The organism is Flagellimonas baculiformis (genome assembly GCF_033441575.1).
GTDB lineage: Bacteria > Bacteroidota > Bacteroidia > Flavobacteriales > Flavobacteriaceae > Flagellimonas > Flagellimonas baculiformis.
The window spans coordinates 1-57671 of record NZ_JAUZVW010000007.1; the positions used below are offsets into that span (position 1 = coordinate 1).

Consider the following 57671-nt stretch of genomic DNA (forward strand, 5'->3'; position numbering starts at 1 on the left):
CCAAACCAGAACAGGATAGGAACGGCAAGTACCAACGAAATCCACCTACCCGGGACCCAATCCATAAAAAACATCCCCAGAAGGAAAATGGGAAGCCTTCAGGCACGGTCTCCGGTTCAAAACCCGGTATGGCTTTATTTTGAATTTGGTTCCTGCCATCACCGAAGGATAACATCGAGGGTAAGTTCAAGTCATTGTTACCGAATCTGATTAGTTGATTGAAAGGATGACCCTTGCCATCCCCTGAATGGCAACTTGCACAGCTGGTGCCAACAAACAAGGGGCCAAGACCTTTTTCAACCGTGAAAACATCATCGTTAAAAGCTATATCCCCTGCTAAAAACAGTTGTTGCTCGCTTAAGGACAATCCGTCCAATGGCCCGTCCAACAGCTCAAATTCCATAGGTTCTTCCGGACCCAAATTTTCACAGCCAAATAGAGCGATTAAAGACAGGCCAATAAAGAAATGAATGATTTTAGACATTACTATAATGATATTTATTCCAAAAAAAATATATTTTTAGATAAGTCTAAATATAGATGTAAAATTCTTCAATAAAGAAGTGGTTAAACCTTAAAGGGTTTGTTGATTTAATTATGTAAATCCCGTACTGTGGGAAATGTCGGTTGGCCAGAATGAAAATTTATATTTCGATATTTACTATGGGCTTATGCCCACTTCATCCGCTGCAACCGCACCGCATTAAAAATCGCCAATAACGCCACGCCCACATCCGCAAAGACTGCTTCCCACATGGTAGCCAATCCACCTGCGCCCAGAATGAGCACGATAATTTCGCATAGTAAGCTATACCTAATATTTACTAGAGTATCACATAGGTAGAAAAGCTACTTAACTATCAGCAGTGGGGCCTTGGAGGCATACAGCATTTTTTTTCTTAGCCCCTTTTTGAAAAGTGCCTCAAAAAATCCGTGTTCCCTGTAAAGCAAAACCAATAGGTCTATTGGGGTTTCAGTCAAAAATTCATCGATACCCTCTTCGGGTTTGTCTTCCTCGATAACTGTAAAGAACCATTGCTTAGGTACAAGAAGTTTGCCAAATCTTTCACGAATAAATGCTTTCTCCGGCACTCTTTCCTGTTTGTCCGCTATATGTACAAAGTGCAACTGTGCATTATAGTTTTGCAATAATCTGGACAATATTTCAAAATCTATTCTATTATCCATACTATCCGTATCCACTGCGACCCCGATACGCTTATATGCAGTATAGCTGGCATCTTCAGGTACGGCCAGTACTGGACAAGGCGCCTTTTGTGTCACCTTTTCGGTAACGGTTCCAATAAAAATTTCATCAAATCCCGAAGCCGTGCCCTTGGTACCCATAACGACAAGACAGGTATTCATTTCCTTAGCCAGGCCAGAAATCACATCGACCGTTGCCCCGAAACCGACAATTGCTTGAAATTCCAACTTGTCCAGTTCAGGAAAGCCTCTTAGAAACTTATCCAATTTTTCTTTATTGAGTTTTTCTTGTGATGCTGTGGTATCTGTTACATTGTGTGCCATAGTTGCCATCCCGATGGGCGTACCGGATGGATATGCCACTGAATAGGCGTGGACAAAAACCAGTTTTGATTTCAATTTTTGTGCTAGCCCAATTGCGTAGCTCACCGCATTTTCTGAAACCTGTGTGAAATCTACGGGTATTAAAATTCCTTTATCTTTCATATCATTTTGTTTTTATTGATTTGACTTCATTAATCTTTCTTTTTAGGTTTAATTATTCAATTGAAAAGCAGGTAAAAACCATATAGAATGGCATCTAAAAAGGCAATTGTCAGCACCGCAAGGAACATTGCCACAAAAACCAACAAGCAATACCCTTTCTCCTTTCTGGTTCTTACTTTCCTGTTTATTGAATTCCCCTTTTTTTCCTCTAGTCTCCGCTTTCTTCTTTCCCGTGACATATTATACTGTGCTTTACTAAAATCAACGCACCAATGCTATCCCCTAAGGTCATAAAACCATTCTTCTGCACGTTTGATTCCCTCCGTAATGGCCTTCTCACGAGAATACCCATTCTCCTTTACCAATTCTTGTGCAATTTTGAGGGCCTTCTTCCGAACTGACGGCTGTAGGCCATCAAGTTTTGTTTTGAAATCTTCAAATGTCCAGTCCATATTGTATACTTTTTTTAGAGCTTTCGCCCTTCCATCTCTGCTTTTACAATGCCGCGTTCAAGGGCTTCCTCCTTGGAGCATTGGTTTGTCGTATAGTATTCTTTAGCATACTTTACGGCCAATTTGTGGATGTTTTCATCCAGCATATTGAGCCTCATCGAGCAATCTTTAAAAAGTTCGTCTTTCATCTATCAAAAAAGTTTCAACACGTAAAAAACCATGACCAGTAAATAAACTATATATGCCGCATCAAATACAAAAATCTGCCAACGAGAGAAACCGTGCAGTTCCTTGCTTTGATGCACAAATAGTGTGTAAAGCAGTGGCATAAGCCCGACAAAGGCCAGGTTGACCCAGAACAGTTCAAAGTCCTCAATGGGGGTGGTTACCAAAGCCAGCGGAAAAAATGCCACCGTCATCGTTACGGCATTGTCTGCAATAACACTGGTGGTGCCCGCTGTCACCTCGCCCCCTTTTACCACGCTCCAGGTCTTGAATATTTCCGGTGCCGTGGTCATTATGCCCGTGATGAAAAGGCCTCCCACGATTTCAGAAATATTTAGGGCAGAAACAATATTTTCGGTCGCCTTCACTATGAAAAAAGCGCCAACTGCTATCGCAAAGGCCCCGGCAATCGATAACCAGACCTGTTTTTTGTTCCATTCTACTTTTTTGCCCTTTTCCTTGCCTTTTATGATTGCGTGGGTCAAGAACGCAGCATAGGCCGCCAGCATAATCCACCCGTCCACAGGTTGCAGGCCACGCCAGGGCTTTGGCAGAGTTAAAATGGCCACAAGGGCGATAATGCCCAGATAAGGAAGGGACAGTACGGAAACCGAACGTTTGTTCAACGCCAGAATGTTTTTATCAAGATGTTCTTGATGTTCCTTGTTGTTCTTGAATTGTTTCCTGGAAGCAAAATAAGCTATGGTCACCATCAAGGGAATGGAAATAATATTGGAACCCAATAAGTTGCCCAGGCCAATATCGGAAACGTCCCGTGCCGCACTGGTTATATTGATGGCAACTTCAGGACTGGCCGTTACAAGGGCAAGAAAAGCGGCTCCAGCGGATGCGGTAAGCCCCCATTGCTTGCGGAGCAACTTTAAAGGAGTCAACAATCGATCCGCACCCCAGTGTGCTGCCCAGGCCGCTAGGCCCAAAACGAGTACCCATGGCCATATGTTCATAATTCTGTCATTTTAACATTTCTCTCTTTGCTAGGTTCGATATGGATGTGCACGTCAAGTATCTCGGAATATGACCTGAACAATCTCTCCTTTACTTTGTGTGCAATATCATGGCCCTCGGTCACAGTTAATTCCCCATCGACCCAAATATGCATATCGATATGAAAGGCCGTTCCCATCTTTCGGGAATGGCAGCGCTCTACCCTTACCACTTCAGGAACGGCTTCGGCCAGTCGGATAACCTCATTTCGAAATTCGGGCTCAACAGCTTCGTCCAGCAACTCCCTTACCGATGACCTAGCTATTTTATAGGCATTGAACAGAATAATGCCCGCTGCAATGAGTGCCGCGAAATCATCCGCTATCTCAAACCCTTCGCCACCGATCAATGCTATGGAAATCCCTATAAAAGCGGCTATCGACGTAATGGCATCACTCCTATGGTGAAATGCATCGGCCTTGACGGCCGAACTATTGATTTCATCACCTGTTTTCATGACATAGCGATACAACGCCTCTTTCGTGAGGACAACAAATACCAGTATGAAGAGTGTGAAGGGTGCAGGAGTTTTGTGGGGTACCAGAATATGGTCGATGCTGTCCCTTATGATTATACCACCTGCAATGGTTAGGGCTATGGCAATACCCACCGCCACCAGGGCCTCTATCTTACCGTGTCCGTAGGGATGGTTTTCATCCGGTGGCCTTGACGACCATCTCAACCCGGCCCATAATAGTGCGGATGTCAGCACATCCGCCCCGGATTCGATCGCATCGGCAATAAGGGCATAAGAATGCCCGAACACCCCGCCCAAACCTTTGATCAATGCCAATAATGCACTGATCAAAATACCTACGAGGGTAGTTTTGAGTCCTATTCGGGATATGGCATTTGGATTCCTTTCCAAAATCTTTCTTTTGCTATTTCTTTTCTTCCCAATACGTTATTTGGACAATTTTAAAATTCTAATGGCCCCACGCATCACAAAGGCAAATACAATACCGCCTATGACCAAATCGGGCCATTTACTGTCTAAAAAATAAACCAGCACCCCTGCCAGTATTACCCCGCCGTTCACAATAATGTCGTTTGAGGTAAAGATGGCACTTGCCTGCATATGCGCTTCCTTGCTTTTGGCCTTGTTTATCAACCATAGGGAAACGAGGTTGCCGATAAGGGCGAAAATGGAAACGATAATCATCCATTGGAACAAAGGGGTTTCGCTACTACTCAAAAACCTTCTCACGACTTCCGAAAATCCCAGCAGGGCCAACGCCATCTGAAAATAGCCACTGAATTTCGCCACTTTCTTTTTTCTGGAAATAGCGCCGCCTACGGCAAAAAGGCTCAATGCATATACAATGGAATCGGCCAGCATATCCAGTGAATCGGCAATTAGACCCATCGAGGAAGAAATCCAACCCGTAGTCATTTCGATAACAAAAAAACCAAAATTGATGTACAAGACCCACCAGAGTATCTTCTTTTGTTTGGTCTCATCTTCAGTATTAGGTGCTTCCGCCTTTTCTGTTCCCAAAAGTTTTTCCCCCAACTTTAATGCACCCAATTCCACGTTTATTTCTTGGGCATTCCCTTGATGGTACACATCTAATTTCCTATTCGGAATGTCAAAGTCCAGATATTTGATTTGAGGATTTGACTCCAGTTTCATCCGTATCATCTGTTCTTCTGAAGGGCAATCCATTTGACTTACCTTAAAAGTGCTTTTGTTTATAGTGGACATTTAAATAATCTGTATTAAATTCTACGTTTGGTCTTTTAAATCTTTACTTACTATGGGATTCCATATATTTTTCCAAAATCGATTTTAAGCTCTCCAAATAATCAGCGAACGATTTAATGGTCGGTTTTGCTTCATCATCTACGGGAATCGTTATGGGGTTCTCATCCAAATACCGATAGAGTTCGGGATATTCGTGTTCAATCCTTAGGGTCAATTCGTTGATTTCTTGGGTTAGTTTTTGAATTTTCTTCATCTTCGTTTTTTTTATAATTTTATATATGCAACGCCCTGTCTTCGGTAGCAGCCAAGCAGGCTTCCTTAAAGGTTTCTGAAAATGTGGGGTGTCCGTGGGACATTCTGGCAATATCCTCTGCCGCTGCCCTGAATTCCATCGCCACGACAGCTTCCGTATAACTATCGGCTATGCGCGGACCTATCATATGAACGCCCAAAATTTCATCGGTTTCCTTGTCTGCAATCACTTTTATAAAGCCATCGGTGTCCATACTTATCTTGGCCCGTGCATTGGCCTTAAAGGGAAACGTGCCCGTTTTTATAGCCCTTCCTGCTTCTTTAAGTTCCTCTTCGGTAAGTCCCACGCCGGCTACTTCGGGCTGTGTATAGACAATGTTTGGTATGAGGGAATAATTGATGTGCGGCTTTTGTCCCGCAATGCGTTCGGCCACAAAAACACCTTCTTCACTGGCCTTATGGGCGAGCATCGCACCTCGGACTACATCTCCAATGGCATAGACCCCTTTTACATTGGTTTCCAGGTTATCGTCTACTTTTATTTGTCCTTTTTCGTTGGTTTCCACTCCCACGTTTGCAAGGCCCAAGCCTGATGTAAAAGGTTTTCTCCCAATGGCCATCAGGCAATAGTCGCCTTCCAACTGCATTTCCTTGTCGTCTTTCCTGTTCTGTGCCGTAAGGGTTACTTTATCATCTGCTGCCACAGCTTTTGTGACCTTGTGTTCCAGATAGAACTCGATATCTTGTTTTCTTAGGGACCTGTACAATTGATGCCCTACGGATTTGTCCATTGTATAAATAAGCCCATCAAAATACTCTACGATGGAAACCTTTGAACCTAACCTGGCGAAAACCGAACCTATCTCGACCCCAATGACACCACCTCCAACGACCATCAAGTGTTTGGGGATTTCTTTAAGGGCAAGCGCTTCCGTAGAGGAAATAATCCTTTTTTTATCTATTTCTATGTTGGGCAAGGATGCAGGTTTTGACCCGGTGGCGATGACCATTTTATCGGTTTCTATGGTTTGTGTTTTGTCCTCGCCCTTAATTTCAATGGTGTTTTTGTCCTTGATGTTTCCGTGGCCTTCATAAACGGTAACCTTGTTCTTTTTCATCAGGTAGGCTACCCCGTTGATGATTTCCCCCACGACGTCTTGAACCCTTTGGTTCATTTTTACAATATCTACATTCGCCTCCTTGACATCAATGCCGAAATCCTCGAATTGGTGTTTGAGCTTGTGGTAATGTTCCGATGCTTCCAGCCAGGCTTTTGAAGGGATACAACCCACGTTAAGGCAAGTGCCGCCAAGGGTACTGTACCTTTCGATTATGGCCACTTTAAAGCCCAGTTGTGCAGCACGTATGGCACACATGTAGCCACCTGGACCGGAACCAATAATTGTTATATCATATTTTTCCATAATTGTATTTTTTTGGTTAAATAAGGTGGAAGAACCTTGAACTTGACTCTTGGGCGCAAGGGTTCAAAGTTCTGGAACTCCCACCTGTTATTTTTCCTTACATTTCACGCATATCCCTTTTAATACCAAGTTGACATCGTTTATTTTATAATCACTTGGTAAACTTTCTTCCGGTATTTTATTTGGCAAACAGATTGTTTTCTTACATTCGGTACAATGAAAATGCAGATGTAAATCCGAACCATATTTACCTTTAACGTTTTCATCAGAAATTGCAAATTTTGCCACTCCGGTTCCATCATTAATCTGATGAATAAGTCCCTTCTCCTCAAAAATCTTAAGGTTGCGATAAAAGGTCGTTCTGTTTGCTGTCTTATTGGTTTCGCTCTTTTCGGCAAAGACCTTTTTTAAATCGGAAAAGGACACGGCACTTTGCTTCCTTCTCAGATACCTGTATATCTTGGACCTCATTTGAGTAGGGCGAATACCGTGACTTGACAATATTTTTTCCGTTTTGTTCATTTTTTAATCTTGATTCAAAGGCAATCTCCTTTATTGGATTTATTTTTTATAGGCGAGCAAACGCAATGCATTGACCACCACTACCAACGTAGAGCCTTCGTGAACCGCCACGGCTATGCCGATACTTGCCCAGCTCATTATGGTCGCAGGAATTAAAAGGGCAACAACCCCCAAGCTAACCCATAAGTTTTGCTTGATTATCGCCTTCGCTTTTCTGCTCAAACCGATGGCAAAAGGCAAGGTTTCCAGTTTGTCTGCCATTAGTGCTATATCTGCGGTCTCTAAAGCCACGTCGCTTCCCGCCGCACCCATTGCAATACCAACGGTACTGTTTGCCATAGCAGGGGCATCATTGACCCCATCACCTATCATTGCCAGTTTATTTTCCTGTTCCGCAAGTTTTTTGATGGCCTCCACTTTTTCTTCGGGAAGCAGACTTCCGCGAGCTTCGGTCAAACCGATTTCCTCGGCTACAGCGTCGGCTACTTTCTGGTTGTCGCCGGTAAGCATTATCATTTTCTTGATGCCTATTTCCTTTAGTTGGGCAAGGGTTTCCTTGGCTTTTTCCCGTGGCGTGTCCATTAGCCCCAGCATCCCTATAAATTCATTGCCCCTTTTTATTAGCATCGTGGTCTTTCCTTCCCCTTCAAGCGCTCTTACCTTTTCTGATACATCGCTGGGAACACCTTTATCAATATCCTCAAAAAGCTCAAGGTTGCCTATGTAAATGGAATTCCCTTGATAGTTTGCCTTTATGCCCTTGCCCTGTACGGCTTCCAAATCATCGGCATCGGGAATTTTGGTGTCCTTCCCAAGCCGCTCCATCCCATCCCTTACAACAGCCTTTGCCAGGGGATGGTCACTCAGTTCCTCAACCGCAATCGCGATTTCCAACAGTTCCTTTTTATCTATACTGCCAAAACTTTCGACGTCGGTAAGCTTTGGTTTTCCTTCGGTAAGTGTTCCCGTTTTGTCAAAAGCGAGAGCGGTAAGTACCCCTAAGTCTTCCAAGGGGCGACCGCCTTTTATCAAAACCCCGCCTCGTGCTGCTCTTGCCACACCACTCAATACAGCAGATGGCGTAGAAATGGCCAGGGCACAAGGACTGGCTGCCACAAGTACCGCCAGGGAACGGTACAGGCTTTCATTCCACGTTTCATCGATGACCAAAAAAGCAAAATTTAATACTATGACCAATAAGATTACCGATGGCACGTAGTACCGCTCAAACTTGTCTGTCAATAATTGTGTGGGCGATTTTTGGTCCTGGGCCTCTTGAACCATAGTGACCAAGCGGTTGAGGGTAGAATCTTTTGCCTCTTTAATCACCTTTATTTCGAGGGTATTGTTGCCATTGATAGTTCCTGAAAATACACGGTTCTCGTCGGGAATATCGCTTTTTGCTGTATATTCCTTATCGGGATTTTCTATTGGTGTTTTGTCCACTGGAACGCTTTCCCCGGTAATGGGTGACTGGTCTATACTACTATTGCCCTTTACAATAACACCATCAGCAGATATTTTACTGTTGGGGCGTACCACGATAGTATCACCTATCTGTAACTCTTCTATACCGACTTCAACGGTATCGTCATCCTTCTTTAATAGTGCGGTTTTAGGCGCAAGGTCTGTTAACGCTGCAATGGATTTCTTGGCCTTGCCCATTGCATAGTTTTCCAGTGCGTGACCCAAACTAAACAGGAACAGCAACAAGGCACCTTCTGCCCATTCGCCCAAATAGGCGGCTCCTGCAGCTGCGACCAGCATCAGGAAATCGATTTCAAATCCGCCCTTGGAAATCTTGACGATGGCCTCCTTCAAGGTAAAATAGCCACCGAAAAAGTAGGCCGCAATATAGAGCCAAAAAGGAATGTTTTCTGAAACCCCGGTAAATTTCTCCAATAGGAAACCCGTAATTAGTGTGACCCCGCTTAAAATAGCAAAATAGAGTTCGGTGTTTTTGCCGAAGATGCCGCCGTGGTCGTGGTTGTGGCCATCGTCTTTGCTGTGTTTTTCCTTGTCTTTCATATTATTAATGGTTTTGTTATCGTTAATTAAGATTTAATCCAGTTTTGGGCTTGTAATTTGTTAAAGGTTAACATTTTTGCTATTTCCAATTCATTTTTTGCAAACGTATTGCATTGAGAATGGCAACGAACGAAACACCTACATCGGCAAACACAGCCTCCCACATCGTAGCCAAACCGATGGCACCCAAAATGAGAAAAATCCCTTTTACCCCAAAAGTAAGACCAATATTTTGCCATACGATACGGCGTGTTGAGCGTCCAATTTGGATTCCTCGGGCCATCCTGCTCGGCTGGTCGGTCTGGATGATAACGTCTGCGGTCTCTATGGCCACATCGCTGCCCAAACCACCCATTGCAATACCCACATCACTGGCTGCGAGCACGGGTGCATCGTTGATGCCGTCGCCCATAAATGCTACCGTGGATTCAGGTTGTTCCTTGAGCTTTTCGACCTCGTTGAGCTTATCTTCGGGTAGCAAGCCGCCTTTGGCCCAATCAATATTCAGTTCCTTGGCAACTTGTTGGGTTATGGAATCCTTGTCTCCAGAGAGCATTATGATTTTAGCTATTCCGGCCACCCGAATCTGTTGAATGGTGTGATGCGCGTCTTCCTTAAGTTCATCGGCAATGGTCACATAGCCTGCGAATTTTCCATCGATGGCGACCATCACTATAGATTCGACTATCACATCGGTTTCAGGTGGAACATCAACACTATTGGAAGTCATCAATGCTTTGTTGCCGACCAAGACCTGCTTATGGTTGACTGTGCCCTTTAATCCCTTACCGGCAACTTCAGAAACTTCGGATGCCTTAAAATCAGTACCGTCCGCTTTGTATTCCAGAATTGCCTTTGCAATGGGGTGGGTAGATTGTTCTTCCATCGCCATCAGGTATTTCATAAATTCCACTTCCGCAAAAGCGGATGTATTTATCACTTCCTTAATCTTAAAGACCCCTTTGGTAACGGTTCCGGTTTTGTCCATCACCACAGTATTCACTTTGGTCATTGCATCGAGAAAGGATGCACCTTTGAACAGGATTCCGTTGCGCGATGCCGCACCCAGACCGCCGAAATAGCCCAGTGGAATGGAAATGACCAAGGCACAAGGGCAGGAAATCACCAAGAAAATTAAAGCTCGGTATAGCCAATCCCTAAACACATATTCATCGACAAAAAAGTATGGTAACAAAGTGAGTCCGATAGCAAGGAAAACCACGATGGGCGTATAAATCCGTGCAAACTTCCTAATAAATAATTCGGTCTTTGATTTCCGGGCCGTGGCATTCTGTACCATCTCCAGAATACGGGCGATGGAACTGTCCTTGAATTTCTTGGTGGTTTCTACTTCGATGACACCGTCGAGATTGATGCTTCCCGCAAAGACTTTTTCGTTCTGTGTTATGGTGTCGGGTTTGCTTTCGCCAGTAATGGCAGCTGTATTGAGCGATGCTTTGTTTGATAGCAGTTTGCCATCCAATGGGATTTTTTCGCCCACCCGTACCTGTATCTTCTCGCCAATATTGACCGTTTCGGGATTGACGGAAACGAAGTCCCCATTACGATAGACCAATGCCTCGTCCGGTCGTGCATCCAGAAGTGCCCTAATGTTTCCTTTGGCACGGTTTACGGCAGCATTTTGGAACAGTTCGCCCACGGCATAGAACAACATCACGGCAACGCCCTCTGGATATTCGCCTATGGCAAATGCTCCCAAGGTTGCGATGGACATCAGGAAAAATTCTGTAAAGAAATCGCCATTTTTAATACTTTCCCATCCCTCCTTGATGACGGGAAAGCCAACAGGGATGTAAGCCACCGTGTACCACACAATCCTGACCCATCCCTTAAAGAAAGGAAAGGCATCGAAATAGTCAATGGCAATACCAACTATGAGCATCACAAAGCTGAAAATTGCCGGTAAATAGGTTTTGAGCTTTTTTTCGGTTGCTGAAATTACAGTGGACTGTTTCCCTTTTAGCTCCCGTAGCTGTAGTTTTTTCTTTTTCATCCTTTTGTTGAGACCCAGGTCATTGCCTGCTCTTTATTTTTACTATCAAAAAATTTAACTTCAGACTTTATGAAAAAATCAGTTGCCTTCGCGGCCCATTCCTGCCATTTTTTATTGCCCACAAAGGCCATCTTGCCATAATCTCCCAAATGAGCCGAATCAATCTTTAGGTCTTCCCAAAAGCCTTTAAGGGTATAGCCTTTTAAATCTTCCATTTCAAAATAGAAATCCACTTTATGCCCTTTTTCTATGATGTTGTGGATAAGCGGATGCATCTTTTCCATATCCTTTTCCGTAAGTTTCCCGCTGATTTTAGCGGCAATAAGATGTTCTTGTTCTAAGTTTATTATCTGTAACATATTTGTATATCTTTATATTAATCTATTTAAAATATTAGTGCGTTGTATGTGCAAATATCCATTGGCCTACACTTACTTTTCTTAATTATAAAGCGCCTTCTCTTTTCCTAAGTGCAAGATGGCTTCGGGCAAATCGAGTTCGCGCGTTCCGTTGCCCGTTCTAATATAAAACCGTGACCTCCCGTCTTGACTTAGATAGACTGGTGTTTTGGCCGGGTCTATTTCTATGTAGCACACGTCATTTTCTCCATATCTGTAAAAAGATACATTTACAGCCGTACATAAATGGGTTCCCAATTTTAAAGATATCAACTGCATCAGGTATTGCTCAAAACCATCTGTACCCGGTTTTTTCAAGGTGTCAAAATCCTGGTTTAGACCGAGGATGTTGCCGTTATCGTCTACTCCTATAAGCAAATTACCACCGTTGGTGTTCATAAAACCCGCTATGGTCTTGATAATTACAAATTCCAACTGTTTATTCACTTTGGATTGACGTAAATCCCATCGCAGACTTGATTTGAACTCCACCAAATCATTCTCGCCTTTTTTAATGAGTTCCAGCAGGGTTTGCCCATCCATCCGTTTCCTGTTCAGTTGAAAAATCTTTTTTCTGAAAAAGACCATCAAGGCAAGGCTGCTTCCCAATATTCCGAACAACAGGTTTTTAAGGACTTGGTCAACATCGGTAAAACCCCATACGGTTTCAAAAGCCTCGCCAAGATAGCTTGGCCAGTGACCGGAATCGCCCGACCGGTCAAAGAGAAAAAGGGATAGGCCCAAGGGTTGCAGTATAAAGACCCCAAAGGCAAAGCCTGCCAAAAGCCATATCCCTATTTTTCTTCTTTGCATAGATAACGGTGTTATGGTCGTTCGGTCAAAAGCAAAACACTGTTATTTTTTGTCCTTTAACAGGAACGTCTTGCGTTTCTCAAACTCCTCTTCGTCGATTTCGCCGCGGGCGTACCGCTCCCTCAGGGCTTCCATTGCCCTGTCCTTTCTGTTTTTCTGTCCCGGTGTGGGGTAGGGAATCAGGAATATCCAGAAGATGAGGATTATCCATAACCCCCACCATATCCAGTGCATTCCCCCAAAATACCAATCGTCCATCATAATTTTCTAGATTTAAAGATTCATGTTTCAGTTACTATTGCTATTGCTTGTTTGTTCGAGCCAGTTGTTGGCCATGTTTCCATCTTCAGGTCCGAAATATTTTATGTGGGCTTCACTAAACGGCAATAGCGATTCGGTAAACCGTTCTTGCCATGTTTTTTCGCCCACCAAGGCTATTTTCTTAAGCCGTGCTTCTTCGGGAAAGGAAATATCCAACCTCTCACCGCTGCTTTTCTTCACTCCTTTTTTGCGAGGCTCCATTTCCATATACCAAGCGGCCAGTTCATTGCTTTTCAAATGTTCATTCAGGGCCTTGACTAAGGTCGCCCCATCATCGGCATCCAGCTCTTGATCTGCGATGGTATATAAGATTTGGTCTTTTTTATAGATTGCTATCATCGTCGTATTCTTTTGATATTATTGTCCTTAAAGGTTACTCCAAATTGCCATTGCATTTATTGCATACTCCCGTTACGACCAGATTGATATCCTCTGCCATATATCCTTGGGGCAGGTTTACCTGCGGGATTTTACGGTCGGTCAAACAAACGGTCTCGTTGCACCGGGTGCAATGAAAATGCAGGTGCAGGTCGTTGCCCACCTCACATTCACAGTCTTCCTCACAGAGCGCATATTTCATAATGCCCGTACCGTCCTCTATTTGATGTACGATGCCTTTTTCCTCAAATGTTTTCATCGTCCGGAAAAGGGTACTCCTTTCCGACTTCTCGAAGAAACTCTCCAATTCGCCCAAACTGATGGCCACCTCGTTTTCCAGTAACTTTTTATAGGTCAACAGACGCATCGGGGTGGGTCGTATTCCCTTGCTCTCCAATTTTTTGACGATTTTTTCCATGTGCGATGGGTCAGAGGTCGTACCGTTTTAAGGATTCCCCCGTTTTGATCTGGAAGGCATCCTCAATATCCGATAAATAGATGATACCGTCCCCTGGGTCGGGCGTTTTACCGTTTTCCGTAATAATATCGATTGCCGATTGTGCTTCTTCATTTTGACATACCAGCTCCACTTTTACCACCGGACTATCGGTTACGTGAAAATCCAATGAGGGCTTCGCGCCTTTTGCTTTGAATGCTCCAGTACCCTCCGCCTGTGAAAGCGTCATACTTTTAAAACCTTTATCGCTAAGGGCTTCGATGACCCTTTGTATCCTGTTCGGTTTAACAAATGCTTTTATTTCTTTCATTTTTAAAATGTTTAAATTTTTAATCGATTTTGAACCGAGCCTGTTCTTTAATTTTTAACTAACTAAATTAAGTCGATAAACAAACTCGGAATCAAAATCCTTGATTTTTAGAGAATTAATGTCCGTGCTCCAATTCGCCTTTCACCATTTCTGAAGAAAGAGTATAGGCCCCATTTGTTACTATTTTGATATTTTCGGGTGTTCCTGCAGGCAGGTTAACTTCTACAAACCCCAGATCGTTGACCCCCGTGCTCACGGGGATGCGTTTATATTTCATTTTATTTTCAACAGGTTCTTCATCCTCATCCATGATGAAGATATAAGACTGTTCACCTTCCTGGACAATAGCTTCCTCGGGAACAGCAAAGCCTGATTTTTCTCCTTGTACAATTCTTCCCTCCACATACATTCCGGGCAAAAGGTCCTTGTCTTTATTCTCGATATCTGCCAATACCTCTATGGCCTTCGGATCGCTCTCAAACGTCTGCCCTATGGAACGCACGGTGGCCTTTAACAATTCATTAGGTTTTGAGGCTGTTGAAAAATAAATCTGTTGTCCCTCCTTGACCTGCTTGATGTCCTTTTCATATACTTTGAAATTGACATAGATTTTCGAATTATCGCTTATCGAGAACATTTTGGATTGTGGGGCCACATAATCGCCCAGGCTTACCATTACTTCGCCCACATAGCCACTAATGGGCGTAATAATGGGGATGGCAGAATAGATCTCCCCTTCGGCCACTTTGGAAGGGTCCAGTCCCAACAAGCGTAGTTTGGACTTTAGGCCGTTTACACTGGAAGTGGTGGAACGAAATTTGGATTGCGCCATTTGGAATTCCTTGCCAGAGGAAACCCCTTTGTCATAGAGGGTCTTTTTGCGCTCAAAATCCTGCTTTAAAAATACCAGTTCGTCATTCTTTTCCTGGTATTCCTGTTGCATGGCGATGATATCCGGGTGTTCTATATAGGCCAACACCTGTCCCTTGCGCACAATGTTGCCCGGTACTACCTTGATCGAGCTAACATTTCCACCAATAAAGGGACTAATGTTTGCCCTGTCCTGTGGGAAGAGTTCGAGTGTTCCTGTTACCTTAATGTTGTTCCCTAAATTACGTTCCTCCAGAGGTTTCGTTTCCAGACCGATGGTTTCGGCCTGTTGTTTTGTAAGTTCAACAACACCTTCTTCCCCTTCTTCCCCTTCGTGGCCACCTTCTTCTTCGTCGTGACCCTCTTCTCCGTGCGCATCTTCTCCAGGTGCTTCGGTTTTTGATACGCCTTCCGTTTCGTTATGCCCAAGCTCGGATTTTGGAGCATCATTACAACTCATAAACATAAGTGTAAATAATACGGTGCTTACTAATAATATATTCTTCATTTTTCTTTTTTTAAGGTTATAAATTGCCCAATTGATATTGCATATCAATGGTCTGCTGGTTAAACTGATTGATGTACTGTAAATGATTTTGTTTTATCCTGATGGCACTGTTGAGAATCGTGATGTAATTGACATAATCTATTTCGCCTTCCTTGGATGCCAATTGCGCTGTGGTAATTTGTTGTTCTGCCAACAATAGTGCGCCTTCTTCGTAATATTGCAAAATCTTCTTTGTCTTTTCAAGAGATTTGGCCAACTGCGACACGCGACTTTCTGTAACCGCCTTTTGCTCCAAATACTGATTCTCTGCTACCATTGCGTCTGCCTTGGCTGCCTTTACCCTTGACTTCTGGGGAAAAAACCACAACGGAATACTAATACCTGCCTGATAGGTGTTGAAGCCTGACACTTCATCTACTACTTGTCTTCCATAGGAAAAACTGAATTTCGGTAGGAATTGTGATTTCTCAACACCCACGTTTGCTTTACTTACTTCGGCATTTTGTAATGCATATTGCAACATTGGGTTATTGGCCACCGAAATGGAATCCAATGTCGCCATAAAATCCAATGTTTTGTATGGTTCACTAATGGTCTCAATGGATTCATCGGTTCCTAAATATTGTTTTAAGGCGCGCTTGGCAATTTCAATATCATCAAAGGCTTGTTGCCTTAATACTTGAATCTGTTGAAATTCGGAAGAGGCGGCAATAAATTCCAGTTTGCCCGTTTCCCCGGTATCATAGCGAAGTTGGGCAGCAGTCTTAAAATTGACATAAATACTGTCCAATTGGTCTGCAAAACGCAACTGTGCCTTGTAATAATTAATTTGGTCATACGCCTGCATCACATTACGCACCAATTGTTGTTCACTGGCCACATAAAACTTTTCTCCCAAGGCAATACGCTCTTTGTAAAACTTCGATTTTGAAAACCCGGAAAGCAAATCAATGTTGCCCTGTTGCACACCAACGGTTGTCTGCACTCCAGGAAGATTATTTCCATATTCTTCTTTGCCCGTGAAAACTTGAGTGCTACCAAGGTCAAAACTCGTTCCCTTTAGTGCCTTTTCCCGTTCAATAAATGCTTGGCTTTCTTTAAGTGATGGATAATTCTGTTTAGCCACAGCAATGGCCTCATCAATGGTCAAGGTCTTTGGGATTGTACCATCTTGATTGGTGTCTTGGGCAAATGAAGTACTAGAAGCCATCAAACCTCCAACCATCAAAAATATGGTTATAATATTCGTGGATTTGTTGATATAGCTTACATCGCCATCATTTTCTTTCTTTTCTTTTCGTGATTCAAGCCAATAGTATAATACGGGAAGGACTACAAGCGTTAAAAAAGTAGCTGTAAGCAATCCTCCAATAACAACCGTTGCTAAAGGTCGTTGCACTTCCGCGCCACCAGAGGTAGAAACCGCCATTGGGATAAAGCCCATAATGGCTGCGGTTGCCGTCAATAAAATTGGGCGTAAACGCTCGTGGGTGGCTTCGTATATTCTGTCTTTTAAGTTTGTCATTCCACTTTCTTTTAATTCATTGAATTTGTTTATCAGTACCAATCCGTTTAAAACTGCAACCCCAAAGAGCACGATAAAGCCAACACCTGCGGAAATACTAAATGGCATTCCACGAACCCACAAAGCAAATACGCCACCAATGGCCGCCAAAGGCACTGCCATATAAATCATTACCGATTGTGAGAACGAACTCAAGGCAAAATAAAGCAATATGAATATTAAGAAAAGTGCAATAGGCACTACAATCATCAATCGGTCAGAAGCACGTTGTAGGTTTTCGAACGAACCTCCGTAGGTTACAAAATAACCAGGTGGCAATTTTACTTGTGTTTCCAGTTTTTGCTGTATTTCCTCGACCATCGATTTTACGTCACGGCCACGGACATTGACCCCTACTGAAATACGACGGGAGGTATTGTCCCTTGAAATTTGCATCGGTCCGGGTTTATAACTGATTTCCGCCACTTCCTTTAATGGTACTTGCGCTCCATTTGGTAAATCGATATAAAGATTTTTAAGGTTGTTGATGTCTTGTCTAAATTCCTTTGCCAATCGGATAACCACATCGAACCGTTTTTCGCCTTCAAAAATTACACCTGCTTCTTCTCCTGCAAAGGCGGCACTTACATAATCATTCAATTTATCCACGGTTACACCGTATTGTGCCATTTTTGCGCGATTGTATTCCACCGTCATTTGAGGTAAGCCACTTGTAGCTTCCACATTGAGGTCAGCCGCTCCGGGTACAGTTCTAATGACCGCAGCGATTTCCTGTACCTTGTCTGCCAAAACGCCCAAATCTTCCCCATATAGTTTAATGGCAACATCTTCTCGGACACCCGTCAATAATTCATTAAAACGAAGTTCTACAGGTTGGGTAAACACGAAATTTACGCCTGGAACAACTGAAATTTTTTCCTGTATTTTTTCGATAAGTTCTTCTTTGCTGTCTGCTGAAGTCCATTTGCTCTTATCTTTTTCAAGAATGATATAACTATCCGCAATGTCCATAGGCATTGGGTCGGTTGGGATTTCGGCAACCCCAATTCTTGAAATTACTGTTTTTACTTCTGGAAATTCATTGATTAAATTTTGAAGTTTTTTTGAAGCCTCGATGGACTCCGTAAGACTGCTACCTGGTTTTATCAACGCTTGAAACGCAATATCGCCCTCATCAAATTTTGGGATAAATTCGCCGCCCATGTTGCTGAAGATAAATCCTGCGATTAATAGTAGGGTAACTGCGCCTATAACGACACCAGCCCGAAAACGAAGTGCAAAATTGAGCAACGGTACATATCCTCTATTTAGCCCAGACATTATTTTATCACTGAACCTATCAATTTTATTTTCAAACTTGGCAAACCAACCGTTTTGGTTCTTTGCTGGTTTCAAGAACATCGACGAAATCATTGGGACGTAAGTAAGACAAAGGATAATCGCTCCTAAAACGGCAAATCCAAAGGTAAAAGCCATTGGACGGAACATTTTTCCTTCCACACCAGTCAAAAAGAGAATCGGTGTAAATACAATAAGGATAATCAATTGTCCGAAAAATGCCGAATTCATCATCGTACTTGCCGATTCGTAGGCTATTTCATCCATTTCGGGCTGACCTATGGCAGTTGTGGTTTTTTTCATCCGTTGATGGATATGAAAAACCATTCCTTCAACAATGATTACCGCACCATCCACGATGATTCCAAAGTCGATTGCACCCAAGGACATTAAATTTGCCCACACCCCAAATTGTTTCATCAAAATAAATGCGAATAGTAATGATAATGGGATTACCGAAGCTGTAATCAAACCACCACGGAAGCTTCCCAACAATAACACCAAAACAAAAATCACAATCAGCGAACCTTCAATCAAGTTTTTTTCTACGGTACTTGTGGTTCTTCCAATCAATTCACTTCGGCTTAAAAACGGTGCTATATATACACCTTCCGGCAAGGATTTTTGTATTTCATCAATACGGTTTTGTACATTTTCTATCACAGTACCAGGGCTTTCGCCTTTAAGCATCAAAATCTGTCCGCCTACAGTTTCGTGACCGTCTTGGGTAAATGCACCATAACGCACTTGGTTTCCGTAACCCACTTTTTCGGCAACGTCCCTTACCAAGACAGGGCTTCCATTTTGAGTGGTCACAACCGTGTTTTCCAAATCGGCGATACTTCGAGCCAGCCCTTCGCCACGGATAAAATTGGCTTGGTGGTTTTTTTCAATGTAAGCACCACCGGTATTAGCATTGTTCACTTTAAGAGCTTCAAATACCTGATTCATTGTAATGCCAAAACTTTTTAGTTTATCAGGATTAATGGCAACTTCGTATTGTTTTACATAACCTCCAAAGGCATTGACCTCGACGACTCCGGGGACTAACGCCATTTGGCGTTTTACAATCCAGTCCTGTATGGTGCGAAGCTCCATGGCATCATATTTGTCCTCATAGCCTTCTTTTACTTTTAAGGTATATTGAAAAATTTCGCCCAGACCTGTTGTTATGGGAGCCATAAAAGGTGTGCCAAAACCTTCGGGGATTTCTCCGGCAACTTCGGTTAATTTCTCTTGTACCAATTGCCGGGGAAGATAAGTGCCTGCCTCGTCCTTAAAAACAATGGTAACCACGGACAGCCCAAAACGGGATACTGAACGCAGCTCGATGACGTCAGGAAGATTGGCCATTGCCAATTCTACGGGATAGGTAACAAATTGTTCTATATCTTCTGTCCCCAAGTTTGGGGCCACGGTTATTACCTGTACTTGGTTGTTTGTTATATCGGGTACAGAACCCAAGTTTATAGTGGCCATAGACCAAATGCCCGTACCAACCAATGCCACTATAAATAAGCCAATAATAAATTTATTATTAATGGAAAATGAAATGATTTTGTTAATCATAGAAAAAGTATTAATTCAGTTTAAACATCGCAATGCAAAGAGATGCAATGCGTTTATGATGCGATACTTACTTTTAAAAGCATCACGGTAGGATATAGCTATCCTAAAAAAACTGAATTATACTTTAGGGGGTTGGAAAAGCGATTCCAGATATCTGGAAGTGAAGTTTACTTTATGTAAGTTAAACTGTTTTTTCTCTTCAAACTTTAGTCGATTGGTTAAAGCCGAATTGTTGTTCGCAATAATTAATACTAAAGGGTGACAACATTGATGATGGGAATGGACTGGTGTATTCTCCTTATCTGGGTTATTATGATGCCCTTCATTTTTTGCATCATTGTCAATGTAATCTTCAACTACATATTCAAGGAAAGAGTCTCCATAAACTTTATGGTCTTGATAATGGGTAATAATGCTTGAAATTTCTTTAATTGGTCCACAAAAGTCCATATCAATGCTAATTCCCTGAAAAAAGAATAAAATTGACATTGATATGGAAAAGAATATTTTCATAAATTTTGACAAAGATACAAATTAATCGATGCACAGGTTGTGCAAAAACTTGAAAGCAGGGATAAAAGGTTTCATGAAGCACTAAAAACTAGTTATTCTGCAGATCCATAAATCTTTTGAGGGCGAAATAGGCTTTCCATAGGATAGGTCATATATATATATTATATCGTAAGATATCAGACATAAAATTGAGTGCCAAGAAATATATTTATAATATGATTGCCAAAAATTTCAAATTGCAAATATAACAATGATTACGTGCGACTGGGTTACAAAAGAACTTCAAAAATAGGGTAAGGTTTCAAATAGTCACTAAAATTAATAAACTGAAAAGGCTGAACAATAAGACAATAAGATTTCTAATAATATTAAAATTCTCCGTGCTTCCATCTCTCACTTTATCCATCAATGGACTACAAATCGTGTGCCTTACAAAAGTTATTACAGATTTGTTTATTTTCCCTTTGTTCTTTTTTGATGTTATTTTAAACAGAACTAGGTTTAATTCAATTCCCGCCTCGCCTTCTGATGCCCCTTCAAGGGTTATTGTTCCACTTGTAAAAGGAGGTAGACAGTCGTCCAAGTCCTTTTCGCTTGGGTAAACCGCCCTACGGATATCCTCTACAAGCAAACGTAATGGTTCGCTATTTTTCCTGAGTTCGCGAAGTCTTTCTTCTTCTGTAAACCGTCCATATTGAGCTGAAATTGGTACTGAAAAAAAGCAAAAAATGAGAAATAAGAGTGGAACGTGGCTTTCATATTCGGTAATTTTTAAATATTCAAAAAATTAGGGAAGCCAATTTTAGGGTAAGAAATACACACACCTCATTTTGAGTGGCTTTTAAAATGGGGGAGTTTTCCAATTTAGAAAATTTATTTGAGACCCCATTACAGGAAATCCACATAAAAACTGTGGTTTTCCCCTGTGTATATTTGCAAATGAATGCCCCGCATTACTTCAATCTCTTTGAAATTTTGATTATCATTGGTGAGAATAAAGTAATCACTCATTAGAATTACCTCTCGAAATCGAACTAATATCGAACTAATAAAAATATAATTAAATACAGTTAAATCAATATCAGTTATTTAATATAAAATAGACGATATACAGAACGTGTACCACACGATGGCGGAATAAAAACATTTACCCATAAAAAAAGCCCCATTTTTGGGGCTTTTCTTTTATCTCAAGTATGGGTCGATAGGTCAATATCTATACCTCACAAAAGCTTCCATGGCGGCATAGCTGGCCAACCCAAGGGATTGGTATTTCAGTGCAGTTTCCTTATTGCGGTCCTCTGCCCTTACCCAGAATTCCCTGAGGTCCTCACCTTGGAACATGACGCCGTCCTTTTGGGTCTGATGGTAAAAAATGGCCTTGCGCTTCCTGAGCACTTGTGCTGGGCTCATGGGTACTGCCATCTCTATTTCATGGATTTCCCATTCGTGCCAAGCGCCCCTGTAGAGCCACACCCAGCAATCCTTCATAAACGGTTTTCCTTTCAATTCCTTCAAAGAAGCGAACAGGGCCTCCAAACAGACTCGGTGGGTGCCATGCGGATCGGCCAAATCGCCCGCAGCATAGATTTGGTGTGGTTTGATTTTTTCAATGATATCGTTCATGATCTGGATATCCTTTTCGCCAAGTGGGTTCTTTTTGATGGTACCCGTCTCATAGAACGGTAAATCCAAGAAATGCACCTGACTGTCGGGAATTCCCATGTATCTTGTGGCCCCATAACTTTCACTCCTGCGGATGGTTCCTTTCACCTTGCGGACAATTTCCGAATCGTAGTCTTCAGCGGTTTTTGCATTGATTTCTTTGATGACCTCCCCAAAAATAGCAGTGTGGGATATGGCATCGGCGACCTCGGCAATTTTTAGCGCCTCATGATCCGCAACGGCAATGTTCCCAGAGGTCTGATAGGCTATATGCACCTCATGGCCTTGGGAGACCAAACGATCAAAAGTACCGCCCATGGAAATTACATCATCATCCGGGTGTGGACTGAAGATGATCACTCTCTTTTTGGCGGGTTCGGCCCGCTCAGGTCGGTTCGTATCATCGGCATTTGGCTTACCACCGGGCCAGCCTGTGATGGTATGCTGCAACCTGTTGAATGTCTTGATATTGATCTCATAGGACGATTGCTCGGAGCTCAAAAGGTCCGACATGCCCATATCGTTATAGTCCTTATCGGTCAACTGCAGAACGGGCTTGCCCTTTTCAATGCTGAGCCAGACCACTGCTTTATGGGTAAGGTCCGGCGTCCAATCACAACTGCCCACCAACCAAGGGGTGTCTATTCGGGTAAGGTGTTGTGCTGCTTCCTTGTCCAGCACAAAAGTGGTATTGGCATGTTCCTGAAGATAGGTAGCCGGTACCTCGGAGCTTATTTCTCCTTCCACGGTTTCCTTCACAATCTCGGATTTGTTCTGTCCCCAGGCCATGAGCACGATTCGCTTAGCCTTCCTGATGGTCCCGATTCCCATGGTGATGGCCTTTCTTGGTACATTTTCAAGGCCTTTGAATGCGGGGGCCGCATCCACCCGGGTAATGTGGTCCAAAGTGATGTCCCTAGTGGCCGAATTGAAGTGCGAACCTGGTTCGTTGAATCCGATATGTCCCGTACGGCCTATCCCCAGCAACTGAAAATCAAGCCCTCCCGCTGCCTCTATCTGTCTTTCATATTCCTTGCAATAGTCCTGTAGGTCATCTGGGGAAACGGTCCCATCCGGAATATTGACGTTTCCTTCGGGAATGTCCACATGATCGAACAAATGTTGGTGCATGAAGTAATGGTAACTCTGGATGTTGTTCCGCTCCATGGGATAGTATTCATCCAGATTGAACGTGACCACATTCTTGAAACTGAGCCCCTCTTCCTTGTGCATGCGGACCAGTTCCTCATATACCCTTATGGGTGACGAGCCAGTGGCAAGACCCAGCACACAGGTTTGTCCCTTCTCCGATTTTTCCCGTATCAATGCTGCAATTTCCAGTGCCACTTGCAAAGACCCTTCTTTTGAGTCCTCAAAGATGACATTGTGTATTTTCTCGAACCGGGTTTCTTCAAACTGCCCGGCCGGTCTGTATGCTATTGATTTAGGTAACATTTTTGTTTCCATTTTCACTTATTTATACGTTTAAGTTAGGGATACTTTTATTTTTTTCCACGTCATGATCAAAAAGGTGCCCGACACTACTGCAATTGCCGTTAATATGGATGCTGGCATCCATCGTCCATAGATCCAATAACCAGTGGCAAAAAGAATGCTATAGATCAACACCGTGCCGACAATCATCGCCAAGATACCACTGGGAACACTCCATTTTTTTCCAGTATTGTTCCATTCCACTCCCTCAGCTCTGCCTTGTTGCTCCACTTTTTTCCATCCTGGGCCTCCCGGCTCTATCTTTCTGCAAAAATCGTAGAGGACTTCTTTGCTCTCTGGCGATGTGGCATAGGTGGCAATGAGCCAAGCAACCGTTGTGACCAAGACCACCATCGGGTATTCGGCCCAATTTGGCAGAAGGCCCGTATCCGCCGCAAATAAATAGTCCCCGAGGGGCGTAAGCTTGAGCACCAGTGACAGGATCCCTGAAATGAACATGGCCGTGATCTCGCTCCAGGCATTGATACGCCACCAGAACCATCTCAAAATGAAAATCAAGCCGGTGCCTGCCCCAAATACGAGCAGGATCTCAAAAAGTTGAAGGGCATTCTGGAGCAATAGGGCCAAGAGGGCACTCAACACCATCAAGCCGACGGTGGATACCCTGCCCACTGCGACCAATCTCTTCTCGGATGCCTGTGGATTGACCCGCTCCTTGTAAAAATCATACACGATATAGGATGATCCCCAGTTCAACTGTGTGGAAATGGTGGACATATATGCCGCGACCAATGAGGCCAGTACCAAGCCCAACAGACCTGTCGGGAGTTTGGTGAGCATGGCCGAATAGGCAAGATCATGTCCCATTTTGTCATCTGCCACAATGGGAAATGCAGCTTGCAGGCTCTCCAAATCGGGGAAAACCACCAAAGAGGCCAAGGCCACCAATATCCATGGCCAAGGTCTCAAGGCATAGTGCATGATATTGAAGAAAAATGTGGCGCCTATGGCGTGCTTTTCGTTTTTGGCGGACAACATTCGTTGGGCAATATAGCCCCCACCACCCGGTTCCGCACCTGGGTACCATGAACTCCACCATTGTACCGCTAAGGGAATGATCAACAGGGTGATCAATGCGCTCTTGTTGTCAAGGTCAGGTAAGATGTTCAGTTTTTCCTTTACGATTTCATGGGAAAGCAATGCATCGATGCCCCCGACCTCGGGTATGTTGATCAAATAACAAGCTGCCCCTATGGCACCTCCCATGGCCACGAAGAAAAGGACGAAATCCGTATAGACCACTCCCTTAAAACCTCCCACGGCACTGAAGATCACGGTGATGAGCCCTGCGCTCACCACAGTCTGCCAAGGCTCCAATCCCAACATGATGCCCCCTATTTTTATAGCGGCCAAGGTCACCGCCGACATGGTGATGACATTGAAGATGACCCCAAGATAAACAGCCCTGAAGCCTCGCAAAAAACGAGCGGGTTTGCCCCCATATCTGAGTTCGTAGAACTCAAGGTCGGTATTTACGTTGGAACGCCTCCAGAGTCGGGCATAGACAAAAACGGTCAACAGTCCTGTCAGCAGGAATGCCCACCAGACCCAGTTTCCGGATACACCATTGGTACGGACAATGTCCGTGACCAGGTTGGGGGTATCCGTGGAAAAGGTGGTGGCCACCATGGAAATTCCCAATAGCCACCAAGGCATGGTCCTTCCTGAAAGGAAATATTCCGCACTACTCTTTCCAGAGCTTTTTGACACGTAGAGGCCTATGCTCAAGGTGATGGCAAAGAAGCTAAAAATGATCACATAGTCCCAAATATTCAATGATATCATAGGTTTGGTTTAAAGTCAGTTGGTTATATTAAAAAATTCGATGCACATCTTCAACAAATTTCGACATTGGATAGTGTTGGGTAGCCAAGGGACGACATTGCCCCCACCTTCAACTTCTGGCTTTTCAATCCGTCCACGGACATTATCCGTTTGTTCCATTTGAGACCATGCGATTTGTTCCATAGAGGTTACAATCCCTTCGGCATTGGCACGTGACACACCAATGGAAATCAAAAGAACAATCACCATATATTGGAATTTTTGCATAGGTCATTAAACTATTGTTGCAATGTAAAAAAAGTAAAGGAAGAACAATTTCTTCCTTTACTCAAATTAACTATAAATAAAACTAACTCTACTATCGATTATGAAATCATTATTCAACATCCCACCACATTCGGGTTGTGAAGCTATCAGGACCTTGAGCCGTAAGGACTGCATTATAGTTACTAGAATTCAATACTGCCTCGTTTGTCGGGTAAATCAATCTTCTAGGAATGGTTCCATTGCTTTGGTTCCCATCATAACTGACCGGGGTAAGCGTTGGGAAACCCGTTCTCCTCCAGTTGGCATAGGCCTCATATTCATTCAAGAAAACAGCCACCCAATATTGTGTATTGATCTGCTCTAGGGCATTCCCTGCATCAAATGGATTGGCAGCCAAGTAATCGTTAATCTCGGTATTGGTGATCGTAGCGCCTCCACCATATAGTGACAAATATTGCATGGCTGCGGTCACTCCTGCATTGTAATGCACTTCCGGGTCACCTCCTGCAAGTCCCCAACGAACTGCTGCCTCGGCAAGCATGAACTCCACTTCTGCATAGGTTTGCCAGAACATGGGAGCATCTTCACCCATCAGGTAGTTGCTATTGGGTTCCGAATAGGTGCTTAAATCAGATCCACCCTCATAATCTTGGATAGTGGCCCCATCCAAACCATTGGGAAGGCCTTTTTGGTCAGCTGGATTCTCGTTCACAAACCCATCTTCATCGGGAGGCAGGGCAGCATACACCCTCATTCTTGGATCTCCCTCCAATATCTCCAAGAAGGTGGTACTTATCCTGGCCGATCTATCTGCCGTGAAAACCTCCCCATTCCCATTTCTTACAATACCGTTCCCATCCGATTGGTGCCTGATGTAGGCAATGTCATCATTGGACTCCATTACCCCGCCAGCTATGGCCTTGGCAACCCATTCTTCTGCGGCAGCCTCATCAACCTTTACCATGCGGAGGCCCAACCTCAACATCAGGGAATAGGCCCATTTTTTCCACTGGGTTTGGTTTCCGGCATAAAGAATATCGGCTGCGCCTATTTCTGCCGTGCCTGTTCCCAATACGGCAGCGGCTTCTTCCAATTCCTTGAGCATATCTGCATAAATACTCTCTTGACTGTCATAAGCGGGTCTGGTGTTTCCTTCCGTATAAGCTTTACCCGCCTCACTGTAGGGAATGTCCCCATAGAGATCAGTCATCCTGTGGTATGCAAAAACCCTTAGAATCCTTACCATGGCATATTCAGGAGAGTCGGTTTGTCCATTAGACTCCAACTCAGCTTTCATATCCTCAATACTCTTGATTCCCTGTGGGTAGTTGGCATCCCAATACGCGGAAGAGTACGCCGCATTATAAAAATACTTGTCTCCACTCCAATAGCCTTGGGTGTTGGCCAAGTGCTGGATCATAGTTGAGCAATAAATGAAATTGCCCCTCCATGATTCATAACGTTGGCCCGCAGTGTATAGAATGGCCTTGGGAAATTTATACTCAATAGCAATTTCTGTTGCCTTGGTAGGGTCTGTGTTTATATCCTCAAACCCATCATCACAAGACACTCCCACCAAAGCAAGCAAGGCAAATGTGGTTATATATATTGATCTTTTCATTGTCTTTTTTTTTAAAACTTTACATTTAAACTTAACCCATAACTTCTGGTCGCAGGAAGTCCAAACCGTTCAATTCCATTGGCAAAAGTATTGTTGTACGCAGACTCCGGATCTATATTTTCAGTATGCTTCATCAGAAAGAATAGGTTTCTGCCTATGAAGGAAATATTGACATTGGAAATAAAGGTTTTCTCCAAAATACTGGATGGTAGATTATAACCCAAACTTATCTGTCTGAACTTAATAAAACTTGCATCTTGAATATGGGCCTCCGCTATTTCATAGATTCTCCTATAATAATCCCCTACGTTCTCAGGAGCAATGGTGGAGGTAAAGTCAGCCCCGTTTGCATCGACTCCTGTAACAGTCAATCCATTTTCCCTTCCTACCAATGTACTCTTGCTTGCGCCATAATAGCTTGCAAAGGCACTGGTTCCAGAAAAAATATCCCCACCGAACTTGGCATCGATCAAGAAGGAAAGGTTAAAGTTTTTGTAATTGAATGTATTGGTAAGTCCCATGGTCCAAGGTGCTATACCTTGACCAATGACTTCATTAGGCCCTACCGAGGGTGTCCCATTGGCATCATATTGTATCCTTCCCTGTTCGTCACGAATATAGGTGGTACCATAAATCGATGCTGCCGGGTAGCCTTCTATGAATCCTGCTTGTGAATTGACTCCATATGCAGCATCCCCAGGAAAAACAGGATTTCCATCCTCGTCTGTCCTAACCACTTCACTTTTGTTGTAGGACATATTATAACTAATGTCCCACCCAAAGTTTTGACTTCTAATAGGGCTACCGGTCAATAAGAGCTCTATTCCTTTGTTGGTAAGCTCCCCAATGTTTATTATGGCACTGGAATAACCGGATGCATTAGAAATATTTATTGGCACAATATCATCGATGGTCTTATTGTTATAATATGCAAAATCGACACCCAATCTATTATTAAGGAATCTCAGATCCAATCCAATTTCATATTCTTTCTTGGTAAAGGGCTTCAGTTCTTCATTGGGCAAAGTGCTATTGTTGATACTGCCCAAAGGCACACCTGGTCCCGTTGCAGAATAGTTGTCCGTAATTGCATAAGTAAGTGCCAATTGATATGGGTCATTGGCTCCACCACCAACCTCAGAATAACCCGCCCTCAACTTACTGAAAGAAACCCATTCAGGCAAGGACAATGCATCCGAGAGCACAAAACTGGCATTCACAGATGGATAAAAATAACTGTTGGGTGCAGATTTGTTGCTCTTACTTAGAGTGGAAAACCAGTCATTCCTTCCGGTCACGGTCAAATACAAATAGTTTCTGTATGAAAATTCCGTAGAGAAATACAAGCCATTCTTCTTGACTCGGTCCAATCTATACTCATAGTTCCTATTGGAAACATTGGCAATATCCACCAAGGAAGGAATCACAAAATCATTACCGATCAATTGGGTGAACTCATTCGTAAAAGAGTTGCTATTTGCCCCAACAAGAGTTGAGTTGGAAAAATCTTCAGTTATGTCCTTTTCAAAACCAATGATAAAATCGGCATCAACTGTCTTCACATTATAGTTCTGCTCGGTCATACCACCCAAAGGCTTATATGCCGTTCCAAAAGGCTCAACTTGTGTTATCCTGGCCGTATATTGATCAATACCCGCTCTTCCCATAAGATATAACCAATCCGTAACCTGATATCTTAATGTTGAAGACCCTATGAATCTATTCTTATTACTCTCATTTTCAAATCTGTACGCAGTCCAATATGGGTTTTGGTGATAGGTACTTGAAGATACTCTAAACTCCGTACCATCTTCATTATAACCTGGTCGATAATCCCTTACGTCAATATTTGGTCCCGAAAGGGCTACCACAAAGTTTCCGTTACCTGGTGAATCTGAAGTCCTAGGTCTATTCTGGACTCCTTCCACTACATATTTCCCGCTGATGTCCATAGTCAATTTATCAGCCAAGACAGCTCCCGCATTCAATGAAAACGACTTTCTGTTCAAACCTGAATTTGGTACAAGGTCGTTATTTGTCAAATCCGTTGCCGAGAACCTGACATTGTACCCTTCACCTGCTTTGCTTACGGCCACTGTGTTGATGAAGGTACTGGCCGTTCTATAATACTTAGTCAGATTATTGCCCGTATATTCGTAGGGTCTGCTCACCCCATCAAATTGCACTGCAGAAGAAACACTTCCCAACCTTGGTCCCCATGATTGCATACCGGCATCACGTGCCTCTTCGGCCGTGGTAGGCGCAACCCCATTGAGGCCTTGGCCATATTCGGTCTGAAAATCATAAAGGTCAGTATTGATGGTCTCAAATTGAGCCGAACTGGAAACTTCAACTCCAAGTCCCTGCTGTCCCTTTCCAGATTTGGTAGTAATGACGATTACCCCATTGGAAGCCCTTGAGCCATAAAGTGCCCCGGCCGCACCCCCTTTCAGAACACTCACACTCTCAATATCATCTGGGTTAATACTGGAAATACCATCCCCAAAATCCGCTCCCCCCCATCTAGTGGCAGAACCCAGGTTTTGGTTATCAATCGGAATCCCATCTACAATATATAGTGGTTGGGCAGTTCCATTTACAGAAGAAACACCGCGGATAACCACCTTACTGGTACCCGATGGCCCCGTGGCCGCACCTGTAATGTTTACACCGGCAATTTTACCTTGCAGCGCATTAATCGCATTTACCTGTTTTACTTCGGACAATTTTTCACCGCCTACTTCCGTAATTGAGTACCCCAATGCCTTGGTTTCCTTTTTTATGCCTAACGCAGTTACAACTACCTCGCCCAGTTGTTCCGCATCTTCTTCCATAGTCAGGTTGACCGTTGTCCGGCCTGCAACTCCAATTTCTGCGGTCCTCATCCCTAAAGAGGAGAAGACCAATGTCGCATTGCCATCTGAAACTGTGATACTGTAATTTCCATCGAAATCGCTGGAAACACCATTGCTGGTTCCCTTTTCAACAATGTTGACGCCGGGCAGCGGAACGCCCGACTCGTCAGAAACCGTTCCAGTAATCGTTTGTGCCATAGCTCCCTGAACAGAGAGTAAAACAGCAAAAACAAATACAAACTTGAGTTTTTGAATCATGTTAGTTTATTTGATTGTTAGTAATTTATGAGTGTACGTTAATTTTGAGTTAACATATCAAAGTGAAAATCTCTATTCGTTAAAGATTTCTGAAAAAATTTCGACCAACAACAGACGTGAAAAGCCGAAGGGTGGTTTTAACTCTCAAAACAGAAACGAAGGGTAGTCAAACACCACAAAACCCCGCATAATGGGCTGTTAGCTGGAAACCTTCCCATAAAATATAGTGTGGAAAACACACAAAAGAAGTTTGCCCTAACGGACATTCCACAACGTGGACAGAGGATATAATTTGACTTCAATCAACAGAATGGTGATAAATAAAACTGACCGATATTCAAGAACATCGGTCAGCTTACTTGCAATTAACTAAATTAAACGTACTGGTATAGGTTACTCGTATTAAATCATCCAAATTGTCCGACAATATGAAACTGAACTGCTACATATTGACATCTTCCATGGTTGGAGACCGTATTCTATTTGGATGCTTTTATGGCCTGTAATTGCTCGTCGGTCAAGGCAGGTCCATCAAAGAAGGATACACCCTTTGCTCCATTTTTCCTCGCCTGGTCTATGGCCTCGGTGAGCTCTTCCCCACTCATATCCGGCACAAAAAGTCCAGTGTGCAGCTCGGTCTTTGTCGTCTCAAGGTCCTGTACCCCTTGCTTGGTGGCAAACCCGATCCAATCTGTATCCTCATTATAAAAATTGTGGTAAATCATGGGCAATACTACATCCACATCCCATTTGTCCCAACGTTGCCTCACCATATGGTCTGCCATTTCGGGATATGGAAATACTGCCGCGGTCAATATTTTACCATTTTCATGGACAATGTCGTAAGCCTCATTGACCACATTGCGTATCTGGTTCAGGCGAAACTGTTTCCATTCCATATCAATGGCAGGGTTTTCCATTTCCCTTGGGTTTTTATGGTGCACTTTTTCAAACTCCTCCACGCATACATCGCAATAGCAAAAATCGTATTCGGGCAATTCTTCATCCTGGACCAGGTCATACTTGGGCAAAAGGCCTATCGGCAGGAAAATATCGGGAAAACGGATATAATCCAAATGCACGCTGGCCACATCCTCCACTTTGGAAAGTGCTTCCACCAATCCCAGCACATGGTTCCTTGAAGCTTCCCGCGTAGGGCACAAAAATTCATAATAACCTACGTAAGGCCTGTTGTCGTAGGCCGATTTTCCTTCCCGGCTCACCACATACCATTCCGGGTGCTGCCTCACAATGGAGTCTCCTGGTCGGTTCATGGCCATGATCCATGCGTGCACCTCCATTCCCTCCGCCTTGGCCAAGGGGGCCAACCGGCCCAGAAGTGCAGGGTCTGCATTGGTATTGATCAATACGGCATCCAAACCGTAACTTTTGTATTTTTTAAACTCTTCGGTGTATGATGCATCATCCCTTTTGGGGTCGGCAGTGATCCACGTCCAATACTTGAATGCTTCCTGCTCTGGGTTCTCTTCCACAACCGTGGGGGATGTGGATTTTTTGTCAATATTGTCCAAGCAGGAGACTGCGGACAGGGCTACGATGGCCACTAGGGCTGCTTTAATTTTCATTTGTGATCTCATTTGATGTGTTGGTATTTTCCGTCTTCCCGGATGGTGTATATGGATTCCGTATAAGGACTTTTTGCCTGAATGTTCCAGCCTGTCCGGTGTACTTCCAGTTCAAGTTCCACTGGAGTCCCGTCCCGTAGGATGGGATTGGGCAACAGTTCGTCAAGGGAAGTGGCATATTTTCCCTTTTGGTCAAAATATCTTTTTTGTGCCCTGTACAGCCCATACATGAACCACCTTATCTGTTCATCTTTTGGAATGCTAAACGTGTCGGGATTCCCAACTTCATTGGGCGAAAAGTAGGCATACCCCCAGTGCTCCGGTTCGTGCATATTGATGACTCCCTGGGGCGACCACACCCAATTGTATTCCGGCAGGAACTTGCCCTCTGCATCCTTTTTTCGTGCATATGACCCGTCCTTCAATTCATAATCCCAGTTCACCCGCGAAAAATTGATCCGCCAATATTTCCCTTTGGGTATATCGTTGCTGCCGCTGGCCTCCTTCAGTACTTCCCATGGCATGGCCACTTCCACGCTCCATCCGCTGTCAATGTCCGTAGGGTCGTTCAAGGTCCCATTCACGTTCACCGCTGTTTTTAGCCCCAATATTTCCCAGCTATCAACAACGGGACCACCTTCCCTGTAAGGTTTCACCAAGAGCAGGTCCCAGACTGTGTTCAACGCGTTCATTTCAAATTCGTAGTAATTGTGGGTATCCCCGTCAGGGTCTATGAATATTTCAAAATCGTTGTTGTAAAATATCACTGTGTCCCTTTGTTTAAGGGTGGCCCAAACATGGGGCTCTTCCATTTGGGCATAAAAATAGAGGTGGGTCTCATCCCAAAGCATGCGCACATTGGTCCGATAGGTCGGGGTATCCACTCCCTCTATATCGATAAAGTCATCCGAAACCTGGGCTTCCTTCCACGCTTTTTCATTGGCCAATCCATCAATGACAATGGGTTCTTGGGTCTTATATACCACAATGGACCGAGGGGCTTCGCTTTTTTGCCCCATACAAGAAAAATGGGCCATGACCACCAGCATATAGCTTGCCTTTCGAAAAATTTGTCGTATTCTCATCAAAATGTTTTATTTGCCCTTTCATTTCGGACCATTCCCCATAATAGGGTATGCCCTTTTACTGTCCAATCCTGTATATCGGCACAAGTCCAAACCAGATATTTTGTAAAAATTCATAATTTCATCCGTATTTATTGCTCTTTATTAGACCAACGACGGTTATGAAAAGCCAAATGCCAAAAAAACGTAATCAACTGCCCAATGCACCTTCAGCACCCCTCCAAAAATAGATCTTTAGTGAATGCCGTGACGGAGCACAAGATCACTTCGTTGCACCATGTCCTATTCTGGGCGGTTTATTTCACCTTCAATTTTTTACGTTGGGGGAGTTATTTCAACGATTACCTTTACTCACTGAAATCCAACCTTTTAGGTTTTCCCATCCACATTACCCTGACCTATTTCACCATATATTATTTGGTCCCCAAATTCATTTTCAAAAGAAAATTCGTCTCTTTTATCATCGCCCTTGTCGTTTCGATATATGTAATGGTGGTCATCAAATACCTGCTCACCTTTTTTTTGATCAGCTATAATGTTTGGCCCGAAGGTCCCGAAACACATAGCCTTACGTTCAATTATGCAGTGGTGATGATGTTGGGCGAACTCTACGTGATCACCTTTGCGGCTTCCATCAAACTGACCATTGACTGGCTGCGGGAAACCGGGAGGGTGGCCAAATTGGAGAAAGAACAACTGGAGACGGAACTGAGGTTCCTGAGGGCACAGATATCGCCCCATTTTTTCTTCAATACCCTGAACAACATCTATTCCTTGAGCCTCGAAAAATCCGATAAGACACCGGACACCATCATAAAGCTCTCCGAGCTTATGCGCTATGTGCTCTATGAAACGCGCGACAAGGACCAAAGCCTCAAGAAGGAGCTTCTCTTCATTCAAAATTATCTAGATCTTGAAAAGATAAGGTACAATGAAAACCTTCAGCTCAATTTCGAGGTGACAGGTGATTCCAAAGGCAAAAAACTAGCCCCTTTACTATTGGTCCAGTTCATAGAAAATGCGTTTAAACATGGGGCCAACAAAAGCATTGGAAAGGTTAAGATCGATATAAGTATAAGGATTGAGGAAAAGTTTCTATACTTTAGGATCAGCAACACCAAACCGAAGAACCAAGAACAGCGTACAAAAAAACAATCCGGGGGCATTGGTCTATCCAATGTGGAAAAGAGATTGAAGCTAAGGTATGGCGCCCATGAATACCGAATGGACATCTTTGATGAGTCCGATGAATACATTGTAAACTTAAAGCTCCAACTTAGATGAACTTGAAATGTGTTATTATAGATGATGAGCCCTTGGCCGTAAAAGTCATCGAAAACCACATCGCACACATAAAGGAACTGCAGATCGCCGCAGTCTTCAACAATGCCATTGACAGCATGGAATACCTAAGGGAAAACATGCCAGACCTTCTTTTTCTGGATGTGAACATGCCCATTATAGACGGGTTCAGTTTTTTGGACAGTCTGGACGAGAAACCGATGGTCATCATCACCTCCGCCCACGCCGAGCATGCGGCAAAGGGCTTTGACCTTGAAGTCCTGGACTATTTGGTGAAGCCCATAAGCCTTCCCAGGTTCATCAAAGCGGTGAACAAGGCAATTGCAAAGGTGAAGGAATTACCCAAACGGGATCTTACCAATGAGCACATTTTTGTGAAGGTGGACAAAAAGAAAATGAAAAAGATCTACTTGGACGAGATCATCCTTGTGGAAAGCCTGAAGGATTATATCAAGATCATCACCCCGAAGGGAAACCACATTGTGCACAAGACACTCAGTGCCTTTACCGAGGAACTTTCCAGTGACAGGTTTATCAGGATCCATCGGTCCCATACTGTTTCCCTGGACAAAATAGATGCCTTGGAGGGCAATAGTGTGGAAATCGCTGGGAAAAGATATGTGATTGGAAGAAGCTATCTGGATGATGTGAAGAACAAAATCCTGAACCAATCCATTTCCATTACGGGAAACAAGACAAACCCACCTGAATAGTTGCTGTTTTCTTGCCTTTGGGGCATCAATCCAATCGCATTTTTATATACTTTATCCTTTCCCTGTCATAGGTATAAGAAATATGTACAATACCTTTGGAGTCTTGTATGATGACTGGATAGCTATACTCCCCATTGGTTTGATCCTCCAACTTTTTGACATCTGTCCATGAGTTTCCATCTGGGCTAAAGGCCAGGTTCAACTTTTCCCTGCCGTTGGACCAATCCTTTCCACTGGGCATAGGGTTATACACCAATAAATAGCCTCCTTCCTTTAGGCTGACGGCATCAATACCACTATTGGGATTTGGAATGGTTGTTTTTGTTGCCATGGACCATGTAAGTCCTTGATTGTGGCTGATGCTCTCCATGACCACATCTTGATCGCTTCGCAAAAACGCCTTTATATCCCCATTGGCCACCTGCAACAAGGTAGGTTGAATAATCTTTACACTTTCCTGTGACGGTATTTCGGCCTTGGTCCAAGTATATCCTCCATCTGTGGATAGTTCCACATGCGATTTCCAGACAACACCATCTTCACTTTCCGTGCTGGATGGACTTACAATAAGATGGCCATCGACCTGAATAGGCTTGTTTTTGATAGGTCCCAAAATAGGATGGGGAAGCTTTTCCGGTCCAGACCAACTTTTTCCATTGCTGTCAGCGGTCTTGTACATGCCCCACCAGGATGAAGGGGATGGCCCTACTTTGTAGAACAGCATAACCTGACCAGTACTATTTCGGAAAAGTACAGGGTTCCAACACGGATATCGGAGGGTATCGTTCATCACCCCATCGGCCACCATCTCCGGAAAACTCCAACCGTCAGCGTTTCTTGAGCTTGTATAAATGCTCACATCAGGGTGTCTTTCATACGTGCCCCCAAACCAAGCGGCCATCACGGAACCATTTCCCAACTCCACCAAGGTAGAGGCATGGCATTGGGCAAAAGGTGCTTCTTCAAACATGAACTCTTCCGATAGTACTTTGAGCTTGGGCATGGAGCGGACTTGACCAAAACCCCATGCTCCCCAAAAGCAAAGAAATATCCAAATACAAAATCGATTCATTTCTTTTTCTGGTAAAGGTCAGGGCGTATTTTGTCCAAAAGGACAAAAATCAAGTGATCAGGTTGCCGTTTTCGTCCCACTCGGCCACAATGTTGCGCTTGCTCTGGTCCACACACTTGGCCAACCATTCCGGGTCGTAGGACACCCCGTGTTGCTCCAGTACATCGTCAGGCACTCCGTCCCACACATTGGGCATGTTGCCCTTGTAGCCCAACTCCTCGATCCCGATCTTGGAGGTATAGAACCCTGTCATGGTCAGGTTCCTCACCATCGAAAAGAAGTTCACTTCAAAGGGTCGCTCGTTGCCCGACACCTCCGGGTCATAATATGCAATGGTGTCCAATATGGCCTTCTGCTGTTCTTCCGTGGCCGCCTTGAACTCTGTGCCATTGTCCAGGTTGCTCTTGTGGTCCAGCCACATCAGGCCACCTCGGAGGTCCACCTGCATCGTTGGGATGTCCTTGGCCATGAACTCTATGAAAGATACCACATCTGCATCCGAGGCGCTTTTATATTCCTCGCTGCCGGGCAATATCAGGTCACACAGTACCGTGAGGGTCTCCGCCTCATGGGGATTGAAAAACTGCTCTGCATGCAGTTCGGCCAGTTGCTCGTTCTCCTTCGGCGTCCGCCACTTCAGCATGGGGATTTCTTGTGCCCCTACTTCAGGAACTGTGGGCTCCGGCTTGCAGCCATGTATGGCCAATCCTCCGGCCACGGATCCCAACACTATCGATTTCAGACTCTTCCTTCTGTCCATTTCCTTACAGATTTTGTTGTTTCAATTGCTCCACTATGTATTCCGATGCCCTCCAGGAGAGTGCCAATATGGTCCAGGTACAGTTCTTGTCCGCCTGCGAAGTGAACACCCCGGCGTCCACCACGAAGACATTGTCCACGTCGTGCAACTGTTGGTACTTGTTGGTCACCGATGTCTTTGGGTCATCGCCCATCCTGGTGGTGCCCACCTCGTGGATGATCCGTCCGGGAGCATGCAGTCCATAATCCCGTTCCTTTCCGGCCTTGCCACCGATCACCTCACCGCCCATGTTGGTCAGGATCTCCTCAAAGGAGTCCTGCATGTGCTTGGCCTGGTTGCGTTCGTTGTCCGACCATTTGTAGTGGAAGCGCAATACGGGAATACCCCATTCGTCCACCACCGCAGGGTCGATCTCGCAGTAGTTGCTCTTCAGGGCGATGGATTCACCACGACCACTGAGGCCCACTACCGCGCCGTAATATTTCTTGGCATCGCTACGGAGGATGTCCCCATAGCCGCCCACCTTTGTTCCGAAGAACTTGTTGAACTCGTTCACGTTGAAACCGAAGCCATAGCCGGGCATCCCCATTCCGCCCCATATCTCGATATGGTAGCCCCGGGGGAAGTCCAACTTGGAATTGTCGCCCCACCAAGGGGAATAGACGTGCATTCCGCCCACCCCGTCCTCGTTGTAGGACACCTTTCGGTTCATCAGGTCGGGCACAAAGGCCATCAGGTCACCACCTGTGGAGTCGTGCAGGTATTTACCCACATGGTCACTGCTGTTGCCCAGTCCATTGGGATGCTGTGGGCTCTTGGAGTTCAAGAGGATACGGGCCGTGCTACAGGCCGATGCCCCAAGCACCACTACCCTGCCCTTGAGCTTGTATTCCTTGCGGTCCTCCTTGTTGATATAGGAAACGCCAGTGGCACGTCCTTCATCATCCACGGTGACCTCCCTGACCATACAGTTGACAAAGAGATCCACCTGGCCACGGCTCTTCTGCGCGGGGAAGATCAAGCAGGTACCTGCCGAAAAATCCGCATACACCTGACAGGCCCTTGAGCACTGTCCACAGTAGAAACATACCCCGCGATCGTTGTTGATGCGCTTGGTGAGCATTGACATCCGCGAGGGATATACGGGAACTCCTGATTTTTTCGCCCCTTTGATGTAGAACAGCTCGTGCAGTCTTGGTTTTGGCGGGGGAAGGAAAAATCCGTCCGGGTCGTTGCGCAGCCCCTCGTTGGTGCCGAACACCCCGATCATCTTGTCCACCTTGTCATAGTAGGGCTTTACATCGTCATAGCTGATGGGCCAGTCATCCCCATGCCCATCGATGCTCTTGTGCTTGAAGTCGTCCGGGCCGAAGCGAAGCGAGATCCGCCCCCAGTGGTTGGTTCGGCCGCCGAGCATGTGCGAACGGAACCAATCGAACTTGGTACCGTCCTTGTGCGTGTAGGGCTCCCCTTCTATCTCCCAGCCACCATAGGCGGCATCGAAATCCCCGAAGGGACGCACCGTACCGGCTCCCCGTCTGGGGGACTCGTAGGGCCAGCGCAACTGGGTCTTCTGTTCTGGGTCCGCCGGGTCAAAAAATGGACCTGCCTCGACCACGGCCACCTTAAGGCCTGCATCCGCAAGTACCTTGGTCGCCATACCGCCACCAGCTCCCGATCCGACCACTATCGCATCGTACACCGTACTGTTCTCCTTTATCTGCATCCTAATATCTTTTTAACGTCTGTTATCGATTTCCTTTATTTTGATCTTCAAGTAAACTTTGTTTGTAAAAACCTGTTTCATCTCTCAACCTACAATCATTCCAATTGATGAAGGGGCATTTTTTTGTCAGATGGTTAATATTCCCAATTTTCACAGAAGAAACCTTAATTTTTTAGACCAACAACAGGTCCAAAAAGATTAATGGCAACTATCAAGCCAAAAAATCAAGTTACACTATTTGTATGAAAAGCTTCCCAGCCGTTCGGCGAAAAGCTGTACTCCCTGACCTTGCCCATCACTCCTTTATAAAATTCATATATCCGTCCAAAATCCTCTTCCATATTATCCGTGGGATGAAAAGGCTCCCCTATCTTCACTTCTTTCTTTCCAAAATCGAAGGCAACCATGACAATCGGCACCTGTGCACTTTTGGCAATATGGTAAAACCCTGTTTTGAGCTTTTCCACCTTTTTTCTAGTTCCTTCGGGGGCCAAGGCTAGCCTAAACATCTTTTTTTCATTGAAGATTTTGACAATGCCCTCTACCATATTCGAGTTTTTGGAGCGATCTACCGGTGCTCCGCCCGTCCACCGGAAAAACCATCCGAATGGTGGAGAGAACAAGCTTTTTTTGGCTATGTAATTGATTTCTTGCCCCACGACCTTCCGCACCACGAGCCCAAGGAAAAAATCCAGCCAATGGGTATGCGGCACCACAATGACCACACATTTGTCCACCTGGGGAAAGAAGCCGTTCAACTTCCAACCCAAGATCCTAAAATAGATAAACTTGGCCAGTCTCTGCATGGTCTATAGTGCCCTGCTCCTTGCCGAACAGGTTAGATTTTTTGGTACATGGCCTGCAATCGGGCCGGTGTGATGATTTTCTTCCAATCTTTCCCCAAGGCGTTCTCCCAAAGGGCTTCCAATCCCAAGGACACATTGACCATCACATCAAAATCATTTTGCGTCAGATCGGCACAAATACCTTTCGGCAATCGTATGTCATGTTTTCGCATCATTTGTTCAAAAATGGCCACGCCTTCCGGATAAAACTCCTCCAAATGCTGGAACACCAGACAGTTGCCCAACCCATGCTTGATCCCCAACTGATAGGAAAGCCCATAGCTCATGGCATGCGCTATACCGACTTGGGAATACGCAATGCTCATTCCCCCGTGCCAAGAGGCCATCATCAGCTTTTCCCGTGACTCACTCTCCGGTATATCTCCCAAGAACACCTCTTTGCAAAGCTCCATGGCCTTTTCCCCATAACTCTGGCTGAAAGCATTGAGGTAGGTCCCGGTGAGCGATTCCACACAATGGATGAAACAATCCATCCCCGTATAGAACCATTGTTCCTTGGGAACGGTCTTGGCCAAATCGGGATCTAGCAATACTTGGTCATAGGTGGTATAGTCCGAGTTGATTCCCAATTTTTTATCAGGGCCTAGCAAAACTGTGGTACGGGAAACCTCGGCCCCAGTGCCACTAATGGTGGGCACTCCCACATGGTAAATGGAGGGCTTGTGCACCAAATCCCAACCTTGGTAATCCTTGGCGGAGCCTTTGTTGTTCAAGAGGATGGCCACGGCCTTTGCCAGATCCAAAAGTGTTCCCCCACCTATACCGATGACCCCCGATGGGATCTCGGTATATTTTTCCCTGATCTGTGCGACCAACGCATCCACTTGTTCCGTTTTGGGCTCTTCTTCTGCGGATATGAATATAACCTCATCGTTCAGCATCAATGGGATCCTTGAGGCAAATTCCTTGTTTTCAAAAAAATCGTCCACCAAAAAAATAAATGGTGCCTCCGAACTTTTCCGCATGGGCAGCAGTATGTCCCCCAACTGGGAAAAACATCCTGCCCCAAAGACGACCTTGGGCACCATGGGAAAGTTCCTATATGTAGTCTTGTTCAAAGGGGTTATGATCTGTTTTTTCAAATTGCTTTCTATGTTCATCAGTTATCCAAATACTTCAAGATGTCCCTGAGACTGTTCAGTTTCAAATGTCCGTTCACTTGTTCCTCTGGAACCATTTCGTGGACCCAAGTGGTATGGAATGGTACATGTACCGCCTTGGCTCCTATGTTCAAGATAGGCAATATGTCCGATTTGAGGGAATTGCCGATCATCAAAAATTCTTTCACATCAATATTCAGATGTTCCAACAGGTTGCTATAATTGCTTTCCTTTTTATCGCTCAAGACTTCCACATGGTGGAAATACTTGGAGAGTCCTGATTTTTCCAGCTTGCGCTCTTGGTCCAGAAGATCTCCTTTGGTCAGTACGATCAATCGGTATTTGTCCACCAATTTGGAAAGGACTTCTTCCACGCCATCCAACAGTTCCACCGGATGGGCGATCATTTCTTTGCCCAGTTCCAAAATTTTTGAAATGGTTTCCTGCGGAACCTTATTATTGGACAGGTCCAATGCAGATTCGATCATGGAGAGCATAAAACCTTTAATGCCATACCCATAGATATCCAGATTCGCCATTTCCATTTTGAAGAGCTCTTGGTCCACTTTGTTCTTGGTCTCATACTCCCCTAAAAGCTCAGCAAACCTTTCCTCGGTTTCCCTAAAATAGGTCTCGTTCACCCAAAGGGTGTCATCGGCATCGAAACCTATGACCTTTATGTCCTTGAAATTCACTTCCATGCTCTTCTGGCGTTTTCCAAATCTTCCGGGGTGTCTATTTCTATTCCTGTGACGTGGGTCTCCACCATTTTGATTTTCTTTCCGTATTCCAAAAAGCGGATGGCCTCTATCTTCTCCTTGGCCTCCAAGGGCAGCATGGGCAATTGTTGGAAATCCAACAATGCTTTTTTGCGAAAGGCATAGATTCCCTTGTGCTTGTAGTAGGGCGCCTTGACATCCATGTCCCGTGGATAGGGAATCGGGGATCGTGAAAAATAGAGCGCACAACTCTGATTGTCCACGATGACCTTGACCGTGTTGGGGTTCGATATTTCGTCCCAATCGGTTATGGGGGTCATCAAGGAGGCTAGATCGATTTCTTTTGCCGGATCATCCTTAAAAACCTGGATGACCTTTTCCAAACTTACCTTGTCTATGAATGGTTCGTCCCCCTGTACATTGATCACAATGTCCACATCCATGTCCTCCACGGCCTCTGCAATCCTGTCGCTGCCGCTTTCATGTTTTTTCTTGCTCATGATGACACTACCGCCAACTTCCGAAATGGCCTCAGAGATCTCGGGACTGTCCGTGACCACATATACCTCGTCAAAAAGTCCGGTGCTGAGTGCGGCTTCGTAGGTCCGCACAATGACGGGTTTTCCCGATAGGTCCTGCATCAGTTTGGCAGGGAATCTTGAGGCCTGGTACCGGGCCGGTATCATGGAGATTACTTTCACTTCTCTTATTTTTTGTGCAACGGTTATTTTTTGGGTCGAAGTTTTCTATAGATCCTAAAAATGCCCACCAATATGATGATGACCAAAATGGCCGCTATGGGAGGCACTAAAATGGATGCCGTGGACACGGTAACGGCCGCTCCTGTCTCAATGGTGGACACCAAAGGATTGGCCAATCCCCCTGTGGTAGCGGAAGAGGTCAATCTTCCAGCGGCGTTCGCCCCTTTGATGGCAGTTGCCGTTCCTCCCCCGGCTATGATGGCCAAGGACCATGTGACCACTGGATCTAAGTTCGCCACCGTGGAAACCATGACCGCTGTACCCGCAATCGCAGCCAAGGGAATGGCCAGACTGTCGAGTGCATTGTCCACCCATGGAATAAAGTAGGCGAATATTTCCACCAGGGTCGCGACCCCAAAGGTGATCAACGCTGCCAAGCTTCCTATCCACTGCCAGTTTTCATTGAGGTCCCAAGCGCCCATGTAAGCTGCCAAACTGAGGGCAAAAAGGGGCAGGAACACCCGGAACCCAACGGATGCCGCGAGTCCTATTCCCAAAAATATACTTATAATGGTATCCGGTTCAATGTTCATGGCGATGTCTAAAATAGAATATTCCTAATCAAGAAAAAAATCATCTTTGAAACCTATAAGGTACAATTGCCGCTTGGCCCTTGTGACCGCTGTGTAGAGCCATCGCAAATAATCCTTGTCCACTCCGTTCGGAAGGTAGGGCTGCTCCACAAATACCGTGTCCCACTGCCCCCCCTGTGATTTGTGACAGGTTATGGCATAAGAAAATTTCACCTGAAGTGCATTGAAATACTTGTTGTTCTTGACCCCCATAAATTGTCTGTACTTGGTTTTCTCATGGGCATAGTCCTTCAGCACTTCTTGGTAGAGCCTGTTCCCGTCCTCGTAGGAAAGTGATGGGCTTTCGGCATTAATCGTATCAAGCAAAAGAACGGTCTCAAAAGGTTTTTGATTGGGATAGTCCACCATCTTCACCTTGACCTCGGCAAACAAAAACCCGTACAGTTCCTTTATGGCAAAAAGTTCCAATACCTCTATAATGTCCCCATTGGCAATGAACCCTGCTTCGGAATTGGGGCTGAGCCAGAAATAATTGTTCTTCACCACCATCATGTAATCCCCCACGGAGAGTTCATTGTCCAAAAAAAGGATGCGTTCCCTGATGTTCTGGTTGTAGAGATTGGCCCTTTTGTTGGACCGCACGATGATGGCCGTCTCTTCCTTTCCGTTTTGGCTATAGGATGAATCTATGGCCTCCTGTATCTCCGACCCGTCAATGAGCCTGACAATGTCCCTGTACCCTCCCAACTCAAACTTAAAGTCGTCAAGAAACTGGGACTGCAACTGCTCCCTAAGGTTGGTGGCATTATGTAGGATGCCAGAGTCATCTGCCTGCCTCATCACCTCGTCCAATTCGAGGCATTCAATTTCCTTGTCATAATTTAAGGACAAGCGGCCTTCATCAAGTGCCGGGCTCATGTCCAGTTTTACTGGTGGCAACTGTGCCGTGTCCCCTATCAGGATCAATCTGCAGTTGTGCCCCGAGTGTACATAATATATAAGGTCGTCCAGCAGCGAACCATTTTCAAACAGTTTGGAGTCGGCAGGGGTGTCGGGGATCATGGAAGCCTCGTCCACAATGAATATGGTGTTCCGATGTTTATTGGGTGCCAAGACAAACTGGATGCCTCCCCCGGATTGTTTCTTCGGAAAATAGATCTTCTTGTGTATGGTAAAGGCTTGGTTGCCCGAATACACGGACATTACCTTGGCCGCACGTCCCGTTGGCGCCATGAGTACCGAACCCATTTTCACTTTCCATAGACTACTGACCAAAGTGGCCACCAAGGTAGTCTTCCCTGTCCCGGCAAAACCCTTCAAGAGAAAAACGGTGTCCTTTTTCGCCTCCACAGTAAAGCGGGACAGTTTTTCCAAAGCCAACTGCTGCTTGTGCGTAGGTTCGTGTGGAAATTTTTCAGTTAAAATCCTTAAAAAATCGAGTGCATTAATATCCTTCATCTGCATTTAAAGATAGCATGGTTTTTTAAAGCAAAAAGTTTCGTGAATAAAAAAAAATTGTAGATTTGTCTGTAACCACTAAATTAACTTTGAAAGACAGTATCAGATATGTTAAACTTAATTCTTATTGTAGTATTAATATGCCTTGTGACCTTAGGGCTTGTATTCCTGATTGACAGATTTTTACCCCAAAAAATAAAGCCCGTACTGATTATTGTATTTGCGCTTTTGAGCATTTTTCTAGGTTATAAGATCTATCAATCCATCAATGCACCCATTGAGTTCAACAAAGTAAAAAGAGAAAGATTTTCCAAGGTTATTGCAAAATTAAAGGATATCAGGGACTCCCAGGAAGCCTATAAAATGGTCAATGGAAAATATGCCAATGACTTTGAGAGCCTCATCAAATTCATCGATACCGGCAATTACACCATAACTTCCCAAAGGGATTCCTCTTTCATGAGATACGACAAGGCCTATCAGATTGATATGCAACAAGATACGGTAATTATCGACACCTTGGGAACAGTAAAGGTGAAAGATTCCCTGTTTGGGGCCGATGACCGATACAAAACCATGATGAACGTTCCTTATGCACAGAACAATGAAAAGTTCGAAATGAAGGCGGACATCATCGACAAAAGCGGATTCAAGGCGCCTGTTTTTGAGGTCAAGGTGAAAAAAGATGTCCTCCTCTATGACCAACCAGAAGATTTGGTCGCCAGGGAGAATGCGCTGCAGAGTGTGGAAGAAGTGAACGGAACCGAAATCAAAGTAGGATCATTGACAGATGTGAGCACAAACGGTAACTGGCCGCCCATCTATGATAGAAAAATCGATTGATATAGAACAGCCAAAAGCAAATAGCATACATAGAAAACTGTCCATTCAAGCTGGCTTGAATGGACTTTCTTTTTGTGTGACGGACACCATTACCCATAAAATACTCGCTTTTGAAAAAATAACGTTCAAAACGCAGTCCACCCCTTATTTGATGTTGAAGGAGCTTAAGAACAGGCTCAATCAAAGTGGGGATGTGGGAAAAAGTTTTTCAGAGGTGATGGTCATCCACAAGAACAATATGTTCAGTTTGGTCCCAAGGCCACTTTTCAATAAGGAAGAGCTTCCAAACTACTTGAAGTTCAACGCCAAGATCATGGCAAACGACCTCATTGCCTATGATGAAATCCCCAATCAGGACATCGTCAACGTCTATATCCCCTACACCAACATCAACAACTATATTTTTGACCTTTTCGGTGAGTTTGAGTTCAAACACAGTGGCACCGTGCTCATTTCCACATTGCTGAACGAGGGCAGAACCGCCCCTGATCCCATCTGCTATGTGCAGGTCGCGGAGAATGAAATGGAGATGATGGTGGTTTCCGATAAAAAACTGCTCTTTTACAACCAATTTGAATACAAGACACCCAATGATTTTCTGTACTATCTCCTCTTCAGTCTGGAACAATTGCAGATGGACCTGGAAAAAGTGCAGCTAAAAATGTTCGGGGCCATTGAGGAAGGCGACCCCATATACGAGCTTTGCCATCAATATGTTGGACTGGTATCTGTTTTTGTGCCCAATAGCCCTTCCTTTCCTTTGGAAGAATTGGAAAATGAGGTGATTGACTTTTCCATCTTAAGCGCCCTTTGATGCGGATCATTTCAGGAAAACACAAAGGCAAACGATTGGTTGCCCCAAAAAAATTACCGGTCAGGCCCACCACGGACATGGCCAAGGAAGGTCTGTTCAACATCTTGAACAACCGCTATTATTTTGACGGGCTCAAGGTACTCGATTTATTTTCGGGCACGGGCAACATCGGTTTTGAGTTTGCTTCAAGGGATGCCGGGGAAATCATTGCCGTGGACAGCTTTCCCGGTTGTGTGCAATACATCTCCAAGACGGCAAAAGAGCTGGAGTTCCCTATCGATGCCATCAAGTCCGATGTGTTCAAGTATTTGGAACGCACGCCCGAGAAGTTCAACATTATTTTTGCCGACCCACCCTACAGTTTTGATCAAACCCAGTTTTTAAAGATTGTCGATTTGGTCCTGGAAAGGGAACTGTTGTTGGAAGACGGTTTGCTGATTGTGGAACATTCGGACCAAACAGACCTTTCATCACACCCTAATTTTTCCGAGCATCGGAAATATGGAGGGAGCATTTTTAGTTTTTTTGAAGAAAAAAGCAGGCCATAAGCCGGATTCTGTAATCCCTTTCGGAACCCCTTATCATTTATCTAGGTCTTTGGTTGCCCAAAGGCTCCAACCGCCTACCCTCCAACTCGGGCGTGCAGCCCTCAAACATTGGTTTACATGGCGTTTCACCGCATAGAGTTTACCTGATTTCACTACAGCCGAACTGTACTTGCTTTCTGTTGCACTTGTCCTCGCCTCTCGGCGGACGGGCGTTACCCGCTATGCCGCACTATGGTGTCCGGACTTTCCTCCCCGATACCAATCGGGACGATAAGGTGGCCTGCTCCCGCAAAGGTAATCCAATTGTTAATAAAAAAAGGGTATCCAAGTCACATACCAATGGCTTTGCCCGTTCCTATTTTTATATTTGTAGTATCTCAATTTTCCCGCTTTGGAACCTTTTATAGTATCCGCTAGAAAATACCGTCCCCAGACATTCAAGGATGTGGTAGGCCAAGAGGCCATCACCAACACCCTGCTGAATGCCATTGAGAACAACCATTTGGCCCAAGCCCTATTGTTCTGCGGACCCAGAGGGGTCGGGAAGACCACCTGCGCCCGTATTTTGGCCAAAAAAATCAACCAGGACGGTACGGAACGGGAAGACGAGGACTTTGCCTTCAATATTTTTGAACTGGATGCCGCTTCCAACAATTCCGTGGACGACATCCGCAGCCTGATAGACCAGGTACGCATACCCCCACAAGTGGGCAAGTACAAGGTATATATCATTGATGAGGTGCATATGCTCTCACAATCGGCCTTCAATGCCTTTTTGAAGACCTTGGAAGAGCCCCCAAAGCACGCCATTTTCATTTTGGCGACCACGGAAAAGCATAAGATCATCCCTACCATCCTTTCCCGATGTCAAATATTTGACTTTAAACGGATCACGGTAAAGGACGCTTCGGAATACCTCAAATACATTGCAGAGCAACAAGGTGTGGATGCAGAGGAAAGTGCCCTTCACATCATCGCCCAAAAGGCGGATGGTGCCATGCGCGATGCCCTTTCCATCTTTGATCGGGTCGTGAGTTTTTCGGGTAAACAGCTTACGCGAAAAGCCGTCACCGAAAACCTGAACGTGCTGGATTATGACATTTATTTTTCAGCTACGGACCTCATCTTGGAAAACAACATTCCTGAACTCTTGCTCCTGTTCAACAAAACACTATCGCTCGGTTTCGATGGGCATCATTTTATATCCGGCCTTGCTTCCCATTTTAGGGATTTGATGGTCTGCCAGCATCCCGACACCCTTAATCTTTTGGAAGTAGGGGACGATGTAAAACAACAGTACCAGGAACAGGCAAAAAAGGCACCCAAGGATTTTCTGCTCAAGGCCATCGATATGGCGAACGATTGCGACCTGCAGTACAAGGTGAGCAAAAACCAGCGGTTGCTGGTAGAACTTACTCTTATGAAATTGGCCTCCATCACTTTTGATGGAGAAAAAAAAAAACGCTGATTTCATAATCCCGGCCTCACACTTTTCAAATGTTGCCCCAAAGAAAAACGGAACAACTGCCCCACATCACAACGGGATTGCCCCGAAGACAGTAGCAGCGGATATCACACCTGAACCGGTAAGCGAACCAGCAAAAGAAGAAGTGGTCGCAGAACCCGAGGAGGCCTATGAGCCTACAAAAAGAATCCAGATCAAGACCCCAGAGAAAAGGGTTTCTGGCCTTTCGCTCTCCAGTATCAAGGTCAAAAAGGCGCATGAGGTCAATAAATCCCCAGAAGTTTCTGAAGAAGACCTTCCCAAAGATGCCTTCACCGAGGAGGACATGCAGCAACATTGGGACGATTTTGTCCACGAGTTGGAAAACCAAGGGAGAAAAATATTGGCCAGCAACCTGAATGCCGATGTTCCCAAACTTAAAAACGAGAACACCATTTGGATAGAGCTTCCCAACAGCACCATGAAAAAAGAGGTAGAACGGGAACAGAGCCTGATGATGGACTATCTGAAACAAAAGCTCAACAATTATTCCATCACCCTGCACATTACGGTAAACGAGGAGGTCGCCAAAAAGTTTGCCTTCACCCCAGAGGAGAAGTATGAAAAATTAAGGGAAAAGAATCCCGCCATTGACCTACTCCGCAAAGAGTTCGACCTGGATTTCTAAACATCCTGCCGCAATACTCGTATCTTTGTAGCTCGAAATTTCAAACACATACGCATGCTAGGCCTTAAACTACCGACCGACCCGCGATGGGTGAACATCGTTGAAAAGAACATTGAAGAAATCCTTACCGACCACGCTTACTGCGAACAAAAAGCGGCGAGCACTGCCATTTCACTGATCATCGGTTTTCCGGAAAAATCGGAGCTTGTAAAGGAAATGACGGCTTTGGCCAGGGAGGAAATGGGACATTTCAACATGGTGCATGACAAAATCCTTAGCCGTGGCTGGGTGTTGGGCCGTGAGCGGAAGGATGAATATGTGATCGAACTGATGAAATTCTTCCCCAAAGGCGGAAGCCGGGAAACCCATCTGGTTCACAAACTGCTGTACGCAGCTCTTATCGAGGCCAGAAGCTGCGAACGTTTCCGCTTACTTTCCGAAGAGATCCAGGACAAAGAGCTCGCTGATTTTTACCGAAACCTCATGGTCAGCGAAGCCAACCATTACACCATGTTCCTGGCCTTTGCCCGAAAATATGGGGACAAAAAAGAAGTGGATCAAAAATGGCAGGCCCTGTTGGAGCATGAAGCGGAACTGATGAAAAACCTTGGAAAAAAAGAGACCATGCACGGGTAGCTCCCGCTCTATTGGTAGTATAGCGTTTTGATCATCCCATCTGCAAGACCGATTTTGGGCACATGGATTTTTTTGGCCTTGCTCCATTTTGCTGCATTCAGGAATATTTTGGTCGCAGGAATGATCACATCCGCCCTATCTTGGTTGAGGCCTAATTCAGAAATACGGTCCTCATACGCCATACTGTTCAGAAAATGGTACTGCGCGTTCAGCCAGATGTAGGATAAGGGCTGGCCTATTTTCCGGCCGGACATTTTGTGGAGCTTGTTGATGTTTCCGCCTGAACCTATGATCTCCACCCTTCCGTCCATGGGCAGGTTCGTCTTGATCCAGGTCTTGATTTCCTCCCAAACGGTGTCATCCACCAGATTGCTCAAGATACGCACGGTCCCGATCTTAAAGGAATGGGACATCACGGGTTTCCCTTTGTCAAAAATGGTGAACTCGGTACTGCCTCCGCCCACATCGACATAGAGGTACATCCTATCAGCTTTGATAATATCTTTCAGGTCCGTGGATGCAATGATGAGCGCTTCCTTTTTCCCATCGATAAGCTCTATCTTCATCCCTGCTTCCTTCTTGACCCGCTCCACCACTTCGCGTCCGTTCTTAGCTTCCCGAAGGGCAGAAGTGCCGCAAGCCATATATTTTTCCACCCCGTACACCTGCATCAATAGGTCAAAGGATTTCATGGTACTGACCAGCCGATCCACGTTCCTTTCAGAGATTTTTCCCCTGAGAAAAGCATCCTCCCCCAAACGGACAGGCACCCGAACGAGCTCACTCTTCTTGAAGGCAGTGGGTTTGTTCTCCTGTTCAATGACATTGTTGATCAGCAGCCTTATGGCGTTTGACCCAATGTCTATGGCGGCAAATTTGCGTATGACCAAATTCAAACGGTATTAGGATTCCAACTTCTTTTGATAGTAATGGTACATCTCAACCTGCGATCGAAACCCAGGTTCGCCCTTAGCTCTTTGTCGATAGGCGTTGTCCTGCTTGGCCGATAGAACACGGGCCTTCATATTGTCCCTCCAGGATATTTCAAAGGTATCCAACAACTCCTGTTTGATGTCCTCATCATAGATGGGACAGCCTACTTCGACCCTAAAATCGAGGTTCCGGGTCATCCAGTCCGCAGAGGAAATATAGACCTTCGGATTGCCCCCATTGGCAAAAATGAACGACCTGGGGTGCTCCAAGAACTTGTCCACCACACTGATGGCCTCAATGTTCTCGCTCATGCCCTCAATACCCGGAATAAGACAACAAATGCCCCTGATAATCATCTGGATCTTCACCCCGGCCCTACTCGCCTCATAGAGTTTGTCCACCATTTTGTAGGAAGTAAGGCTGTTCATCTTTATTTTGATGTAGGCCTCCTTGCCCTGTTTGGCATTGCTGATTTCCTTATCGATGAGTTTGATGAAAGTCGATTTGGTATAGTGTGGGGAAACGATAAGATGCTTGTATTTGTTGATCTTGTAATTGGTCTCAAAAAAATCGAACACCTTGCCCATATCCTTCAAAATGCCTTCGTGGGCCGTGAAAAGGGTGTAATCCGTATAGATCTTTGCCGTGGACTCATTAAAATTCCCGGTACTGATGAACCCATACCGCTTGATTCCGTGGCCTTCTTCGCGTTCTATCATGCAAATCTTGCTGTGCACCTTCAATCCAGGCACCCCAAAGATCAGGTGAACGCCCTCGGCCTGCAGGTAGTTGGCATACTCGATGTTGTTCTGTTCATCAAACCTTGCCTGCAACTCAATTTGGACGGTCACGTGTTTTCCGTTCTTTGCCGCATTGATCAAGGCCGATGCAATCTGGCTGTCGCTGGCCAATCGGTATATGGTGATCTTGATGTTCCTAACCTTGGGATCAAGGGCAGCTTCCCTCAAAAACTTGGTCACATAGCTGAACGTATGGTAGGGCGCATAGATCATGTAATCCTTGTGGGCTATCATTTCCAGAAGACTCCCTTTCATGCTCAATCCTTTTACGGGCAGTGGCTCAATTTTCTCGTACATGAGGTCGTGCCTGCCCAAGCTGGGAAAGCCCATATAGTCGCGCCTGTTGTGGTACCGTCCCCCCGGGATAACGCTATCCGTTCCCATGATGTCCATTTTCTCCTTCAGGAACTGGAGGGTATCCTTGTCTATCTTTTTATCATAGACGAAACGGACCGGATCGCTTATTTTCCTGTGCTCCACACTGGAAGAGATTTTCTCGATGAAACTCTTGCTCAGGTCGTTATCGATATCCAGCTCGGCATCCCTGGTGATCTTGATCATGTGGGCGGATATGGACTCAAACTCGAACATGGTGAAGACATTGTCCAGACAGAAGCGGATAAGGTCGTCCAAAATGATAATGTAGTTCTTTTCCCCTTCTTTGGGAAGTACCACAAAACGATCGATTCCCTTCGGGATCTCGATCAGGGCATATCGGTTGTGCTTGCCCTGCCCGGAACCGTTCTTCATGACGATCTTGACCGCCAAATAGGCCGCCGTGTCCTTCAGCAAAGGGAACTCTGTAAGATCATTGAGGATGATGGTCATCAATTCCTGATTGACCTTTTTAAAATAGTAGTCGCGTATGAATTCTGCTTGGCTCTCGTTTACCTCTTTTTCATCGATGATGAAGATATTTTCCGACCTAAGCTCCTTTTCAATGGCATTGAAGATCTCAAGGCTACGTGCCTGTTGGTCTATCACTATCTTGGTGATCTCTTCCAAAAGGTCATTGGCCCTTTCTCCTCCCAACACGCTTTTTCCGGTCTTTCCTGCATCCACGATCCGTTTCACGGTGGCATACCTTACCTTGAAAAATTCATCCAGGTTGTTGCTAAAAATTCCCAGGAACCGCAGCCGGTCAATCAGTGGCACCCTTTTGTCATTGCTCTCTTGGAGCACCCTGGCATTAAAACGCAACCAACTGATTTCCCTGTTTATATATTCATTCTTAGTTTTTATCATCTATTATCTCAACTGTTTTGGAAAGACCATTTGTTTTATGGTACCCTTGGAAATTTTGGACCAATCGTCCACACCAAATGTAATGTATACCAGTCCAGCAGTGGGAACGTTGTCAATATACTGATCTCCCCAAGCATTTGCAAGTGATGTAAAGGCATAATTATGGCCAAAGAGGGCCACTGTTTCCAGACCATTGTCCAATTGTTCCACGAAACGTTGGACACTGTCCCCGGCGAAGTCATACAACGACTTGTCCACCTTGAAATGGGCCAGGTCAAAATCAAAGTTTCGGACAAAGATCATGCTGGTATGGAGCGCCCTGATGGCCGGACTAGAATAGATAAAATCCAATTTTGGCGCATGTGCCTTGAATGTTTTGGATACCAAGTGTGCATCGTTGATGCCCCTTTGCCGAAGGGGCCTGTCCTTATCGGAGACCTCGTAGTCCCATGAGGATTTTGCATGCCTCATCAATATCAATTGTTTCATCGGTCAAAATCATTAGTTAAAAACCATACACTTTATTTCAAAATTTCCAGTTGCCACCAATAGTATCATCACAAAAGTTGTTAAGTTATAGATTATTGGGTTATTAAAATTACGCTCCAAATAACTAAGTAACTTAATAACGGTTTACAATTTCCCGATCTGCTGGTTGACAGAATTATTTTAAACCTATGGATTTTTCAATCCAGAGCGATTTGGCTTAGTAAAACTTAGGGTGCCAAACGTTCTATTTTCCAGTCGTAATCCTCTTGAAGGGTGTATCTGATCCTATCGTGCAGCCTATTGGGCCTTCCCTGCCAAAATTCAATGGAAATGGGCCTCACCAAATATCCGCCCCAATGTTTTGGCCTTTCAATGGTTTGCCCTTCGTACTGCTTTTCCAACGCCTCCAGTTCCTTTTCCAACACCTCCCTGGAACCGATCACGTCGCTTTGGTTGGAGACGACGGCCCCCAACTGGCTCCCGAAGGGCCTGGACTCAAAATAACCATCGGAGAGGTTTTCCGCAATCTTTTCCGCATTTCCCTTGATGATGACCTGCCGCTCCATATTGGGCCAGAAAAAAGATAGGCATACCGAAGGGTCGGCCGCAATGGCACGCCCCTTTTCACTGTTGTAGTTGGTATAAAAAATGAAACCTTCGTGGGTATATTTTTTCATCAGCACCACCCTACTCTTGGGAAACCCATCCAGACCGATGGTGGAAACGGTCATCGCGTTGGGCTCGTCCACCCCATCCGATGCCTCCACTTCGTAGAACCATTTCTGGAACTGCTCCAAAGGGTTCTCTTTGATGGAACCTTCGGTCAGCTCGCTCTTTTCGTAGGATTTCCTGTAATTGCCAAGGTCTTTTTGCATGATGTGAATTTCGGCAAAATTCAAATCCCGTCAAAGCAAGCATGCTCTAAAAAGACGTTAATTTGCCATCAAGTCTTTCTAAAGGTCGAAAACCTTTCCATCGTCGGCCAATTCCACGTGGGAAAACACCTCTTGCGCTTCTTCCTTGAAAAGTTCGATGGATTTGTACCTCGTGGAATAATGTCCCAAGATCAAACTGTCCACATGGGCCTGACTGGCTATTTGGGCCGCTTGCTTGGCCGTGGAATGCTTGGTCTTCCCACAGAGATGGGCCTCCGTTTCCAAAAAAGTGGACTCATGATAAAGTGTGTCCACGTTCGCTATCAACGGTACTATGCTTTCCTTGTAAGCCGTATCACTACAATATGCATAGCTTTTCGGTTTCGGTGGGTCCAAGGTAAGTTTTACGTTGGGAACTATATTGCCGTTCTTGGTAATCCCATCGGCTCCCTCCTTTATTTTGATGTATTGGCTCTTATCGACTCCAAAATGTCTGGCCGCCTCCACATCCAAGGTACGGGGAGCTTCCTTTTCCCGGAACAGGAATCCATTGGTATAGACCCTGTGGTCCAAGGGAATGGTATGCACGCTGACCTTGTCATCCTCAAACAAGAGTGTTGTTTCCTTTGACTCTATCTCATGGAAGATAAGGGGAAAATTGGTCCACGAATCGCCCAATTTCAAAAAGAGGGTAATGGCCTCCTTGATGCCCTTGGGTCCGTAAACATGCAGTTCTGTTTCCCGTCCCAAAAGCCTAAATGTGGAAATCATCCCGGGCAACCCAAAAAAGTGATCGCCATGGAGGTGCGATATAAAAATATGTTTGATCCTGGAAAACTTGACCCGATATTTTCGCAACTGAACCTGTGTTCCTTCGCCACAATCGATCAAAAAAAGATGGTTCTGTATTTCGAGCACCTGGGAGGTGGGATTGGTAAACGTTCTTGGTGTTGCTGCATAACAACCTAGAATGGTCAACCTCATAGATCCAAATCCCTTTCTATTTCTTCCATTTCAATGAGGTCCTTGGCCTCTTGTAAGGTTGGCACAAGGCTTATCTCATCGGGTATTTCGTCATAGGATACCCTGTCCGTGACCAGCACGAAGGATTTTCCAGAGCGTTTGTGCGTATTCGAAATGTCCAAAAACTCGAGGATATCATTTGCCGTGAGCTTATTGAAAGAAAACAGGTTGACGACAATATTGTCATATTTCAACTTGGGGTAGGCGTTGTTCAGGTTTGCCATAAAGGTAGAAAGTGAGGTTTTCTCCTGAAAAACAATGGTGGTAGTTCCTTCTTTGTCGAAAATCATCTTACTTCATTTTTGATGCCAATAAATAGAGTACTGCCATGCGGATGGCCACCCCATTCTCCACTTGGTGCAGAATGATGGATTGGTCGGAATCCGCAACATCACTTGTGATCTCCACCCCACGGTTGATGGGTCCCGGGTGCATGATCACAATCTGTTTGTCCAAGCTGTCCAGCAGCTCCTTGTTCACCCCAAATTGCTGGGTATATTCGCGGGTGGATGGGAAATAACTGATATCCATCCGTTCGTTCTGGACCCGGAGCATATTCGCCACATCGCACCATTGTAGGGCCTTCCTCAAATCTGTTTCCACAGTGACACCCAAAGATTCGATATGTTTGGGGATAAGGGTCCTCGGACCACAGACCTTGACCTTGGCTCCTTGCAGTTTCAATGCGAAGATATTGGAAAGGGCCACCCTGGAGTGCAGAATGTCTCCGACAATGACAACGTTCTTGCCGCCGACATCGCCCAGTTTTTCCCGTATGGAAAATGAATCCAAAAGGGCCTGGGTGGGGTGTTCGTGCGCCCCGTCGCCTGCATTCACAATGGCCGCCTTGACATGCTTTGAAAGGAATATGCCCGCACCGGGATTGGGATGCCGCATCACCACCATGTCCACTTTCATGGAGAGGATATTGTTCACCGTGTCGATGAGGGTTTCCCCTTTTTTTACTGAGGACTGGGCCGCGGAAAAATTGACCACATCGGCGGACAAACGCTTTTCGGCCAGCTCGAAGGAAAGCCGTGTCCGCGTACTGTTCTCAAAAAAGATGTTGGCAATGGTGATGTCCCTAAGGGTGGGCACTTTTTTTATGGATCGGTTAATGACCTCCTTGAAATGGTCCGCTGTTTCAAAAATGAGCTCTATATCTTTCTTGTTCAGATATTTAATTCCCAGCAAGTGATCTACGCTCAATTCGCTCATTGTTCTATTTGCTTACTAAATATACAATATCTTCCCCGTCATTTTCTTCCCACATCACCTTCACTTTTTCTTCGTTGATGGCATCTACCTGCCTGCCCCTGTAATTGGGCTGTATGGGCAAATGCCTGCTGAAACGCCGGTCAATCAGCGTCAATAATTCGATGCTCTTCGGTCTTCCAAAGGACTGTATCGCCGTGAGGGCAGACCTTATGCTCCTTCCTGTGTACAGCACATCATCAATGAAAACCACTTTTTTGTCCTCGACCAGAAAGTCCATTTTGGTGGTATTGGCCTTTAGGATCTCCCCGCGTCCAAAATCGTCCCTAAAAAAAGTAATGTCCAAAAAACCCAAAGAAATGTCCTTTACCTCATACTCCTGCTTCAGGATCTTGGCCAACCTTTCGGCCAAAAATACGCCTCTGGGCTGTATGCCTATGAGTGCCGTATCCGTAAAGTCCAAATGGTTTTCCAATAGCTGACAGGCCAGCCGGTGCAGTATGATGTTGATTTCCTTTGAAGTGAGAAGTACTTTTTGGCTCATAGGTTTTGCGACCGACTCTGTTGTATGCAAAAGTAAACAATTCTTTAGAATGGCAACGACACAAAAAAAGCCCCACTGTTTCCAGCGGGGCTTTTGTTTTTAGGAAAACCGGATTACTTTTTCTTGGAATCGGCCTCCATTTTATCCTTCAATGCTTGCAACTGGGAGTTGGCATCACCAAGGGTAGGTGCCGCCTCGTCAGAAGAGGAAGACCTCTTCTTGGCCGCTTTTACATTGTTCTCTTCTTGCTCTCTAAAGATAGCGGTGTGGCTGGCCACAACTCGTTTGAAATCTTTGTTGAACTCGATGATCTTGAACTCTACTTCTTCACCTTTCACCAATTTCTTACCATCTTCTTTTTCCATGTGACGTTGTGGAACGAATCCAACAATATCCTCATTGAAGTTGATGGTAGCTCCCTTGTCCACTACTTCTGCAATGGCAGCTTTGTGAATGGTTCCTTCAGCGAACTCCTCGGAGTACTTGTCCCAAGGGTTCTCTGTGGTCTGCTTGTGACCTAGGCTCAACTTGCGTCCTTCAACATCCAGTTCAAGAACTTCCACTTCCAAGGTGTCACCAACGGTAACGAACTCGGATGGGTGCTTGATTTTCTTGGTCCAAGAAAGGTCGGAGATATAGATCAATCCGTCGATTCCTTCTTCCAACTCTACGAACACGCCAAAGTTGGTGAAGTTACGAACGATTCCTTTGTGCTTGGAGCCCACTGGATATTTGGAAGTGATATCGGTCCATGGGTCTGGGGTCAATTGCTTGATACCCAAAGACATTTTACGATCTTCCCTGTCCAAGGTAAGGACAACGGCCTCTACCTCGTCACCAACGTTCACGAAGTCTTGGGCAGAACGCAAGTGCGTTGACCAGGACATTTCAGAAACGTGGATCAGACCTTCCACTCCTTCAGCAACTTCGATAAAGGCACCGTAGTCGGCGATCACCACTACCTTACCTTTTACTTTGTCACCTACTTTGATCTCATCCCCAAGGGCATCCCATGGGTGTTTCTCCAACTGCTTAAGACCCAATTGGATCCTTGACTTGTTATCATCGAAATCAAGGATAACCACGTTTAATTTCTGATCAAGTTCAACAACCTCGTTGGGGTGGTTGATCCTGCTCCAAGAAAGGTCGGTAATGTGGATCAAACCATCCACACCTCCTAGGTCGATGAACACACCATACGAAGTGATGTTCTTCACGACACCTTCCAATACTTGGCCTTTTTCCAATTGGCCGATGATCTCTTTCTTCTGCTCTTCGATGTCCGCTTCAATCAGGGCTTTGTGGGAAACCACTACGTTCTTGAACTCGTGGTTGATCTTCACTACCTTGAACTCCATGGTCTTCCCTACGTATTGATCGTAGTCACGGATAGGCTTCACATCGATCTGGGAACCTGGCAAGAATGCCTCGATGCCGAAAACGTCAACGATCATACCACCTTTGGTCCTACATTTTACGAAACCTTGTACGATTTCTTCCTTGTCGTGGGCGGCGTTGACACGATCCCAAGCCATGATGGTCCTTGCCTTTCTGTGCGAAAGTACCAATTGGCCTGTCTTGTCCTCACGGATATCGATGAGCACCTCA

General features: G+C 45.0%; 51 protein-coding genes, 1 other RNA gene and 3 pseudogenes (1 of these 55 running past the window's edge). 7 read left to right on the top strand and 48 right to left on the bottom strand.

Annotated features, from left to right (window positions below; genetic code table 11):
• The 29 genes and pseudogenes from SD450_RS10975 to SD450_RS11115 form a co-directional block, all read right to left on the bottom strand.
• A pseudogene (locus tag SD450_RS10975) lies at positions 1–484 on the bottom strand (hypothetical protein); the annotation flags it as partial.
• Positions 485–849: 365 nt separating this feature from the next.
• Positions 850–1692: a universal stress protein gene (locus SD450_RS10980; RefSeq protein WP_151891739.1), complete on the bottom strand. Its 843-nt coding sequence runs from the start codon at positions 1690–1692 to the stop codon at positions 850–852.
• A gap of 275 nt (positions 1693–1967) precedes the next feature.
• Positions 1968–2144: a hypothetical protein gene (locus tag SD450_RS10985; protein WP_162987829.1), complete on the bottom strand. Its 177-nt coding sequence runs from the start codon at positions 2142–2144 to the stop codon at positions 1968–1970.
• Between the two features lie 14 nt (positions 2145–2158).
• Positions 2159–2332: a hypothetical protein gene (locus SD450_RS10990; RefSeq protein WP_164732281.1), complete on the bottom strand. Its 174-nt coding sequence runs from the start codon at positions 2330–2332 to the stop codon at positions 2159–2161.
• A 3-nt stretch (positions 2333–2335) separates the two neighbouring features.
• On the bottom strand, positions 2336–3334 hold the full coding sequence (locus tag SD450_RS10995; RefSeq protein ID WP_036383486.1) for a sodium:calcium antiporter: 999 nt from the start codon (positions 3332–3334) through the stop codon (positions 2336–2338).
• Positions 3331–4242, bottom strand: coding sequence for a cation diffusion facilitator family transporter (locus SD450_RS11000; RefSeq protein ID WP_318344522.1), 912 nt, complete (start codon positions 4240–4242; stop codon positions 3331–3333). Before SD450_RS11000 ends, SD450_RS10995 begins: the two co-directional genes overlap by 4 nt.
• A 36-nt stretch (positions 4243–4278) precedes the next feature.
• Complete coding sequence (locus tag SD450_RS11005; RefSeq protein ID WP_036383482.1) at positions 4279–5079, bottom strand: cation transporter; 801 nt, start codon at positions 5077–5079, stop codon at positions 4279–4281.
• A gap of 43 nt (positions 5080–5122) precedes the next feature.
• Positions 5123–5332 carry a hypothetical protein gene (locus SD450_RS11010; protein ID WP_036383480.1) on the bottom strand — a complete coding sequence of 70 codons (210 nt, stop codon included), beginning with the start codon at positions 5330–5332 and terminating at the stop codon, positions 5123–5125.
• A gap of 19 nt (positions 5333–5351) precedes the next feature.
• The gene (gene lpdA / locus SD450_RS11015) at positions 5352–6755 is read right to left on the bottom strand and encodes a dihydrolipoyl dehydrogenase (protein ID WP_036383477.1); all 1404 of its coding nucleotides are present in this window, start codon (positions 6753–6755) and stop codon (positions 5352–5354) included.
• Between the two features lie 87 nt (positions 6756–6842).
• Positions 6843–7277: a Fur family transcriptional regulator gene (locus SD450_RS11020; RefSeq protein ID WP_036383475.1), complete on the bottom strand. Its 435-nt coding sequence runs from the start codon at positions 7275–7277 to the stop codon at positions 6843–6845.
• A gap of 39 nt (positions 7278–7316) precedes the next feature.
• Complete coding sequence (locus SD450_RS11025) at positions 7317–9305, bottom strand: heavy metal translocating P-type ATPase (protein ID WP_051947305.1); 1989 nt, start codon at positions 9303–9305, stop codon at positions 7317–7319.
• A gap of 79 nt (positions 9306–9384) precedes the next feature.
• Positions 9385–11319, bottom strand: a complete 1935-nt coding sequence (locus SD450_RS11030) for a heavy metal translocating P-type ATPase (RefSeq protein ID WP_036383473.1) — start codon at positions 11317–11319, stop codon at positions 9385–9387.
• The gene (locus tag SD450_RS11035; protein ID WP_036383471.1) at positions 11316–11678 is read right to left on the bottom strand and encodes a SpoIIAA family protein; all 363 of its coding nucleotides are present in this window, start codon (positions 11676–11678) and stop codon (positions 11316–11318) included. Before SD450_RS11035 ends, SD450_RS11030 begins: the two co-directional genes overlap by 4 nt.
• A gap of 81 nt (positions 11679–11759) precedes the next feature.
• Positions 11760–12530 (bottom strand): AlbA family DNA-binding domain-containing protein, encoded by a 771-nt coding sequence (locus SD450_RS11040; protein ID WP_036383468.1) that lies wholly within the window; start codon positions 12528–12530, stop codon positions 11760–11762.
• Positions 12531–12572: 42 nt separating this feature from the next.
• Positions 12573–12791 carry an SHOCT domain-containing protein gene (locus tag SD450_RS11045; protein WP_036383466.1) on the bottom strand — a complete coding sequence of 73 codons (219 nt, stop codon included), beginning with the start codon at positions 12789–12791 and terminating at the stop codon, positions 12573–12575.
• Positions 12792–12818: 27 nt separating this feature from the next.
• Positions 12819–13190, bottom strand: a complete 372-nt coding sequence (locus SD450_RS11050) for a SpoIIAA family protein (protein WP_094998958.1) — start codon at positions 13188–13190, stop codon at positions 12819–12821.
• 34 nt (positions 13191–13224) lie between these two features.
• Positions 13225–13647 carry a Fur family transcriptional regulator gene (locus SD450_RS11055; RefSeq protein ID WP_036383462.1) on the bottom strand — a complete coding sequence of 141 codons (423 nt, stop codon included), beginning with the start codon at positions 13645–13647 and terminating at the stop codon, positions 13225–13227.
• 10 nt (positions 13648–13657) lie between these two features.
• Positions 13658–13996 carry a P-II family nitrogen regulator gene (locus tag SD450_RS11060; RefSeq protein WP_036383461.1) on the bottom strand — a complete coding sequence of 113 codons (339 nt, stop codon included), beginning with the start codon at positions 13994–13996 and terminating at the stop codon, positions 13658–13660.
• 115 nt (positions 13997–14111) lie between these two features.
• Entirely contained in the window at positions 14112–15326 is a 1215-nt protein-coding gene (locus SD450_RS11065) for an efflux RND transporter periplasmic adaptor subunit (RefSeq protein WP_226789944.1), read from the bottom strand.
• A 64-nt stretch (positions 15327–15390) separates the two neighbouring features.
• The gene (locus SD450_RS11070; RefSeq protein ID WP_151891738.1) at positions 15391–19806 is read right to left on the bottom strand and encodes a CusA/CzcA family heavy metal efflux RND transporter; all 4416 of its coding nucleotides are present in this window, start codon (positions 19804–19806) and stop codon (positions 15391–15393) included.
• A gap of 117 nt (positions 19807–19923) precedes the next feature.
• On the bottom strand, positions 19924–20319 hold the full coding sequence (locus tag SD450_RS11075) for a hypothetical protein (RefSeq protein ID WP_226789943.1): 396 nt from the start codon (positions 20317–20319) through the stop codon (positions 19924–19926).
• A 301-nt stretch (positions 20320–20620) separates the two neighbouring features.
• On the bottom strand, positions 20621–20950 hold the full coding sequence (locus tag SD450_RS11080; protein WP_036383457.1) for a hypothetical protein: 330 nt from the start codon (positions 20948–20950) through the stop codon (positions 20621–20623).
• Positions 20951–21528: 578 nt separating this feature from the next.
• A complete protein-coding gene (nagB, locus tag SD450_RS11085; protein ID WP_318344523.1) occupies positions 21529–23451 on the bottom strand; it encodes a glucosamine-6-phosphate deaminase in 1923 nt (640 codons plus the stop codon).
• A gap of 18 nt (positions 23452–23469) precedes the next feature.
• Positions 23470–25284, bottom strand: a complete 1815-nt coding sequence (locus SD450_RS11090) for a sodium:solute symporter family protein (RefSeq protein ID WP_318344524.1) — start codon at positions 25282–25284, stop codon at positions 23470–23472.
• 15 nt (positions 25285–25299) lie between these two features.
• Positions 25300–25551: a hypothetical protein gene (locus SD450_RS11095; protein WP_318344525.1), complete on the bottom strand. Its 252-nt coding sequence runs from the start codon at positions 25549–25551 to the stop codon at positions 25300–25302.
• 109 nt (positions 25552–25660) lie between these two features.
• Positions 25661–27172 (bottom strand): SusD/RagB family nutrient-binding outer membrane lipoprotein, encoded by a 1512-nt coding sequence (locus tag SD450_RS11100; protein ID WP_318344526.1) that lies wholly within the window; start codon positions 27170–27172, stop codon positions 25661–25663.
• An 11-nt stretch (positions 27173–27183) separates the two neighbouring features.
• Positions 27184–30285: a SusC/RagA family TonB-linked outer membrane protein gene (locus SD450_RS11105; protein WP_318344527.1), complete on the bottom strand. Its 3102-nt coding sequence runs from the start codon at positions 30283–30285 to the stop codon at positions 27184–27186.
• A 479-nt stretch (positions 30286–30764) separates the two neighbouring features.
• Positions 30765–31871 (bottom strand): glycoside hydrolase family 10 protein, encoded by a 1107-nt coding sequence (locus SD450_RS11110; protein ID WP_318344528.1) that lies wholly within the window; start codon positions 31869–31871, stop codon positions 30765–30767.
• Between the two features lie 8 nt (positions 31872–31879).
• Complete coding sequence (locus SD450_RS11115; protein ID WP_318344529.1) at positions 31880–32956, bottom strand: carbohydrate-binding family 9-like protein; 1077 nt, start codon at positions 32954–32956, stop codon at positions 31880–31882.
• Between the two features lie 201 nt (positions 32957–33157).
• Between SD450_RS11115 and SD450_RS11120 the strand changes: the two genes are divergently transcribed.
• Both SD450_RS11120 and SD450_RS11125 read left to right on the top strand, forming a co-directional pair.
• Entirely contained in the window at positions 33158–34240 is a 1083-nt protein-coding gene (locus SD450_RS11120; RefSeq protein ID WP_318344530.1) for a sensor histidine kinase, read from the top strand.
• The gene (locus SD450_RS11125) at positions 34237–34971 is read left to right on the top strand and encodes a LytR/AlgR family response regulator transcription factor (RefSeq protein ID WP_318344531.1); all 735 of its coding nucleotides are present in this window, start codon (positions 34237–34239) and stop codon (positions 34969–34971) included. The genes SD450_RS11120 and SD450_RS11125 overlap by 4 nt, the downstream gene beginning before the upstream one ends.
• Before the next feature lie 25 nt (positions 34972–34996).
• On the opposite strand, the gene SD450_RS11130 is transcribed toward SD450_RS11125, so the two are convergent.
• The 9 genes from SD450_RS11130 to SD450_RS11170 form a co-directional block, all read right to left on the bottom strand.
• Positions 34997–35974, bottom strand: coding sequence for a sialidase family protein (locus SD450_RS11130; RefSeq protein WP_318344532.1), 978 nt, complete (start codon positions 35972–35974; stop codon positions 34997–34999).
• 118 nt (positions 35975–36092) lie between these two features.
• A complete protein-coding gene (locus tag SD450_RS11135) occupies positions 36093–36803 on the bottom strand; it encodes a gluconate 2-dehydrogenase subunit 3 family protein (protein WP_318344533.1) in 711 nt (236 codons plus the stop codon).
• Positions 36804–36807: 4 nt separating this feature from the next.
• The gene (locus SD450_RS11140; RefSeq protein ID WP_318344534.1) at positions 36808–38529 is read right to left on the bottom strand and encodes a GMC family oxidoreductase; all 1722 of its coding nucleotides are present in this window, start codon (positions 38527–38529) and stop codon (positions 36808–36810) included.
• Between the two features lie 224 nt (positions 38530–38753).
• Positions 38754–39335 (bottom strand): 1-acyl-sn-glycerol-3-phosphate acyltransferase, encoded by a 582-nt coding sequence (locus SD450_RS11145; RefSeq protein WP_318344535.1) that lies wholly within the window; start codon positions 39333–39335, stop codon positions 38754–38756.
• Between the two features lie 32 nt (positions 39336–39367).
• Positions 39368–40495, bottom strand: a complete 1128-nt coding sequence (locus SD450_RS11150; RefSeq protein WP_318344536.1) for an iron-containing alcohol dehydrogenase family protein — start codon at positions 40493–40495, stop codon at positions 39368–39370.
• Positions 40495–41196: an HAD family hydrolase gene (locus SD450_RS11155; RefSeq protein ID WP_318344537.1), complete on the bottom strand. Its 702-nt coding sequence runs from the start codon at positions 41194–41196 to the stop codon at positions 40495–40497. The genes SD450_RS11150 and SD450_RS11155 overlap by 1 nt, the downstream gene beginning before the upstream one ends.
• Positions 41187–41900, bottom strand: a complete 714-nt coding sequence (gene kdsB / locus SD450_RS11160) for a 3-deoxy-manno-octulosonate cytidylyltransferase (protein ID WP_318344698.1) — start codon at positions 41898–41900, stop codon at positions 41187–41189. Before kdsB ends, SD450_RS11155 begins: the two co-directional genes overlap by 10 nt.
• Before the next feature lie 38 nt (positions 41901–41938).
• Positions 41939–42502: a DUF4126 domain-containing protein gene (locus SD450_RS11165; protein WP_318344699.1), complete on the bottom strand. Its 564-nt coding sequence runs from the start codon at positions 42500–42502 to the stop codon at positions 41939–41941.
• Positions 42503–42532: 30 nt separating this feature from the next.
• The gene (locus SD450_RS11170; protein WP_318344700.1) at positions 42533–43966 is read right to left on the bottom strand and encodes an ATP-dependent DNA helicase; all 1434 of its coding nucleotides are present in this window, start codon (positions 43964–43966) and stop codon (positions 42533–42535) included.
• Positions 43967–44161: 195 nt separating this feature from the next.
• On the opposite strand from SD450_RS11170, the gene SD450_RS11175 reads away from it, so the two are divergent.
• The 3 genes and pseudogenes from SD450_RS11175 to SD450_RS11185 form a co-directional block, all read left to right on the top strand.
• Entirely contained in the window at positions 44162–44809 is a 648-nt protein-coding gene (locus SD450_RS11175; protein WP_318344701.1) for a hypothetical protein, read from the top strand.
• Positions 44790–45623, top strand: coding sequence for a DUF3822 family protein (locus SD450_RS11180; protein WP_318344538.1), 834 nt, complete (start codon positions 44790–44792; stop codon positions 45621–45623). Before SD450_RS11175 ends, SD450_RS11180 begins: the two co-directional genes overlap by 20 nt.
• Positions 45623–46159, top strand: a pseudogene (locus SD450_RS11185) (RsmD family RNA methyltransferase); the annotation flags it as partial. The gene SD450_RS11180 and the pseudogene SD450_RS11185, both read left to right, overlap by 1 nt.
• Here the strand turns inward: SD450_RS11185 and rnpB are convergent.
• Positions 46154–46458: RNase P RNA component class A (gene rnpB, locus SD450_RS11190), an RNA gene on the bottom strand. The pseudogene SD450_RS11185 and the gene rnpB overlap by 6 nt on opposite strands.
• Before the next feature lie 104 nt (positions 46459–46562).
• Here rnpB and SD450_RS11195 point away from each other — a divergent pair.
• Both SD450_RS11195 and miaE read left to right on the top strand, forming a co-directional pair.
• A pseudogene (locus SD450_RS11195) lies at positions 46563–48303 on the top strand (DNA polymerase III subunit gamma/tau).
• Positions 48304–48357: 54 nt separating this feature from the next.
• On the top strand, positions 48358–48939 hold the full coding sequence (miaE, locus tag SD450_RS11200) for a tRNA-(ms[2]io[6]A)-hydroxylase (protein WP_318344539.1): 582 nt from the start codon (positions 48358–48360) through the stop codon (positions 48937–48939).
• Positions 48940–48947: 8 nt separating this feature from the next.
• Here the strand turns inward: miaE and SD450_RS11205 are convergent, their stop codons facing one another.
• The 9 genes from SD450_RS11205 to rpsA form a co-directional block, all read right to left on the bottom strand.
• Positions 48948–49829 carry a Ppx/GppA phosphatase family protein gene (locus tag SD450_RS11205; protein ID WP_318344540.1) on the bottom strand — a complete coding sequence of 294 codons (882 nt, stop codon included), beginning with the start codon at positions 49827–49829 and terminating at the stop codon, positions 48948–48950.
• 12 nt (positions 49830–49841) lie between these two features.
• Complete coding sequence (ppk1, locus tag SD450_RS11210) at positions 49842–51917, bottom strand: polyphosphate kinase 1 (RefSeq protein WP_318344541.1); 2076 nt, start codon at positions 51915–51917, stop codon at positions 49842–49844.
• Positions 51918–51920: 3 nt separating this feature from the next.
• Positions 51921–52388 (bottom strand): SixA phosphatase family protein, encoded by a 468-nt coding sequence (locus SD450_RS11215; RefSeq protein WP_318344542.1) that lies wholly within the window; start codon positions 52386–52388, stop codon positions 51921–51923.
• Between the two features lie 245 nt (positions 52389–52633).
• Entirely contained in the window at positions 52634–53281 is a 648-nt protein-coding gene (gene pdxH, locus SD450_RS11220; RefSeq protein WP_318344543.1) for a pyridoxamine 5'-phosphate oxidase, read from the bottom strand.
• A gap of 78 nt (positions 53282–53359) precedes the next feature.
• Positions 53360–54265, bottom strand: a complete 906-nt coding sequence (locus SD450_RS11225) for a ribonuclease Z (protein WP_318344544.1) — start codon at positions 54263–54265, stop codon at positions 53360–53362.
• Positions 54262–54594, bottom strand: coding sequence for a ribonuclease Z (locus tag SD450_RS11230; protein ID WP_318344545.1), 333 nt, complete (start codon positions 54592–54594; stop codon positions 54262–54264). Before SD450_RS11230 ends, SD450_RS11225 begins: the two co-directional genes overlap by 4 nt.
• Position 54595: 1 nt before the next feature.
• Positions 54596–55522, bottom strand: coding sequence for an aspartate carbamoyltransferase catalytic subunit (locus SD450_RS11235; RefSeq protein WP_318344546.1), 927 nt, complete (start codon positions 55520–55522; stop codon positions 54596–54598).
• Positions 55523–55526: 4 nt separating this feature from the next.
• The gene (gene pyrR, locus SD450_RS11240) at positions 55527–56063 is read right to left on the bottom strand and encodes a bifunctional pyr operon transcriptional regulator/uracil phosphoribosyltransferase PyrR (protein WP_151891211.1); all 537 of its coding nucleotides are present in this window, start codon (positions 56061–56063) and stop codon (positions 55527–55529) included.
• 113 nt (positions 56064–56176) lie between these two features.
• Positions 56177–57671 carry the 3' portion of a 30S ribosomal protein S1 gene (gene rpsA / locus SD450_RS11245; protein ID WP_318344547.1) on the bottom strand. Its footprint extends 338 nt past the window's final position, so the window shows 1495 of its 1833 coding nt (coding positions 339–1833); the start codon falls outside the window, past its right edge; the stop codon is at positions 56177–56179.

What these genes read in the sequence shown, in the direction of transcription:
- SD450_RS11170 (WP_318344700.1), bottom strand. Translation starts at nt 43,966, where the DNA reads ATGAAGGATATTAATGCACTCGATTTTTTAAGGATTTTAACTGAAAAA.
- SD450_RS10990 (WP_164732281.1), bottom strand. Translation starts at nt 2,332, where the DNA reads ATGAAAGACGAACTTTTTAAAGATTGCTCGATGAGGCTCAATATGCTG.
- SD450_RS11025 (WP_051947305.1), bottom strand. Translation starts at nt 9,305, where the DNA reads ATGAAAGACAAGGAAAAACACAGCAAAGACGATGGCCACAACCACGAC.
- SD450_RS11050 (WP_094998958.1), bottom strand. Translation starts at nt 13,190, where the DNA reads ATGATAGCAATCTATAAAAAAGACCAAATCTTATATACCATCGCAGAT.
- SD450_RS11235 (WP_318344546.1), bottom strand. Translation starts at nt 55,522, where the DNA reads ATGAGCGAATTGAGCGTAGATCACTTGCTGGGAATTAAATATCTGAAC.
- SD450_RS11100 (WP_318344526.1), bottom strand. Translation starts at nt 27,172, where the DNA reads ATGAAAAGATCAATATATATAACCACATTTGCCTTGCTTGCTTTGGTG.
- SD450_RS11130 (WP_318344532.1), bottom strand. Translation starts at nt 35,974, where the DNA reads ATGCCCAAGCTCAAAGTACTATCGGAAGAGTTCATGTTTGAAGAAGCA.
- SD450_RS11005 (WP_036383482.1), bottom strand. Translation starts at nt 5,079, where the DNA reads ATGTCCACTATAAACAAAAGCACTTTTAAGGTAAGTCAAATGGATTGC.
- SD450_RS11110 (WP_318344528.1), bottom strand. Translation starts at nt 31,871, where the DNA reads ATGAAAATTAAAGCAGCCCTAGTGGCCATCGTAGCCCTGTCCGCAGTC.
- miaE (WP_318344539.1), top strand. Translation starts at nt 48,358, where the DNA reads ATGCTAGGCCTTAAACTACCGACCGACCCGCGATGGGTGAACATCGTT.
- pyrR (WP_151891211.1), bottom strand. Translation starts at nt 56,063, where the DNA reads ATGAGCCAAAAAGTACTTCTCACTTCAAAGGAAATCAACATCATACTG.
- kdsB (WP_318344698.1), bottom strand. Translation starts at nt 41,900, where the DNA reads ATGATACCGGCCCGGTACCAGGCCTCAAGATTCCCTGCCAAACTGATG.
- SD450_RS11150 (WP_318344536.1), bottom strand. Translation starts at nt 40,495, where the DNA reads ATGAACATAGAAAGCAATTTGAAAAAACAGATCATAACCCCTTTGAAC.
- SD450_RS11010 (WP_036383480.1), bottom strand. Translation starts at nt 5,332, where the DNA reads ATGAAGAAAATTCAAAAACTAACCCAAGAAATCAACGAATTGACCCTA.
- SD450_RS11180 (WP_318344538.1), top strand. Translation starts at nt 44,790, where the DNA reads ATGATAGAAAAATCGATTGATATAGAACAGCCAAAAGCAAATAGCATA.
- SD450_RS11060 (WP_036383461.1), bottom strand. Translation starts at nt 13,996, where the DNA reads ATGAAAGAAATAAAAGCATTTGTTAAACCGAACAGGATACAAAGGGTC.
- SD450_RS11020 (WP_036383475.1), bottom strand. Translation starts at nt 7,277, where the DNA reads ATGAACAAAACGGAAAAAATATTGTCAAGTCACGGTATTCGCCCTACT.
- pdxH (WP_318344543.1), bottom strand. Translation starts at nt 53,281, where the DNA reads ATGCAAAAAGACCTTGGCAATTACAGGAAATCCTACGAAAAGAGCGAG.
- SD450_RS11070 (WP_151891738.1), bottom strand. Translation starts at nt 19,806, where the DNA reads ATGATTAACAAAATCATTTCATTTTCCATTAATAATAAATTTATTATT.
- SD450_RS11145 (WP_318344535.1), bottom strand. Translation starts at nt 39,335, where the DNA reads ATGCAGAGACTGGCCAAGTTTATCTATTTTAGGATCTTGGGTTGGAAG.
- SD450_RS11095 (WP_318344525.1), bottom strand. Translation starts at nt 25,551, where the DNA reads ATGCAAAAATTCCAATATATGGTGATTGTTCTTTTGATTTCCATTGGT.
- SD450_RS11030 (WP_036383473.1), bottom strand. Translation starts at nt 11,319, where the DNA reads ATGAAAAAGAAAAAACTACAGCTACGGGAGCTAAAAGGGAAACAGTCC.
- SD450_RS10985 (WP_162987829.1), bottom strand. Translation starts at nt 2,144, where the DNA reads ATGGACTGGACATTTGAAGATTTCAAAACAAAACTTGATGGCCTACAG.
- SD450_RS11225 (WP_318344544.1), bottom strand. Translation starts at nt 54,265, where the DNA reads ATGAGGTTGACCATTCTAGGTTGTTATGCAGCAACACCAAGAACGTTT.
- SD450_RS11140 (WP_318344534.1), bottom strand. Translation starts at nt 38,529, where the DNA reads ATGCAGATAAAGGAGAACAGTACGGTGTACGATGCGATAGTGGTCGGA.
- SD450_RS11115 (WP_318344529.1), bottom strand. Translation starts at nt 32,956, where the DNA reads ATGAGAATACGACAAATTTTTCGAAAGGCAAGCTATATGCTGGTGGTC.
- SD450_RS11090 (WP_318344524.1), bottom strand. Translation starts at nt 25,284, where the DNA reads ATGATATCATTGAATATTTGGGACTATGTGATCATTTTTAGCTTCTTT.
- SD450_RS11075 (WP_226789943.1), bottom strand. Translation starts at nt 20,319, where the DNA reads ATGAAAATATTCTTTTCCATATCAATGTCAATTTTATTCTTTTTTCAG.
- SD450_RS10995 (WP_036383486.1), bottom strand. Translation starts at nt 3,334, where the DNA reads ATGAACATATGGCCATGGGTACTCGTTTTGGGCCTAGCGGCCTGGGCA.
- SD450_RS11035 (WP_036383471.1), bottom strand. Translation starts at nt 11,678, where the DNA reads ATGTTACAGATAATAAACTTAGAACAAGAACATCTTATTGCCGCTAAA.
- SD450_RS11155 (WP_318344537.1), bottom strand. Translation starts at nt 41,196, where the DNA reads ATGGAAGTGAATTTCAAGGACATAAAGGTCATAGGTTTCGATGCCGAT.
- lpdA (WP_036383477.1), bottom strand. Translation starts at nt 6,755, where the DNA reads ATGGAAAAATATGATATAACAATTATTGGTTCCGGTCCAGGTGGCTAC.
- SD450_RS11055 (WP_036383462.1), bottom strand. Translation starts at nt 13,647, where the DNA reads ATGGAAAAAATCGTCAAAAAATTGGAGAGCAAGGGAATACGACCCACC.
- nagB (WP_318344523.1), bottom strand. Translation starts at nt 23,451, where the DNA reads ATGGAAACAAAAATGTTACCTAAATCAATAGCATACAGACCGGCCGGG.
- SD450_RS11040 (WP_036383468.1), bottom strand. Translation starts at nt 12,530, where the DNA reads ATGCAAAGAAGAAAAATAGGGATATGGCTTTTGGCAGGCTTTGCCTTT.
- SD450_RS11120 (WP_318344530.1), top strand. Translation starts at nt 33,158, where the DNA reads ATGCACCTTCAGCACCCCTCCAAAAATAGATCTTTAGTGAATGCCGTG.
- SD450_RS11045 (WP_036383466.1), bottom strand. Translation starts at nt 12,791, where the DNA reads ATGATGGACGATTGGTATTTTGGGGGAATGCACTGGATATGGTGGGGG.
- SD450_RS11065 (WP_226789944.1), bottom strand. Translation starts at nt 15,326, where the DNA reads ATGAGTTGTAATGATGCTCCAAAATCCGAGCTTGGGCATAACGAAACG.
- ppk1 (WP_318344541.1), bottom strand. Translation starts at nt 51,917, where the DNA reads ATGATAAAAACTAAGAATGAATATATAAACAGGGAAATCAGTTGGTTG.
- SD450_RS11125 (WP_318344531.1), top strand. Translation starts at nt 34,237, where the DNA reads ATGAACTTGAAATGTGTTATTATAGATGATGAGCCCTTGGCCGTAAAA.
- SD450_RS11215 (WP_318344542.1), bottom strand. Translation starts at nt 52,388, where the DNA reads ATGAGGCATGCAAAATCCTCATGGGACTACGAGGTCTCCGATAAGGAC.
- SD450_RS11230 (WP_318344545.1), bottom strand. Translation starts at nt 54,594, where the DNA reads ATGATTTTCGACAAAGAAGGAACTACCACCATTGTTTTTCAGGAGAAA.
- SD450_RS10980 (WP_151891739.1), bottom strand. Translation starts at nt 1,692, where the DNA reads ATGAAAGATAAAGGAATTTTAATACCCGTAGATTTCACACAGGTTTCA.
- SD450_RS11105 (WP_318344527.1), bottom strand. Translation starts at nt 30,285, where the DNA reads ATGATTCAAAAACTCAAGTTTGTATTTGTTTTTGCTGTTTTACTCTCT.
- SD450_RS11135 (WP_318344533.1), bottom strand. Translation starts at nt 36,803, where the DNA reads ATGGACAGAAGGAAGAGTCTGAAATCGATAGTGTTGGGATCCGTGGCC.